The sequence below is a fragment of the Phocaeicola faecium genome (genome assembly GCF_014837055.1).
GTDB classification, from domain to species: domain Bacteria; phylum Bacteroidota; class Bacteroidia; order Bacteroidales; family Bacteroidaceae; genus Phocaeicola; species Phocaeicola gallinarum.
Genome location: NZ_JACSPQ010000006.1, coordinates 57,672 through 115,342, shown reverse-complemented (window position 1 = coordinate 115,342; position 57,671 = coordinate 57,672). Strand labels below are relative to the sequence as shown.

Annotated in this window: 40 protein-coding genes (2 of these 40 cut by a window edge); 13 read left to right on the top strand and 27 right to left on the bottom strand. The window is 44.6% G+C overall.

Annotated elements, in window-relative coordinates; genetic code table 11:
• Positions 1-491, bottom strand: the 5' end (the start) of a protein-coding gene (locus H9626_RS08035) for a YfhO family protein (RefSeq protein ID WP_191710153.1). Its footprint begins 2,017 nt before the window's first position; only the first 491 of its 2,508 coding nucleotides appear in the window; its start codon is at positions 489-491; its stop codon lies off the left edge, out of view.
• A gap of 101 nt (positions 492-592) precedes the next feature.
• Here H9626_RS08035 and H9626_RS08030 point away from each other — a divergent pair, with 101 nt between their 5' ends.
• Positions 593-1,288, top strand: a complete 696-nt coding sequence (locus tag H9626_RS08030) for a 5'-methylthioadenosine/adenosylhomocysteine nucleosidase (RefSeq protein WP_178257268.1) — start codon at positions 593-595, stop codon at positions 1,286-1,288.
• A 202-nt stretch (positions 1,289-1,490) separates the two neighbouring features.
• Positions 1,491-1,970, top strand: a complete 480-nt coding sequence (locus tag H9626_RS08025; protein WP_178257267.1) for an S-ribosylhomocysteine lyase — start codon at positions 1,491-1,493, stop codon at positions 1,968-1,970.
• Between the two features lie 82 nt (positions 1,971-2,052).
• Here the strand turns inward: H9626_RS08025 and rpsO are convergent, their stop codons facing one another.
• The gene (rpsO, locus tag H9626_RS08020) at positions 2,053-2,322 is read right to left on the bottom strand and encodes a 30S ribosomal protein S15 (RefSeq protein WP_178257266.1); all 270 of its coding nucleotides are present in this window, start codon (positions 2,320-2,322) and stop codon (positions 2,053-2,055) included.
• Positions 2,323-2,444: 122 nt separating this feature from the next.
• Here rpsO and typA point away from each other — a divergent pair, with 122 nt between their 5' ends.
• Complete coding sequence (gene typA, locus H9626_RS08015) at positions 2,445-4,250, top strand: translational GTPase TypA (RefSeq protein ID WP_178257265.1); 1,806 nt, start codon at positions 2,445-2,447, stop codon at positions 4,248-4,250.
• 80 nt (positions 4,251-4,330) lie between these two features.
• Here typA and H9626_RS08010 read toward each other — a convergent pair whose 3' ends face one another.
• The 17 genes from H9626_RS08010 to H9626_RS07930 form a co-directional block, all read right to left on the bottom strand.
• A complete protein-coding gene (locus H9626_RS08010; protein ID WP_368735175.1) occupies positions 4,331-8,332 on the bottom strand; it encodes a response regulator in 4,002 nt (1,333 codons plus the stop codon).
• Between the two features lie 429 nt (positions 8,333-8,761).
• Entirely contained in the window at positions 8,762-9,943 is a 1,182-nt protein-coding gene (locus H9626_RS08005; RefSeq protein ID WP_178257263.1) for a glycoside hydrolase family 76 protein, read from the bottom strand.
• A gap of 24 nt (positions 9,944-9,967) precedes the next feature.
• Entirely contained in the window at positions 9,968-12,112 is a 2,145-nt protein-coding gene (locus H9626_RS08000) for a GH92 family glycosyl hydrolase (protein ID WP_191710151.1), read from the bottom strand.
• Between the two features lie 36 nt (positions 12,113-12,148).
• Entirely contained in the window at positions 12,149-12,841 is a 693-nt protein-coding gene (locus tag H9626_RS07995; RefSeq protein ID WP_191710150.1) for an SGNH/GDSL hydrolase family protein, read from the bottom strand.
• Positions 12,842-12,944: 103 nt separating this feature from the next.
• Positions 12,945-15,782 (bottom strand): glycosyl hydrolase, encoded by a 2,838-nt coding sequence (locus H9626_RS07990; RefSeq protein WP_225230927.1) that lies wholly within the window; start codon positions 15,780-15,782, stop codon positions 12,945-12,947.
• 548 nt (positions 15,783-16,330) lie between these two features.
• The gene (locus H9626_RS07985; RefSeq protein ID WP_178257260.1) at positions 16,331-17,452 is read right to left on the bottom strand and encodes a glycoside hydrolase family 76 protein; all 1,122 of its coding nucleotides are present in this window, start codon (positions 17,450-17,452) and stop codon (positions 16,331-16,333) included.
• Between the two features lie 7 nt (positions 17,453-17,459).
• The gene (locus H9626_RS07980; protein WP_225230926.1) at positions 17,460-18,545 is read right to left on the bottom strand and encodes a SusE domain-containing protein; all 1,086 of its coding nucleotides are present in this window, start codon (positions 18,543-18,545) and stop codon (positions 17,460-17,462) included.
• A 94-nt stretch (positions 18,546-18,639) separates the two neighbouring features.
• Positions 18,640-20,259 carry a RagB/SusD family nutrient uptake outer membrane protein gene (locus tag H9626_RS07975; protein WP_178257258.1) on the bottom strand — a complete coding sequence of 540 codons (1,620 nt, stop codon included), beginning with the start codon at positions 20,257-20,259 and terminating at the stop codon, positions 18,640-18,642.
• Positions 20,260-20,271: 12 nt separating this feature from the next.
• Entirely contained in the window at positions 20,272-23,391 is a 3,120-nt protein-coding gene (locus tag H9626_RS07970; RefSeq protein ID WP_178257257.1) for a SusC/RagA family TonB-linked outer membrane protein, read from the bottom strand.
• 70 nt (positions 23,392-23,461) lie between these two features.
• Positions 23,462-24,931 (bottom strand): glycoside hydrolase family 125 protein, encoded by a 1,470-nt coding sequence (locus tag H9626_RS07965; RefSeq protein WP_438616942.1) that lies wholly within the window; start codon positions 24,929-24,931, stop codon positions 23,462-23,464.
• 321 nt (positions 24,932-25,252) lie between these two features.
• Entirely contained in the window at positions 25,253-26,005 is a 753-nt protein-coding gene (locus H9626_RS07960) for a glycosyltransferase family 2 protein (protein WP_191710147.1), read from the bottom strand.
• Positions 25,998-27,260, bottom strand: coding sequence for a glycosyltransferase family 4 protein (locus H9626_RS07955; RefSeq protein WP_178257254.1), 1,263 nt, complete (start codon positions 27,258-27,260; stop codon positions 25,998-26,000). Before H9626_RS07955 ends, H9626_RS07960 begins: the two co-directional genes overlap by 8 nt.
• A 93-nt stretch (positions 27,261-27,353) precedes the next feature.
• Complete coding sequence (mutS, locus tag H9626_RS07950) at positions 27,354-29,933, bottom strand: DNA mismatch repair protein MutS (RefSeq protein WP_178257303.1); 2,580 nt, start codon at positions 29,931-29,933, stop codon at positions 27,354-27,356.
• 264 nt (positions 29,934-30,197) lie between these two features.
• On the bottom strand, positions 30,198-32,012 hold the full coding sequence (locus tag H9626_RS07945; protein WP_178257253.1) for an alpha-L-fucosidase: 1,815 nt from the start codon (positions 32,010-32,012) through the stop codon (positions 30,198-30,200).
• A 148-nt stretch (positions 32,013-32,160) separates the two neighbouring features.
• On the bottom strand, positions 32,161-33,276 hold the full coding sequence (locus H9626_RS07940; RefSeq protein WP_191710146.1) for an OmpA family protein: 1,116 nt from the start codon (positions 33,274-33,276) through the stop codon (positions 32,161-32,163).
• A gap of 112 nt (positions 33,277-33,388) precedes the next feature.
• A complete protein-coding gene (locus H9626_RS07935; RefSeq protein ID WP_191710145.1) occupies positions 33,389-33,943 on the bottom strand; it encodes a hypothetical protein in 555 nt (184 codons plus the stop codon).
• A gap of 77 nt (positions 33,944-34,020) precedes the next feature.
• Entirely contained in the window at positions 34,021-37,182 is a 3,162-nt protein-coding gene (locus tag H9626_RS07930) for a PL29 family lyase N-terminal domain-containing protein (RefSeq protein ID WP_191710144.1), read from the bottom strand.
• Between the two features lie 696 nt (positions 37,183-37,878).
• Between H9626_RS07930 and metG the strand changes: the two genes are divergently transcribed.
• The 4 genes from metG (at position 37,879) to H9626_RS07910 (ending at position 43,558) form a co-directional block, all read left to right on the top strand.
• A complete protein-coding gene (gene metG, locus H9626_RS07925; protein WP_178257249.1) occupies positions 37,879-39,921 on the top strand; it encodes a methionine--tRNA ligase in 2,043 nt (680 codons plus the stop codon).
• Between the two features lie 20 nt (positions 39,922-39,941).
• Positions 39,942-41,384, top strand: coding sequence for an O-glycosylation flippase (gene wzx / locus H9626_RS07920; protein ID WP_191710143.1), 1,443 nt, complete (start codon positions 39,942-39,944; stop codon positions 41,382-41,384).
• Positions 41,385-41,415: 31 nt separating this feature from the next.
• Positions 41,416-42,375 (top strand): glycosyltransferase, encoded by a 960-nt coding sequence (locus tag H9626_RS07915; protein ID WP_191710142.1) that lies wholly within the window; start codon positions 41,416-41,418, stop codon positions 42,373-42,375.
• A gap of 139 nt (positions 42,376-42,514) precedes the next feature.
• Positions 42,515-43,558: a mannose-1-phosphate guanylyltransferase gene (locus tag H9626_RS07910; RefSeq protein WP_178257246.1), complete on the top strand. Its 1,044-nt coding sequence runs from the start codon at positions 42,515-42,517 to the stop codon at positions 43,556-43,558.
• A gap of 109 nt (positions 43,559-43,667) precedes the next feature.
• Here H9626_RS07910 and H9626_RS07905 read toward each other — a convergent pair whose 3' ends face one another.
• From H9626_RS07905 to H9626_RS07895, 3 genes are all read right to left on the bottom strand, one after another.
• Positions 43,668-44,078: an HIT family protein gene (locus H9626_RS07905; RefSeq protein WP_178257245.1), complete on the bottom strand. Its 411-nt coding sequence runs from the start codon at positions 44,076-44,078 to the stop codon at positions 43,668-43,670.
• 56 nt (positions 44,079-44,134) lie between these two features.
• Positions 44,135-44,599, bottom strand: a complete 465-nt coding sequence (gene greA / locus H9626_RS07900) for a transcription elongation factor GreA (RefSeq protein WP_178257244.1) — start codon at positions 44,597-44,599, stop codon at positions 44,135-44,137.
• Positions 44,600-44,755: 156 nt separating this feature from the next.
• Entirely contained in the window at positions 44,756-45,901 is a 1,146-nt protein-coding gene (locus tag H9626_RS07895) for a redoxin domain-containing protein (RefSeq protein WP_178257243.1), read from the bottom strand.
• A gap of 402 nt (positions 45,902-46,303) precedes the next feature.
• On the opposite strand from H9626_RS07895, the gene pnp reads away from it, so the two are divergent.
• Complete coding sequence (gene pnp, locus H9626_RS07890) at positions 46,304-48,481, top strand: polyribonucleotide nucleotidyltransferase (protein ID WP_191710141.1); 2,178 nt, start codon at positions 46,304-46,306, stop codon at positions 48,479-48,481.
• A 98-nt stretch (positions 48,482-48,579) separates the two neighbouring features.
• Here pnp and H9626_RS07885 read toward each other — a convergent pair whose 3' ends face one another.
• Entirely contained in the window at positions 48,580-49,590 is a 1,011-nt protein-coding gene (locus tag H9626_RS07885) for a glycosyl transferase family 90 (RefSeq protein ID WP_191710140.1), read from the bottom strand.
• Positions 49,591-49,854: 264 nt separating this feature from the next.
• Between H9626_RS07885 and H9626_RS07880 the strand changes: the two genes are divergently transcribed.
• The 4 genes from H9626_RS07880 (at position 49,855) to H9626_RS07865 (ending at position 52,599) form a co-directional block, all read left to right on the top strand.
• Entirely contained in the window at positions 49,855-50,082 is a 228-nt protein-coding gene (locus tag H9626_RS07880) for a helix-turn-helix domain-containing protein (RefSeq protein WP_191710139.1), read from the top strand.
• Positions 50,083-50,281: 199 nt separating this feature from the next.
• Positions 50,282-50,656 (top strand): winged helix-turn-helix transcriptional regulator, encoded by a 375-nt coding sequence (locus tag H9626_RS07875; protein WP_191710138.1) that lies wholly within the window; start codon positions 50,282-50,284, stop codon positions 50,654-50,656.
• Between the two features lie 103 nt (positions 50,657-50,759).
• Positions 50,760-51,686 carry a glycosyltransferase family 8 protein gene (locus H9626_RS07870; protein ID WP_191710137.1) on the top strand — a complete coding sequence of 309 codons (927 nt, stop codon included), beginning with the start codon at positions 50,760-50,762 and terminating at the stop codon, positions 51,684-51,686.
• 4 nt (positions 51,687-51,690) lie between these two features.
• A complete protein-coding gene (locus H9626_RS07865) occupies positions 51,691-52,599 on the top strand; it encodes a capsular polysaccharide synthesis protein (protein ID WP_191710136.1) in 909 nt (302 codons plus the stop codon).
• Positions 52,600-52,790: 191 nt separating this feature from the next.
• Here H9626_RS07865 and H9626_RS07860 read toward each other — a convergent pair whose 3' ends face one another.
• Together H9626_RS07860 and H9626_RS07855 are read right to left on the bottom strand one after the other, a co-directional pair.
• The gene (locus H9626_RS07860) at positions 52,791-53,705 is read right to left on the bottom strand and encodes a glycosyltransferase family 2 protein (protein ID WP_191710135.1); all 915 of its coding nucleotides are present in this window, start codon (positions 53,703-53,705) and stop codon (positions 52,791-52,793) included.
• A gap of 13 nt (positions 53,706-53,718) precedes the next feature.
• Positions 53,719-54,633, bottom strand: a complete 915-nt coding sequence (locus H9626_RS07855) for a lysophospholipid acyltransferase family protein (protein ID WP_191710134.1) — start codon at positions 54,631-54,633, stop codon at positions 53,719-53,721.
• A gap of 116 nt (positions 54,634-54,749) precedes the next feature.
• Here H9626_RS07855 and H9626_RS07850 point away from each other — a divergent pair, with 116 nt between their 5' ends.
• A complete protein-coding gene (locus H9626_RS07850; protein ID WP_178255769.1) occupies positions 54,750-56,591 on the top strand; it encodes an ABC transporter ATP-binding protein in 1,842 nt (613 codons plus the stop codon).
• 168 nt (positions 56,592-56,759) lie between these two features.
• On the opposite strand, the gene H9626_RS07845 is transcribed toward H9626_RS07850, so the two are convergent.
• Together H9626_RS07845 and H9626_RS07840 are read right to left on the bottom strand one after the other, a co-directional pair.
• The gene (locus tag H9626_RS07845; RefSeq protein WP_191710133.1) at positions 56,760-57,656 is read right to left on the bottom strand and encodes a glycosyltransferase family 2 protein; all 897 of its coding nucleotides are present in this window, start codon (positions 57,654-57,656) and stop codon (positions 56,760-56,762) included.
• Positions 57,657-57,665: 9 nt separating this feature from the next.
• On the bottom strand, positions 57,666-57,671 hold the 3' portion of the coding sequence (locus tag H9626_RS07840) for a lipopolysaccharide kinase InaA family protein (RefSeq protein ID WP_178255767.1). The gene runs 735 nt beyond the window's last position; the window shows 6 of its 741 coding nt (coding positions 736-741); its start codon lies beyond the right edge, outside the window — the gene reads right to left on this strand; it ends in the stop codon at positions 57,666-57,668.

Below are 57,671 nucleotides of genomic sequence, written 5' to 3'. Positions count from 1 at the left end.
ACCATACCGGCTATGGTGGGCGGAATATAAGCCAACGCCACGAACTTCCAAATGTGTCCGGCGGCTATAATTATAAAGAAATAAGAAGAAAAAGCCCATATCACGGCTCCCAATGTCGCCATCCAAGCCTTGAAATCGAAAGCGCGAAGCAGGATATAAAAGCCTAACAGCATGACGAATACATACCATACATAAGTGGGGAGAAAAAGATGGTAGATTTTTTGGATAAAGCTCAGCGTGTCGGTAGAATCGTAACTGGGCGACATCTGATAAGTAGGCATACCTCCGAAAATAGCATTCGTCCACCGCGTACGCTCACCCGTTTTTTCCAAGTAGTCTTGCATCTCATGACCTGCCCCGATACCTGCTACGGCATCGTGTTGCGCCAGAATACGTCCTTCACTCACAGCCGGAAGAAAATAAACAAACGAAATCAACACGAAAAGCACAATGGCTATCACATCGGGAAGAAATCTCTTAAACTGGTTCATATCAGGATAAGTTTATTAATAATTAATTGTTTTCGACCGACAAAGATAGTATAATACTCTCTGAAAAGTCGTAAATTTGTCAGCGAAAATCATAATAAAACATGAAAATAGGAATCATCACTGCCATGTCGTCGGAACAAAGACAACTGGCAAACCAACTGACGGAAAAAACCGAACGCAGCGAAGGTGCTTTTAATTACATTGAGGGAAAGATACGAAACAACAGCGTGGTACTGATGCAATGCGGCATCGGAAAAGTAAACGCAGCTGCCGGAACGGTGGAACTGATACGCAACTTTGCCCCAGACTGTATCATCAGCACCGGAGTGGCGGGGGGCATTGATACGTGTCTGAACGTAATGGATGTGGTAGCAAGCCGGCAGATAGTATATCATGACGTATGGTGCGGCGAAGGAAATGCTTACGGACAGATACAGGGACTCCCCCTCTTCTTCAGCGGAAACGATACATTGTATGACTGTGCGCTCTCGTTAGATACCGAAACCCCGATTCACGGCGGACTCATCTGTACCGGCGACAAATTCATTACCGATGCCAACGAACTGAAAGACATCAAACGAAACTTTCCTGAGGGACTTGCCGTAGATATGGAATCAGCCGCCATCGCACAGATTTGTTACCTCTATAAAGTTCCGTTTATCAGTTTCCGGATCATCAGCGACACGCCGGGTGCAGAACAACATCTTGAACAATACAAGAACTTTTGGGGAGAAATGGCAGACCGCTCTTTCCACGTAACCGAAACGTTCCTGAAGTCGCTGCCAAACAAATTATAACGCTTGTTTAGAGCCTGAAAAAAACGCTAACGGTTGCACCGATAAATTCTATGGGTAGAACCGGGCAACGCTACCGCATGGGATGACCAACACTAACGGTAGCGTTTTTCGGGATATGCCGATGAAATCATCCTCTTGTGCCTTCAGCGTTTAATCAATTAACAAACAACGATTTAAATCAAAGATTATACCAGATTGACTTATGCAGAAAATACCGAGTTTTACCATTGACCACATTCGCCTGTTACGTGGCATTTACGTTTCGCGCAAAGACGAAGTAGGCGGAGAAACCGTCACAACTTTTGACATCCGCATGAAAGAACCCAACCGCGAACCGGTATTGGGACAGCCGGAAATCCACACCATCGAACACCTTGCCGCCACCTTCCTGCGCAATCATCCCGTATGGGCCGATAAAATCATTTATTGGGGTCCGATGGGTTGCCTCACCGGAAATTATCTGGTAATGAAAGGCGACTTGACTTCACGCGATGTGCTTCCGCTGGTAACAGAGACTTTCCGCTTTATAGCCGGATACGAGGGAGAAATACCGGGTGCAACGCCGAAAGACTGCGGCAATTACCTGATGATGAATCTTCCTATGGCGAAATGGGAAGCTGCCAAATTCCTCCGCGAAGTATTGGAACAGATTACCGATGCCAACTTGGAATATCCCCGATAACGAATCGGGCTCAAAAAAAGAGAGGTTGCCCCGTTTTATCGAAGCAACCTCTCTTTTTTCGTTTGCAGCAAGTAAAACTGAATTACTTACGCAGACCAAGTTCTTTAACGATAGCACGATATCTTTCGATGTCGCGTGATTTCAGGTAATCCAGCAACGAACGGCGTTTACCTACCAGAATCGTCAAAGCTCTTTCAGTGCTATAATCTTTTCTGTTGAGCTTCAGATGCTCAGTCAGGTGAGAAATACGGTATGAAAACAATGCAATCTGAGACTCAGGAGACCCAGTATCAGTGTTAGACTTTCCGTACTTTTCAAAGATTTCTTGTTTTTTAGCTGCGTCTAAATACATAATTTTGACCTTTAAAAAATATATAAATTTGATTTGCGGTTGCAAAGGTAGTGATAATCTTTCGGATAGCAATACATTTTCAGAAAAAAGTCGTAACTTTGCACGCAAATAATAGGTATAGTATGCAAGACATTAGAAACATTGCCATCATCGCCCACGTAGACCACGGAAAAACTACGCTGGTCGATAAAATGATGCTGGCGGGACATCTGTTCCGCAATGACCAAACCAATGGTGAACTGGTGTTGGATAACAACGATTTGGAACGCGAAAGAGGAATAACGATTCTTTCTAAAAACGTTTCGATTAATTACAATGGTACGAAAATCAATATTATTGATACTCCGGGACACGCCGATTTCGGCGGAGAGGTAGAGCGCGTGTTAAATATGGCAGACGGATGTATCCTGCTGGTCGACGCATTCGAAGGCCCGATGCCGCAAACCCGATTCGTATTGCAGAAGGCTTTACAAATCGGATTGAAACCTATTGTGGTGGTAAACAAGGTGGATAAGCCCAACTGCCGCCCGGAAGAAGTTTACGAAATGGTATTCGACCTCATGTTCAGCCTCAACGCTACCGAAGACCAATTAGACTTCCCGGTACTTTACGGTTCTGCAAAGAACAACTGGATGGGTGAAGACTGGAAAACTCCTACCGGAACCATTACCCCGTTACTGGATGCCATCGTGAAATATATTCCGGCCCCCAAGCAGTTGGAGGGAACACCCCAGATGCTTATTACTTCGCTGGATTACTCATCGTATACCGGACGTATTGCCGTAGGCCGCGTCCATCGCGGTACGCTCAAAGAAGGCATGAACATCACACTTGCCAAACGCGACGGGTCGATGGTAAAATCAAAAATCAAGGAAATAGATACGTTCGAAGGCCTCGGACGCAAAAAGGTGGAATCGGTTTCATCGGGTGATATCTGCGCCATTATCGGTATCGACAACTTCGAAATCGGCGATACGATTTGCGACTTTGAAAACCCGGAAGCATTGCCGCCCATTGCCATCGACGAGCCTACGATGAGTATGCTATTTACCATCAACGATTCTCCTTTCTTCGGAAAAGAAGGTAAATTCGTTACTTCACGACACATTCACGACCGCTTGATGAAAGAGTTGGATAAAAACTTGGCACTGCGGGTACGTAAAGCAGACAACGAAGACGGAAAATGGATTGTTTCGGGTAGAGGCGTGCTTCATCTTTCTGTGCTTATCGAAACAATGCGCCGCGAAGGTTACGAATTGCAGGTAGGACAGCCGCAGGTTATCTTCAAAGAAATAGACGGAGTGAAATGTGAACCGATTGAAGAACTTACCATCAGCGTTCCCGAAGAATTTGCCAGCAAGATGATTGACATGGTTACCCGACGCAAAGGCGAAATGGTTTCGATGGAAACACAGGGCGACCGCGTTAACATTGAGTTCGACATGCCTTCACGCGGTATCATCGGTTTGCGAACCAACGTACTGACGGCTTCGCAGGGAGAAGCGATCATGGCTCACCGTTTCAAAAACTACCAGCCTTATAAAGGCGAAATTCCGCGCCGCACCAACGGTTCGATGATTGCAATGGAGAGCGGAACAGCGTTTGCATACGCCATCGACAAACTGCAAGACCGGGGCAAATTCTTCATCTATCCGCAAGACGAGGTATATGCCGGTCAGGTAGTAGGCGAACACGTCCACGAAAACGACTTGGTTATCAATGTCACCAAATCGAAGAAGCTGACCAATATGCGTGCTTCGGGTTCAGACGATAAAGCGCGTATCATTCCGCCGGTTATCTTCTCTCTGGAAGAAGCGCTTGAATATATTAAGGAGGATGAATACGTAGAAGTAACTCCGAAAAGTATGCGTATGCGCAAAATAATCCTTGACGAAACGGAGCGCAAACGTGCCAATAAAAACAATTGATGCTACCCAATAAAATAGAGCCGGCGTATCTTGCGGTACGTCGGCTTTTCTCATAACATAACAATATGTAACGCTAATCATTATATCACTTCTGTTTCTTTCTTATTATATTCATTCCGATAGTCTTTAGGAGTCATCTGAAAATGTTTTGAAAATTCTTTATAAAAGTGTGAACGATTCACAAAGCCAGTCTTATACATAATCTCCTGAACCGTTAAAGATGTAGTTCTTAACAATTTAGCAGCCAGTTTTATTCTATACTCTTTGATGTAATCTTTAGGAGACTCCAAATCCATTTCTTTAAAACGCCGATACAACGTTCGTACACTTACTTGCATATATTCTGCCAATTCTTCTAACGAAAGGTTTTCTGAATCGACATGCTTTTCTATATACTCTGTTATCTTCAATAAAAAATCCTTGTCTTCGGCTTTAACTAAATGCCCGTGAGAAAAGCCATACGCACACGCCGAAGAATTGAAGAAGTCTTTCATCTGACTGCGATTCTCAATTAAACGCTCTACCACCGCTTTCAGATAATTAATATTAAAAGGCTTATCGATATACGCATCCGCTCCAACATCTAAACCGATAATCTTTTCTTGACTGGAGTTTTTTGCAGACAATATAACAATCGGTATAGACATTGTATGTTTGTTCTGTTTCAATCTTCTGGTTAATTCAAACCCGTCTATCCCCGGCATCATAACATCTGTTATTATCAGAATAGGCATATCATTTTTAATCTCTTCCAATGCCTGTTCAGCATTTTGGGCAACAACTACCCTAAATTCGTTTGAAAAGGCTTCTTGTAACAACATCAAGACCTCTACATTATCATCTATCACCAGAATCTTAGGACCGGGCGCCACCACATCTGAAGCTAACTCTGGCAGTCGTTCCGGTTGCGCAGATTTCATTACCGGCAGAATATTTTCTGTATTAAAACTTTCAGTTTCTCCACCTTCCGGTGTTAAATCCAACATAGGGAGCAACACTTCAAACTCAGCATAACTCTTATACTCACCCTTAATTTGAATTTCTCCGCCTAACAATTCAACCATACTGCGACAGATGGCCAGTCCCAAACCATTTCGCGAAGACATTCCTTTAATAGAAGAAGTTTCTACATCATCTAACACTTTATATCTGTTAAATATCAAAGGAATATCCTCTTGCCTGATTCCTTTTCCCGTATTATATACCTTGATACACAATCTGCGATCGACAGTAATATTTACCGTCACACGAATCAATCCGCCAATAAAAGTATATTTAAAAGCATTCGATATCAAGTTATTCAGTATTTTTATCAGACACTTGCTATCGGTATTCCAAAGAATGTCTGCCGCAACTACATTCTCTACCCGAATCTGATTCTGCTCTGCCAGCTCAGAGAAAGAATGAATAATTTCATTACACACGGAAGAAACATCTATTTGCTTAATATACAAAGTTTGATGTCCTGTTTCCAAGCGCCGGAAGTCAATGATTTCTTGAATTAACGCATTCAACCGTTCTGCATTAGCCTTAATCAACGACACGTACTTATGCACATATTCCGAATGGTCATATTGCAACAAACGTTCACACGGACCATAAATCAACGTAAGAGGAGTAGAAAATTCATGGGTTATATTCGTAAAGAAACGCAGTTTTTCCTCATATAATTCTTCTTTATGCGCTTGTTCCATTTTTTCTAACGCCAGTAGTTTTTTACGCTGCTGTTTAAGCAAGAACCAACGAATACTAATAAAAACGGCCAACAAAATTAACAATGAATAAATAATGACAGCCAACGTACTTAAATACCACGGAGAAGCAATTGTTATATATACCGGATAAGCATGGCTGAATTCTCCTGTCGCCTGATTTTTATAACGAATCTCAAGAAGGTAGTTCCCGTGATTCATTTGAGTAAAAGATATGCTGTTATTTGCTCCATTGTCTATCCAGTCTGTCTTTTCGTTCAAACGATACTGATAGCTATAATTGGTTGGATTTACATAATCAAGAGCAAGAAAAGACAAAGTAAAGTTATTCTGGTCAGGCTCCAACAAAAGAGAAGGCTTATCTCCCCAGTTCTGCACATCAATACACATTTTCTGTTCACCCAACACATTAATATTAGTGAAACGCAACGGTGGATTAGTCAATTCTTCATCAGATACATACTTTTTATTATTGGTTATAACCACAAAACCATTAAATCCTCCGAAGAAAAGCGTATCATTCTGGCTAAATGAAGCACCGTCGCTAAACTCTAAAACTTTCAGTCCGCTGCCTTTACCATAATTCTGGAATTTATTATTCAAAACATCGAAACCAATCAGCCCTCCATTGGTAGCAACCCATAACCGCTCGTTTTCATCTTGAAGCATGGCATGTATGGTACTGTTTATAAACCCCACCGACTGATTAAAATAGGATTCTTTATCGTGTTGCTTTTTTATCAAACCCGCTCCTGTTCCTAACCAAAAGATGTCTTTATCACGGATTATTGAAAAGATATCGCTTACCACCTTACTTGTATATTCACCCTGTAAAGGGATGGCAGACAAACTATCGCCTTTTATATGAAACAATCCATACCCCCGATTACCAAACCATACGTTACGCCGGACATCGGCAAATAGAGTGAAAAAATAATTCGAGGAAAAATTACCGTTATCAATCGTATAACGCTTCAATGAACGAATATAAGGTATGCCCGCCCTATCTGACACAAGTGCACGAACAACGCCTGTGCCTACTGTGGCTATCCAAAGCACCGAATCACTTTCTTCATAAATGGCATGAACGTAATTGATTTTTTCAGACGAAGATACGCTCCTGATTTTTCCATCACGATAAGAATAATAACTGAGTCCCGAATCATGCCCTATCCAAAACAAAGGCCTGCGACTTTCAGCAAACGAATAGACCGAATTATCTATTAATCCACTCTCTGGCGAATTTATCAGTTCTGTCTTGTATCTCACATCATGCCGTTTTGGGGAGAAATCATAAATTTTAAGAATGCCTTCTCCTTTCGTACCCAGCCACAGTGTTCCTTTGGCGTCCCAAAAGATTGAACGGATCGGTTTTCCTATACTTTGATTCAAATCCTGATAAGTTACAGACAAAATAGAATATTTTCCTTCAGAATAAACAAATACACCTTGCCCGTCGGTAGCAATCCAAACAATATCCTGAAAACGGTCTTTCAGAATCCGGAAAACCCCTGATTTAATTCCTAAATCATCGACAGCATATTCATTATTTGCCTGCAAAGATATTTTCAGCAAACCATTCGTCTGAAAAGCAACAAAAAAAGATGTGCCATCGCGAAGTATATCTACAACAGTACCCCTTCCCTTCAAAGCTTTTTCCCAATTACAAACAAACTGCTTTTCTTGTCTTACCAAGTTATATCCAAACAAATTACAATTTCCGTCGAGCCAATAAATCTGATTATTATCCCCGAATCCATAACATACATCTGTTTTCTCACGATTACTTACAGCAGAAAGCCTGTATTCTCCCTCCGGAGAATGCTCCATTTGGTAACATACAATCTCATCTTTCAGGAAAAGGACCAAATAATGCTCATTCACGTAAAGATTAACAATGTCTTCTTTATTCAAGGTGCCTATCGGAAGTTGGTAAAACTCCTGCTTCATCGCGTTGAAAGCATAGAGAATATTACTGCTCGAAAAGAAAAACAAATCGCCCAATTCGTTCTTCACCATCATGTCGCTGCCTTTAAACTGAGAATACTCTTCTACCCGATGTTTGTTCCGGTCTACCTTAGTAAGTCCGTAATTGGTCTGCACCCAAATCACACCCTCATGAGTTTCAAGCATTTCCTCTATCACATAGCCTGAGAGGTTCAGCTGCCCCCAGCCATTCCAACTATATGCTTTCGTACCATCGTATATATTCACCCCGTCACACGTTCCCATCCATAAAAAGCCCTTGTTATCTTGCAACAAAGAAAGCACAGCGCTGCTGGTTAGTCCGTCGGCATTTGTTATTTGCCTGATGTTATAAGCCGATAAAGAATTTATTGTACATAAAAGGAGAACAAACAATCCTCCCATAAATTTCAACACAGTATTCATAGCATCATTTTTATCAATAACCGGATACAAAGGTATAGAAAATTAACAAATATTCCGACTTTACAGTAAGTACAAAAAAATGGGCGAACCTTACGGAAACGCCCATCTCGCCTATGGAAAGAAATGCCTACTTTTTTTAATTTATGGGCTTATTTTAACTTAATCCTGCATAATCAATAACCTGAAAAAACGCTACCCATAGGACTTATCTGTTCTATGGGTAGAACAGGACAACCCATCCGCATGAAATGACCAACACTAACGGTAGCGTTTTGACGACATAACAGACGTAGAATTTCTGCCGTACTTCCGTGAGCAGAAAAGTGTATCCCAACCATTGTTTCGACATACTCATCCGTATGTTTCAGACACACCTACCGAATTAATTATCACGTCATTGACTGCTAATCATAAGGGCTGAAGCACACACATGGCCTCCATCAACATACAGCCGGTCAGATGAGGAGTCAGCCCTACGCTTTCATTATCTTCGGGTGCCTTTCTCCAACGTCCGCCATACAACATAGTTTTGGAATTAATACCTTGAGTAGCCATAACCGTAGCGCAACGGGTAATGTAATCATGAAACTTTTTACGGTACGTAATATCTAAATCCGATTCGTTTATCAGTTTCACGAAATAACGGAAAAAGATTCCATGAAACAAACCGCCGTCACCTTTTTCCGCATCAGACAGCACGCCGTCATTATCAGAAAGGTGTTCAACAACGTAATTAGCCGCTTTTACCGCATCGTCAAGATACTGTTTGTCGCCCGTAATTTTATAAAGCTCATGCGCCGCCCCCAGAAACGTCCCGACATTGTAAGTAAACACCCAGTTTTTCTGGATTTCACCCTTTCCGTTGATATTGTCATAAACAGCACCGGTCTCACGGTCGAACAAATAATTCTTCTCCCATACGAAAATCTTGATAGCCTCATTCAGATAAGCATTTTTCACCTTCCCGCCGGTAAACCCTGCCTTATCGAAAAAGTTATACAGACGAGCTGCAATCAGAGCCGCCGGTCCGTTTGAACAAGCATTCTTCGATTTTGCCACATCCGTTTTCCATGTAATGCCTCCATACCACGGCGCTTCATCTTCAGGTCCCCACGTAGGCCAAATCCAATCGTCATATACTTGCCTTGCCTTTGCTATATACTGTTTCTCTCCCGTACATTCAAACATCCGGATTTGCGCCAATACAATCCACTCCATATCATCGACAAACACATTCCACCACGGGTCTTTGGGGTTCATCTTTCCGGCGAAGTTATACCGGGGCATCCCTTCCCACCACAAAGGGAAAATCTCCTTGTAACGTACGTCGCCTGTACGCATATACGCATCAACCAGCACATCCATCGCATGTGCCTGCGGCCAATAATTATTGGTCGACATATCGGAAAGATCGCTGCCATAGTTGAAATAAAAACGGTCTTCATAATCTTCGAAGCCTGCTCCCCAAAAATGCTTGATAAGCGCTTCCGACGTACCGTCCGCCATCTTGTTCCAATACGCCTTATCTTTCTGCGCAAATGCTCCCAAAGCCAGACAGAGCGCAAATAAAATTGTAAAAGTCTTTTTCATAATCAGTTATCTTTATATTAAATTTCATTCCACGGTTATCACAAGTTCTTTCCCCTCTTGCAGTTGGGCATGGGACACAAAATAGCCGTCGATAACCTTACCTCCGCAAGTTATCTGCCGAATCTTTTTTCCGCTTCCCTGCTTGGTAATGGTGAAAGGCTTGCCTTGCAATTCAAAAGTAACTTTGTCGAACAGCGGAACGGTAACAATATACTCGGCATCGGCAGGAGAATATGTGTACAGACCAATGGCATTAAACACATACCACGACGACATTTCTCCGGCATCGTCCATACCGGCGTATGCCAACTTGTCTTGCCCCATATCGTAGTAATGTCCCATCAACGAATCGAGTACCGCCTGTGCTTTTTCCTGCTTACCTATGAAGTAATAAGTATAAGGGATGCTATGCCCCGGCTGATTTCCATGACAATAGTTCCCGATGAATCCCGTCATGTTATCCACTTCATATCCGCGCCACGGTTCTGTGAAAAGAGAGTCTAATTTGGCCTCAACCGCAGCGTTATCAGGATAGAGTTTAATCATTCCCTCCGGGTCATGTGGTGCAAAGAAGAGTGCATTCCAAGCATTAGCCTCGCGATACATATACTGATAGTAAGGATAATAAGGGTCAAAGTCTTTTATCCAACTGCCGTCATCAATCTTACCTCTCCAAAAGCCTGTACTTGGATCGAACAGCGTCTTATAGTTTTCAGAACGTTTCATCAGTAGTTTATAATTAGCCTCATCGCCCAATTCTTTCGCTACGAGTGCCACTGCATAATCGTCATAAGCATACTCTACGGTTTTCGTCACCGCACCTTTATATTCGTCCTGCGTAGGGACATTCACTGTATCTTTCTCGGCTATCCAACCACGCTCAATATATTCATCCAAATATCGACGTCCTCCCTCACCCGGAACGGTAGCATTTTTCAGAATCAGCTTATATGCCCTGTTAAGATCAAAATCATGTAATCCACGTAACCAGCTTCCCGAAATAAAAGTTGAGGCATGATCGCCATGAAAAAATGTTGGCATGTATCCATTGCTCTTTTCTCCTTTGTCAATGATAGATTTAATTACATCTGTGGTTACTTCGGGCGAGAGCATCCCTAACAGAATCAGCTTATTGCGATAATCGTCCCAAAAAGACGGATTTGTATAGTAATTAAATCCGTTATTAACCACGTTGCCCTGAATGTCTGTGTAGTCAAAATTCACATCACTACGCAACGCAGGCCATTTGAAAGAGTTATACAGACAGGAATAAAACAAATTCTTTTCGCGCTCTGTACCTCCTGAAACTTTGATTTTAGACAACAGTTTTTCCCATGTATTATCCGCTTCACGAGCCACTTGTGCAAAATCTTTATTCAGCATCTCCTGTTCAAGGTTCATTTTCGCATTCTCTACGCTGACGAACGAGAATCCGATTTTCATTTCCAATGGCTGAGTACCTTTACTATCAACAAAGCGAACGATAGCCACTTCATGTTTATCGTCTTTCTCCATCGTCACATCCGCTATTGGATAATTGGTTATACCATAGAAGTAAATTTTACCTTCTCCAGCCTGATACCCCGTAAGCACTTTTTCACCGGATTTCTCAATGTTCCATTCTGTCACCGCATTGTTTGAACGACGAATATCTACCAGCAAAGCTTTATCATCGTCTTTACGATAGGTATATTTATGATAGGCACACCGCAACGTACTGGTAAGTTCCACATTTACACCATACCGACTCAAATAAACCTGATAATAACCCGGATGCGCCGTTTCGTTCTCATGACTGAAAGGCGAACAGTAATCACTTGGAGAAACCTTACCGACCACAGGAAGCATCGGAACATGCAACAAATTCCAATGCCCCTTGTTCGTATGAGAAAATCCATAAATAACGCTATCCTCATATTGATAACCAGCCCCACTACGATATTGAGTTACCGGACTTACTTGCACCATAGCATTAGGCAAAGTAGCTCCGGGAAACGTTTCTGCTCCCCAAGTCCGGGCTTCTTTTTTACGCTCGTATCCCAAATCTTCCTTTTCCCACAACGTTGCAGTACCTAAAAAAGGATTTACATACTCCGTCAATCTACTCTGATTCTCACAATTCGTAAATAGTATGAGAGAAATTATATATATAAAAATACGATTCTTCATTTTGTATCTTATTTGACGTTTTCTTAAAAAGATATATTACAAAACCTTATCAATAGCTTTTTTTATCAATTCTTCCATGACCAAATATCCTTCAGATGTAGGATGAACTCCATCTTTCGTGTATTGAGGATTCAATGCCCCATTTTCTCCATAAACCATTTTCTCGTAATAATCAACATACATTATCTTATGCTTACGAGCATACTTCTTAAGACGTGCATTAAGAGACAATATCTTAGCTTGTGCATCCAGCACAGACGGATTCCAGCCAAAAGAAGCGGCAGGCAATGTAGAGGTCAATATAACTTTAATTTTATGTGCTTGGGCCAACTCTACCATCGAAACAATATTGCCAAAAGTATATTCTTCATTATAAGGACATGTGTTTTCTGCAATGTCATTAGTTCCGGCATTGATAACAACCAATGTCGGAAGTAGCTTAATAACGTCTTCGCGAAAACGCAACAAGAACTGATAAGATGTTTGTCCGCTAATACCACGCCCTATATAGCCGTTGTCGGTAAAGAAATCAGGATGTGCGTTCACCCACCCTTCGGTGATGGAGTTTCCCATAAAGACAACCCGCTTTGATTTTTTCCCAAGAATCGGCACGTTTTTATTTTCTTGAGCATAACGGTTTAAACCGCCAAAATCACGATTTTGCGCATTGACTTCTGTACAAATTAAAGATAGGAGAACTACTCCTATATAAATAACATATTTAATCATTTTATCCACACTTATTATTCACACTTTTCTTTATTCATTTAAAATCTATTAGTTATTATAAAGGTTGTCTGCATTATATCCGATGCCAATCTCCCCGACTATCTTAATAAACAAACACCCCATGCTCCAAACCCAAACTTTTCATACTGTGGGCATATCTTTTTGCTGTTTTATTCGTTTTCAACGAATTTGCATAATTACCAAGAGGAGTTATCACCTTAATCGTAATGATGTTATTCCCTTTCTTCATTTTACCTTTAAGTCGAAAGCGATGATCTCCATACCAACCTGTACCGAGCTTTTCACCGTTTACATACACTTCCGATACCCCTCTTACGCTTCCCAAATCAATAACTGAGTAACTGTCCGGATTTGCAAATTCTTTATTCAAAGTATAAGATAATTCGCCCGCAAAGGTTTTAAGCCACGGGAATGGCAGTGAATTAAAATCGGTCAGAGTATCCATATAAAATTCTTTTCGACTGCCGTCGAAATGGTTTGCTTCTACTTTCCATTTTCCCGTCAGTTCAACAGCATTGTCAGGGCGACATGGCATCGGTGTGTACCAGTCGCCAACTGCATCCGAATCAAATACGATTAACTTGGATTCGGAAGGTCGGAGCATAATATCCATCTGCCTTCCGCCGTCGGATAGCCTGTAACGCTCACCGGTTTCGGGCAACCATATCCAAGCATTCTTACCTTCGGTACTTTCGGGAAATTTAACCATCGTATGATGTGAGGATACCCGACTGAAATTGGTTATAAAGAAAATATCTTTATCGCCCGATTTATAGTAATTACCAAACACCCATTTTGAGGGATTGTCAATTTTTACATAAGGCGTAATGCTTAAACTGTCTTGAACCTGTCTATACCATTCCGTAAGACTTCCGCGCGGAGAAGCTATTTTGATAAAACGTTGCGGATATTTTACTTGAATCCGACTTATTACATCATTTACCTTGCGGGAACGAGCTTCAAAATCATTCATTCCGATACTTTGCCACGGAGTACACCCTATGCAGATTACACGGCCTCCGGAGGCTACAAATCTTTCGATAACGCCAGCCGTTTCGGGAGACAAGCTCTTCACTTCCATAAGAATCAACGTTTTATAGGAACGAGGACCGAACGACAACTTACCACCCTTTATTTTCGACTGTTTAATAATGTTCTCACTGACATAATCACACCCATTGCCATTTTGATGCAGATTCTGCCACAAATCATGGGCATAATCCGGATAAACATGAACCGGATAGGGTTCGCGCTGCTGACCTAACTCTGACCACATGTCTTCCAATGGCGGCAAAATGGCAATATCTGCTTGCGGAATACTGTTTTGCAACACGGCAGAAAGACGCGCTTTATAATCTGTCCATAACCGATAGTACGGATACATTGTGTTCTTCTCGCTGAAATACTCGCCGAATTTTATCCAACCGGGGAAAGGAGCTTCAACTGGACTGTAATTAAATCCATGCAAAATGGAATGATTTACACCCGAAATATTGCTCATATCGCCGGCTATCTTGATTTCCTCCAAAGTCGACTGAAATATCTCGCCTGTATTGGTTATTTCTTCGCAACTTACGATACCATTTCCTGCCAGCAAAGAGCCGGATGCAACAAATTTGTTTATCATCGAATGTGCATGTCCCAAATAAATTTCCTTGTCGGGATATTCGGTTCCAAGACCGTCTCTGAACCATGTCTCACATTCGGGAATGTCAATATACATTGATGACTCTATCGGGTGTAAGGCCCTGCCATACGCCTGCACACGCGACTGAATACCATTGTCATGACACCACTTATTGAACGTATCAATAAAGTTTTCCTGAAACAGTTTAATCTGAAAATGTTCAAAATCATTCCGCACTCTCTCAATCACCTCTTTCTTCACTTTTTCCGAAAAGTTACATCCGTAATCATCCGGCAAAGGCTCTCCCATGCTTCCCACCTTCCTTATCACATAAGGCAGATAAGGCAGCAGTGAATAACCGTAATATGTTTCCCATTCTTTTAACAGACTGTCGCTCCAATTTGCACCTTCCAACTCAAAACTGTCGACAAACGCTGCTCTAATGGCATTCTTCAATTCAGGCGATTTATATGGCAAAGCCGACGAAAGACGATTCAGGTATGCGATAACAGCATTCTTGTCGAAATGATTCAATACCGGACCGCAAGCTCCGGGAGCACCTTCTATCACGCTCATATATCCTACCATTTTGACAAAGAAATATAACACGTATTTTCCTGCCGGCACGTTTATCTCAAAATCGGATTTGTCGGCCAAGTAATCGAACGATGTACCGGGAGTAAAAGTGTCAACCTTTTCAGGCATCAGCCGGATATACATCAACTCTTTTTTCGAATCACGATTTTTCGACATAATGGGAGGATCTACCCTATCCAGTACCTCACTTTTCTTAACTGATACTTTAACACCCTGAGTCCCTCCATCTATCTTCATCGTTTCTACTGTCAGCATCTGCAACTGATGTTTTTCAGGAAGAAACTCTCCGCCAAAAGGCCATCCGGAACCGGCAATCATATCGCAAACCATACCCCTGTCTTTACAGCCTTTTGCGGCCACCTTCACCATATTCACCCACTCATCTGAAAGATAAGGCATAACTTTATAACCCAGAGTATCCGCCTCATCCGGAAAACGGATTGAGTTAATTTCCACTCCTCCTATTCCCATCTGTTTCATTACATCCAATTCATGTAATATTTCTTTTTCATTTAAACGTAACCCATTCCACCACCATCTAACAAAAGGACGATATTTCGACTCCGGATTCTGAAATACCTCATAAAGGTTCTTCGATTCAATATTGATATTAGATTTTTCAGGCAAATTTTTACTTGCAACTCCAAAATGGATTACAAATAAATATGCCAAAATGAAGACTATTCTGTGATTCATACCAACAACAAGTAATAATAAATGAAATGTTTTCTAAATCTCACTTTATTCATGCAAAAGCCTGTTTAAATTTGTTCAGCCTCAGTCCGGAACATAAAAATTTCGTTCCGATGAATGAGCAAGTTCTTCGCATAGAACGGGAATGTTTATCTCCATAAAGAACCTAATTTAAGCTCTGTCAGAAACTCGAAAAATTCTACCCATAGAACCCATCAACACTATGGGTAGAAATGGTCAACTCATCCGCATGAAATGACCAACACTAACGGTAGCGTTTTTTCACTATATCTGCCGGAGAATTTCTTCTTATATTTTCATTGGCGAGATAGCTTTAATAAGTTCAAAATAAACAACTAACCATTGTTTTTTAAGAAAGAAACAAACTGTAACCGTATTTCTTCTGCTCTTCAACCGTTAAGCTGGAAAATTTAAACAGGCTTCCAATAATGTCCTATTATATTTCAATGTTACATACTTACTGTCATACTTTTAAACCTAAGAGCCTGATTAAATTATCCGATAGGGATATTTTAACAGGCTCTTAATTTTTATTTCAAAAGTGCTTTTGCTTCTATCAACGCGCATCCGCTCGCCTGTGCTCCAAGCTCAGTAGTACCCGAAGCAGGAGTAGTCCAATTTGTACCAAATAGAATATCCAGCTTATTCACACCTTTCCGCCATAACACATCGGCATTATTGTTGAAGAAAGTAACAAACTTTTTACGGTATACCTCGTCAAGATCGGGTTCCATAATCAGCTTGACGAAATAACGCATAAAGATTCCTTTGAAAAAGCCACCATCGCCTGTTCCTTCATCCCGCAACACATTGTTTCCACTGTCAATCATGCCAGCATCGCTGATACAGAAATAAGCAGCTTTACGTGCATCTTTCAAATAATTAGCTTCTCCGGTCACTTTATAAAGTTCATGGGCAGCCCCTAAAAATGTACCTTGATTATAGCTTAATGAAAAGCCGCCAATTTCACCAGTCTCCCCATTCAAATTATCATAAACAGCCCCGGTAGCCTTGTTAAAAAGGTTTTCTCGCAACCATGTATAAATCTTCACGCCCCAATCCTTATAAGTTTCATCCTGAGTTACGGCATAAAGACGCATAGCCAGCAAAGCGGCAGGTCCGTTTGAGCAAGCATTCTTACTCCAGCGTTGGTCGGCTTTCCACGATACTCCGCCGCCCCCGTACTCTTCGTCCCATCCGCCTTCGATGTATCCCCACAGCTCCTTAGCCGTGTTCAAGTATTTTTCCTCCTGAGTGGTTTCATACAAACGTACCATAGTGAGACCAATCCATTCCATATCATCATAAAAATTATTCCAATAGGAATTTCCATTTTTCACTCTGATACCCTCGTACCACGGAGTAAACAGGTCAGAATATTTAGTATCTCCACTGCGCAAATAAGCATCAATAACCACATCCATAGCCTGAGCCTGCGGCCAATACTGAAACCCTGTTCCGTTTCCATCGTTCTCATAATTAAAATAGCCTTCTTCGTTCCAAAAACGGTCGGGCAATGTTGAACTGGCACTATCAGCAGCAGCACTCCAGTCTATCACATAACCGGTATCATATACGTACTCATCTTCAATCTTACTGCAGGAAGCCAAAAGCAATCCTGTAATAAAAAAGAATAATAACCTATATTTCATAACTCAATCAGTTTGCAAGTTCTACATGATGTGTATAATTTTCTCCCGTAAAAATCACAGAAATCCGTGTTACAGCTCCCGGATTTGCTCCGTCAGCGGCTCCATCAAATTCGTTATTCAATTTCCACTTTTGGTCCCATTGGTTATCAGGAGTCTCTGCAATATAGAAATAAGGATCATCTGCCGAAATATCTCCCGGATTACTATCCGTCGTATTTTTAGTTCCCCACATCTGTCTTGTTCCGTCGGCATATATCATTAAGAATTTATAGCGCTGGTCTCTTCCCCAACTTTCTTGCTTAAATTCAACTATACCTTCACCTTCGAATACACCCTTTCCTTTATAAGGAAGCTCAAAGGTAACCTCATTACTCGGGCAGAAGAAGAATCCCAAGCTTTGTATCTCAGTCATCTTAATCGAAGCCGTTGTAAAATCGAATACAATACGATAAATACCACCCTTAGATACCGTTGTTTCACCTTCGCCTTCAATTATAACACCACTTTCATTAACGTAATAAGATTTGGCTCCATCTGAATTATTATCAACCAACCGATAAGACTTGCCTTCTTCCAGTCTGGTAAACACTTCAAATACCCCCAATTCATTAGGCATAGAACAAGGAACAGCTTGTGTAATATCCGTACCTCCTTCGGTAGCTTCACCCGTCAAATAAACTTGGTTAGGCAATTCGGTAAATCCTTTCAAGCAAGTTATAGCAAGCGTTCTCGACTGCGTAGACATTGCAGAGTTTAATCCCCGGGAAGCCACTACCGTCCACTTCAACGTTCCGGTTTCACCCCCATTGATACCTGCAGCTTTGCCCACTTTATCCAATACCTTATGCGTAATCGTGGCATAATTACGCACACCATTATTATCAGCTATTACACGATAGATCGGATTTGTAAAATCGCCGTCTTCTTTATCAAAAACAACTTCATACAAGGGCGAACCACTATCTTCGGCTTTAGCTGCTGCCCACTCAAAAAACAGTGAGGCCGTAGACGAAGCAACCAGTGTTACACTTTGCCCATCTGTCGGTTCATACAGTTGGGTTACAGGACTCACCTGTACATCTTTATATTCCATATCTTTAGTACATGAGGTAGAAAATAATATGCTCATGCATACAACGAATACATAAAAAAATCTCAGTTTCATCATTATAAGTATTTAAAGTTAATCAATTAGCATATCCGGGGTTATTGGGAGCCAGATTATGATTCAAGTCAATCTGACTTTGAGGAACTGCCCATAAATAATCTCTTTGCTCATTAAAGTTATAGGTATCTACACGAATTTTTCCTACGCCTTCGAAAGTAGCACCGTTAACGTCTCCTGCCAGATATTCAGAACCGGCCTTCCAACGTTTGATATCAAACCATCTTAATCCTTCCATTGCCAACTCACAACGACGCTCATTGCGAATCAACTTCCGCATATCATCTTCAGACAAAGAAGGATATTCCAATGCACCAGCATCTGTAAATCCGGCACGCTCACGGATACGTTTGATTGTCATATCCCAAATATCTTTGGTAAACTCACCTTTCTCAAACTTAGCCTCGGCATACATCAATAGCACATCTGCATAACGCATGGTGATAATATTCTGACCAGAGTTCAAATCACCAACGTCCTGCGGACTGTAATATTTGCGTACATAATAACCAGTAGCTGTATTATTACTTCCATAAACATATTTATCGACAGTTGTTGATGTATTAGGGTCAATATGAATAACAGTTCCCTGACTTCCATCGTTTACATTACCACTCCAATCATATCCATCATATATAATCGTAGCCGTCATACGAGGGTCTCTGTTAGCATACGGATAGTTCTCATTATAATTACTTCCTTGCTCCTTAATACCCTTTCCATTCAGCATAATATAGCTATCTACCAAAGATTGCTGAGGAACCCGATTAATCGTTCTACCTCCCACACTTAACGGAGCCATATCTACCATATCTCCCCAAGTAAGAAGTTTCTTTACATACGAGCGATCCATTATCACTTCCTGATTATATTCGTTTTCTTCCTCAAATAATCCTCGATAAGAAGGATATAAATCATAAGTACCATACTCTCCCTGATTATTGATAAGGTTTTCTGTATAAGTTATTACCTGATCCCAATTACCTTCCATCAGATAAACACGTGCTTGCAACATACTTACCGCACCTTTTGTTATTTTACCCTTTTCAGCATCTGATAAAGACGTATTGACAGGAAGAGCATCTTCAATATCAGTCAATTCATCATGAATGAACTGTAAAACCGTAGCGGCAGGAGTACGCCCAATCGAATTCGCCTCATCTAATGTTAGGTCTGTCGTAAAAAACGGTACATCACCATAAAAATTAACAAGACGGAAATAAATGGCAGCACGAATAAAACGAATTTCGGCTGTCATACGAGCTTTTACAGCCGGGTCCATATTGGCAACCAAATCTACCTTATCTAAAAAGACATGACAAGTTTTGATTCCTCCATACAGATTTTTCCATTCACTGTCAAAAAGCCCGATTGAAGGAGTTGCCTGTCCCTTACGTATGGCACGCTGGTCGGTAACCGTACGCCCGTCAATCACATTGTCGCTCAAGCTCTCATCCGACCACATCTTTCCAGCGTCATACATCTGGCTATACGCCATATTAACCACATTCTGAGCTTTTGCTTCCGAAGTCCAATAACTATTATCGGTAAATTTATTTGTAGGCAAATTTTCCATGTCGTTACAAGCCGCCAACAACAGCCATGTGCTTGCAACAGACAGCATATATGTTTTCAATTTCATAAAATCACATTATTAAAATTCTACATCGATACCAAAGCCATAATAACGCAATGTGGGATAAGAACGTCCGCTATTGGCTCCACCTGCCGACATCTTCGAGTCGAACTCGGTAGATTCAGGATCAATAAAACTATTATTACTAAAAGTAAGCAAGTTCTCAGCGTTTACGTATAATCTGAGTCTTTCCATGCCTAATTTCTTCGACCATGATTTGGGTATTGTATATCCTATTACCAAATTCTTTAAGCGCATATATTTACCATCCAGAATCTGCATGTCCGAACCAGTTCCGTAGTTATTCTTGTTTGAATCAGAACCGGGAGCAGCCAAACGCGGCCATTCGGCATCTGTATTGGTCGGAGTCCAGAAATCGAGTTGATGCTTAAATATATTATATGAATAATTTTGATGTAACGGCTCAATCAACTCACCGCGCAACATCATATCACGCTTTCCTACACCTTGCCAAAACATACTGAAGTCAAGACCTTTCCAAGAGAGGTCGTAAGTAAAGCCAAACGTATACCGCGGGAATGCATTACCTAAAATAAATCGGTCTTTCGAATCGATTACTCCATCATCATTTCTATCGACAAACTTAACATCTCCGGGTTGTACTTTACCGCCTACGGGTATAGCCGAAGCCTCTATTTCTTCATAACTTTGGAAATATCCGTCTGTTTTATAACCGTAATATGAATTCAAAGGTACACCTTCACGGATGATACGTTCCAACTCATCAACTTTTGTAATCTGCTCATGACCGGGATATGTCAAGACTTTATTATAAGAATCGCTCAGATTGAAACCAAACCGATGCTGTACTTGTCCTGTCTGTAAATTATAATTAATGCCTATTTCCCATCCTTGATTCTGCATTTCTCCAATGTTATCCATCGGCATATCCGTTCCGAAAACAGTGGGAACTATGGGTTTCATTAAAATATCGGTCGTACGTTTATAAAAATAATCAAAAGTCAGGTTCAATTGACCGTGGAAAAACGATGCATCGACTCCGACATTAAAGGTTTTTGTCTTTTCCCAAGTCAAATCATTCAGTCCTAATGCAAAACCAGTTCCCGAAACGACAGAATTATTATAAGCATAATTATTGTCATATACCGTATAAGTGGTAAAGCGGTCATAAGTACCAATAGCCTGACTACCCAGTATACCGAACGAAGTACGTAATTTCAAATCACCCACCTTGTCTTTATAAGTACTCATAAAGTTTTCTTCAGACAAGCGCCATCCCAAAGATATGGAAGGGAAGAAGCCCCATCTGAAATCTTTATGGAATTTGGATGAACCGTCATAACGGAAACTAAACTCTCCATAATACTTATCAGCAAAAGAATACCCTACACGTCCCAACAAAGAAGTAAGACTGGTACGGTTTGTATCATCTACCGAAGTTTTCCCTGTAATATTACCAGCTTCTCCCGTAGTAACATCTGTTCCTATGCCTAAATCCGGGTCAACATATTTCTTTTCTATTTCATTGGCAGTATAGGTATATGATTCATTCGTCACACCCAACAAGCCATTAACAGTATGTTTACCAAAAGTTTTGTTATAGTTCAATAACAGCTGAGAATTTATCAGGTAGGCATTACTGTTCCAATTACTGGTTTTATTATTAGCCAGATTAACCGGACGCGGAGTAGTTGCATCCTCACTTGCATAATATTCAACCGCATTATTCCGGGTAAACCGTGTATCGTTGATTACATCTGCACCTAAAACCCCTTTTAAAGACAATCCGTCGATTATCTTCATTTCGGCAGATACATTTGCATTCAGGTAATTATTACGGTACTTATTCGTTCCGCCAGCTTCCAATGAGCCAAGAGGATTAAACTCCGATAAGATATCGTTTAACAAATAACGCCCATCTGCCGATTTCATCTTATAATAGTAGTAAGTAGGGACACGTTCGGCATCAATTTCCAGACTGCTACCGGTGGTACTGAGACTGTTATTTCGCGTATAGGCAAGAATGGCGTTTATTTTAAAGCGACCTACTTCAGTACTGATATTCGTACGGAAATTATAGCGCTCTACCCCGAAATTCTTATTACCTACGTAATTGCTTTCCTGATCGAAATATCCCATCGAAATCATATACGTAGTATTGGCAGAGCCTCCCGAAACACTAAGATTATAGTTTTGTTGCAAAGCTGTGCGCATAATCTGATCATAAAACCAGCTTTCTTCACTCTGATGTGCCGCCAAGTCGCGGATTTGCTCAGGAGTAAATTTCGGATCACTTCCAACATTGGTATATGCCAAGTTGGTTAACGTCGCATTCTGATATCCCGCCAATGGAGAAAACAAAATATCCGGATTCTGCCATCCTACCGAACCACTCAAACGCACGGTGGGTTTTTCATTCTTTTTACCTGTTTTGGTGGTCACCACAATCACACCGTTTGCCGAACGAGAACCGTAAATAGCTGCAGTACCTGCATCCTTCAACACAGAAATATTCTCAATATCGTTAGGATTCAATTTATTAAAGCTGCCTCCATCAGACACTATTCCATCAATTACTATTAACGGACTATTATCATTCAGCGTACTGATACCTCGAATATTAAAGTTTGTCTTATTATCATTGGGATTATAACTCGTCTGCTGAACAATTACACCCGGCGCTGCCCCTTGCAAGGCTTGTGTAACATTAGCAACAGGACGCTTGGTTATCGTTTCAGATTTCACCTGACTGACAGCTCCTACCGCACTTTTCCGCGTAGTAGTACCATATCCTACCACAATCACTTCATCAAGCTGCTCCGTATCTTCCGATAATGTTACGATAAGGTCTGGTTTATTACCTACCTTTACTTCCGTTGTCTTATAACCGATATAAGAAAAAGACAACACATCTCCCTTTTCACACTGAAGAGTGAAATTTCCATCTACGTCGGTAACAGTTCCCTGCCCCGAACTACCTTTTACAGAAATGCTGACCCCGATTAACGGCTCTCCATTCATATCCTTCACATTGCCTCGAATTGTCACAATAGCCTGTGACACTTCTTGACTGTTTACCGCTGCATAAATAGCATCGACAGGAGAAGTCAATGTAATGGCCGCCAGAGCAGCTAACATTTTTAGATTAGTATTCATTTTTACTGATTTAAAGTTATGCACATTCTATTAATTTCAGAAATAAGGTTCAACATCGAAATACAGTTCCTTACTCTATCCCGTTCAGTACCTCTAACTTACCCTCTGTAATCAATTTCAGAATCAGTTCGCCGAACAGTGTATTTTGCCATGCAAACCACGGACGGGTAAATTTAGACGGATCGTCTTTATGGAAAGACTCATGCATGAAGCCCGTACCAGCATCGGTACTCATCAACATCTTTATGCACGAGCGGATTTCGTCATCGTCTTGACTGGTAAATGCTTTCATCATAATACTCATGGGCCATACCATGTCGTAACCGATATGAGGACCGCCTATTCCTTCCCCCGCTTTTCCTTTAAAGAAATAAGGATTATCTTCACTCCATACAAAACGGCGCGTGTTCTGATAAATCGGGTCGTTTACATCCACATCGCCCAAATAAGGCATTGCAAGCAAGCTGGGTACGTTAGCATCGTCCATCAGCAGATGATTGCCAAATCCGTCTACCTCGAATGCGTATATTTTACCGTATTTAGGATGATTGTAGATAGCGTATTTCTTCAGTGCCGTTTCTACCTCATTTGCCAGATCGGTACACTGCTTAGCCAATTCCGGCTTCTTATTCACCTGCTCTAAAACTTCGGCAGCTTTTCGCAGTGAAGTAACTGCAAAGAAGTTGGAAGGAATCAAGAACTGAAATGTTGTGGCATCGTCTGAAGGACGGAAAGAAGAAGCTATCAGACCTACAGGTTTTACAGGGTTACCCCAACCGTCGTTCGTCATCGTATCTAAAGCGCGCTCCGTCTTTCTTTGGAAAGAGTAAGAACCGCGGCCGTCTTTACGTTGCTGATCTTTAAACGTTATCAGGATATTTTGAATAGCCTCCAACCATAAGTCGCCAAAAACAGAAGCATCACCCGTAGTTTTCCAATAATGATATGCCAACCGCAAAGGATAGCACAGCGAATCTATCTCCCACTTACGCTCGTGGAGTTCGGGCTTCATATCGGTTTTGTCGCTCATCCATTCTCCGCCTACTGCCCCATCATTAAAACCATTTGCATAGGGATCGATATTGATACATTTCCACTGACGGAGAATAACCCCCCGAATCATTTTTCTCAAAGCCTCATCTTCGTTTGCCAAATCTACATACGGCCATACTTGAGCTCCCGAATCCCGCAACCACATGGCATGGATATCTCCTGTATAGACGAATGTATCATCATCGCCATCTTGAGTTCGATAATGTACCGTAGTATCAAGCGTGTTAGGGAAACAATTTTCAAACATCCATCTCAGATAAGGATTGGTCAATAACTTTTTCACCTCTTTTATTTTGGCTTCTACCGCTTCAGAATGAAACAAGCGTTTAGACGGGTCGGGGCGTTGTGATACATAATCTCGGATACTCTCACAAACGGCAACCGGATAAGTATCCGTCAGGGAAAGGGCATAGCCATCTGCTGGTATCAAAGCACCCCCCAAAACAGTTCCCAACAATAAACTTTTTACGTAAAATGAGTTTTTCATAGGCATTATATTTTTTAAGCACAGCAAAGATAAGTGAATGAATATGGCTTTCTATATCCAAAACTGACAATCATGTAATACATAAAAAAACAAGGCACAGCCAAGTTGCAAACTCTGTATATATACATGCCAAGAATGTATACATACATGTCATCCATCGTTAAAGAAACACTATATACCGAGTTTGCCAACATAAATTTCTTATACGGAACAATACGGATAGAAAGACTTCATGCTACCCAATAAAATAGAGCCGGCGTATCTTGCGGTACGTCGGCTTTTCTCATATATCATCATTTTCGACAAACAAAAGCGGGCTGCTTACTTCTTGATGAAAGCTCTTACTACAAACCACGCATGACGGAATACGGTAGACAGAAAACCGTAATGACGACACATGATACGGAAGCGTTCGTGAAGCGAAGCCTTATGATTCCGCGTCGTCATCCCTTCGTTAAGATAGTCAATCAGTACCAGATGGGTGTTATGCAAATTGGTACTTTGTTTCATTATGCGGATACACCAGTCGAAATCGGCTGAAAAGCGATAGCGCAGGTCATAGAATACCACACGGTCACGGCGCACAAAAAATGCCTGATGACAAACTAACATTCCTGCTTTAAAACTTTTCCACGTCAGTGTTTCGGGAGCTGACAAACGGCGCATCCGCAAGAAATGTCCATCCTCGTCTACGATAGCCGTTTCACCATAAAGAACGTCGGGCAATTCTGCCCCCGTAATAGAGTGTACCATCGACAAAAGCGTATCGTCTTCGTGTAAAGCATCGCCTGCATTCAGGAAACACAAATAATCGCCCGTAGCCAGCCGAATCCCTTTATTCATTGCGTCATATAAACCCTTATCCGGTTCGCTGATTACAGTCTGGATATGTTCTTTATACTTATTTACGATTTCCATCGTTCGGTCTTTCGAGCCACCATCTACAATGATGTATTCTACGTCACGATACGACTGAGTAATCACGCTCTGAATGGTATCTTCCAATACAGCTCCGGCATTATAGGTTACCGTAATAATGGAAAACTTCGGATGTACGCGGTGTAAATTATGCATGATTTCCTGTTATCTGATTATAAATCCGAATATACTGTCCTGCCACGATTGATTCTGAATAAGTGGTTACCGCTTTCCGGTAAGCCGCATCGCTCAAAGTCTCATAATCGCCTTCGGTTAGCGTCCAGTAAATGCCGTTTGCCAAGTCTTCCGCCGAACGGTATTGAGCTACATAGCCATTATGCAAATGGTCAATCATCTGCGGAATTCCCCCTACATTAAATCCTACGCAGGGAATGCCACACGCCATAGCCTCCACTATCGTATTAGGCAGATTATCTTGCAAAGAAGGAGTAACATAAAGGTCGACGGCATTATAGATATTAACCAACTCTTTTTCGTTGCTTACATAATCAATCTTGTAAGTAGGAAACGGAAACAGCGCATCATACTGGTCGGAATGTTTTCCCATAACCACCACTCCTATCTTGCTGCTGCATTCCGGATAGTCGCGTGACAACAATTTGCAGGCTTCTATCAGATATTCTATCCCTTTCCGCTTGTCGGTTATTTTCATCGAACTGAACAAAAGTAATTTTTTATCAAGAGGAAGATTCAATTTTTCACGGGCAAATTTCTTGGCACGCGGACGGAATAAATTCGTATTAATGGCATTGGGAATACTCAGGATAGTCTGTCCACTCAATAGAGAGCTTTTCTTCGCCATCGCTTCCAGCCAGTGGCTGCAAGCCACAAACGTTATGTTAGCCCCTGCATAGAGCTTTTCTTTCTTACGATACACGCGCGAAGACAAATCGTGCTTGTGAGACTTTATGAGTAATTCGCAATTATGACATTCGCCTGTATATTTTTCACAACTTCCGGAATAATGACAAATGCCCGTAAAGGGCCACATGTCATGCATCGTCCATACCACCGGTTTACCGGAATCAATGATACGGCGAATATCCCCCAGCGAAAGCATTCCTTGATTAATCCAATGAAGGTGAATCACATCGGCTTGGCGGAACTCCGGAAGCGAAGTTATATCCGTACCCATATTGGCTATATCTACGGCAAACAAGTTTTCACGCTTGAATCCGTTTGCAGCCCATATTACAATCCGCTCCCACGTAAACTGCCAGATTCTTCTCCATGACTTTTTCAATGGCACGACAGTAACCTGATCAGTCTGCTTGTTCCTCACCAGCATCTTAGCCTTGATGCCATTGTCTTTCAGCGCCTCCATCAGTCGGTTTGCAGCTATCGCCGCTCCTCCGATGCGCTCCGTCGTGTTAATAATAAGTACCCTCATGTTCAGCTATCTGGAATGTTTTTGCAAAGTTAGGAGTTTTTTCTACACGACAAACACGGATATGCAGAGTTTTCAAACATCCGTACCGAATCGCTATTTGCCGCGAACAATCCGCTTAATATCGTTCAACTTGTTTAATGCTTCTAATGGAGTAAGATTATTTACATCTAAATTCAGAATCTCATCGCGTATCTGACACAATACCGGGTCGTCTAACTGGAAAAAGCTAAGTTGCACTCCATCCGAAGAAACGGTTTTGGGAGTTACGGAGATGCCTTCCTGACGGTTTTCCGACTCTAACTGGCGCAGGATTTCTCCGGCACGCTTGACAATGGTTTTCGGCATTCCAGCCATCTTTGCCACGTGTATGCCAAAGGAATGTTCACTGCCGCCCCGCTCCAACTTGCGCAAGAATATCACCTTGTTATCCACTTCCTTCACTGATACATTATAATTCTTGATGCGCTTGAACTGTGCTTCCATGTCGTTCAGTTCGTGATAATGGGTAGCAAAAAGCGTACGCGCACGGGCTCTCTTATGTTCATGGATATGTTCTACGATAGCCCACGCGATGGAAATACCGTCGTAAGTAGAAGTTCCACGCCCCAATTCATCGAACAAGACAAGGCTGCGCGGAGAGAGGTTGTTCAGGATATCGGCAGCTTCATTCATTTCCACCATAAAGGTCGATTCGCCCACCGATATATTATCGCTGGCTCCTACGCGAGTAAATATCTTATCTACCAGTCCTACATGGGCACTTTCCGCCGGAACGAAGCAACCTATCTGCGCCATTAACGTGATGAGCGCCGTTTGGCGGAGCAAAGCCGACTTACCTGCCATGTTCGGGCCGGTGATGATGATGATCTGTTGGGTCTCGGTATCCAAATAAACGTCATTGGCAATGTATCGTTCACCCGGGGGAAGCTGTTTTTCGATTACCGGGTGTCTTCCCTGATGAATATCAAGCACATCGTCTTCAGCTATAACCGGACGTATATAATTATTTGCACGGGCTACGTTGGCAAACGAAAGCAGACAGTCTAACCGGGCTATTTGCGTGGCATTGATTTGAATAGCGGGGATAAATTCCGACAGTGCCATAACCAGCTCATTATACAGCCGGGTTTCCAACGCCAATATCTTATCTTCCGCTCCCAATATCTTTTCTTCGTATTCTTTCAGCTCCTGAGTGATGTATCGCTCGGCGTTGACCAGTGTTTGTTTACGAATCCAGTCTGCCGGAACTTTGTCTTTATGCGTGTTACGCACCTCGATGTAGTAACCGAACACATTATTATAAGCAATTTTCAAGCTGGGAATGCCGGTCAGCTCGCTTTCGCGTTGCTGAATCTGGAGCAAGCAGTCTTTCCCCGAATAAGCAATCCGACGCAGTTCATCCAATTCTTCGTTTACCCCGTCGGCTATCACCCCGCCTTTGTTGACCAGCAGCGGCGGATCATTTTTTATTTCTTTGGCTATCTTGTCGCGAATGGAAACGCAAGGATTCAGTTGCTCGCCAATGCGCCTCAGGCTTTCGTTATCAGCGTTCAGGCAAGCATTTTTGATGGGTTCGATGGCTTGCAGCGCCACTTTCAACTGTACCACTTCGCGAGGCGAGATGCGCCCTACGGCGGCTTTCGAAACGATGCGTTCCAAATCGCCTACCCGATGCAGTTGTTCTTCTACGAAATCCTTGAAATCGGGTTCGCGGAAGAAGTAGTCTACCACGTCCAAACGCTCGTTGATGGGTTTCACGTCTTTCAGGGGGAATACAATCCACCGCTTCAACAAGCGGGCCCCCATCGGACTGATGGTGTGGTCAATAACATCCAGCAGGCTCGTACCTCCTTCGTTCATGCTGTTTACCAGTTCCAGACTGCGGATGGTAAACTTGTCCAGACGCACGTAACGGTCTGCTTCGATGCGCGAAAGCGAAGTGATATGGCTTATCTGGTAATGTTGGGTCATATCGAGGTATTGTAAGATAGCCCCCGACGCAATGACGCCGTTCGTCAGATGTTCTACGCCAAACCCCTTCAAATTCTTGGTTTCAAAATGTTTCAGCAGTTTTTCGCGGGCAGAAGTCTCGGTAAATACCCAGTCGTCCAGCTCGAAAGTGAAGAACTTGCTTCCGAAATTTCCTTCAAACATGCCGCGCTTGCCCCGCTCGAAAAGCACTTCTTTCGGAGCGAAATTGTTCAGCAACTTGTCTACATAGTCGAATGTACCTTCGGCTGTCATAAACTCGCCCGTAGAGATATCAAGGAATGCCACGCCGCACGCCGATTTACCGAAATGAACGGCGGCAAGGAAGTTATTTTCTTTATACGAAAGAACGTTATCGCTGATAGCTACCCCCGGAGTCACCAGCTCGGTAATCCCTCGCTTTACCAGCTTTTTCGTGGTCTTCGGGTCTTCCAGCTGGTCGCAGATGGCAACACGACGTCCTGCCCGTATCAGTTTGGGCAGATAGGTGTCAAGCGCGTGATGTGGAAAACCCGCCATTTCTACGGTCTTCCCTTGCCCATTGGCACGTTTGGTCAGCGTAATGCCCAGAATCTCGGAAGCCGATACAGCATCTTCCGAATAGGTTTCGTAGAAGTCACCGCACCGGAACAGCATGATTGCGTCCGGGTGTTTTGCCTTCAGGTCGAAGTATTGTTTCATCATGGGGGTCAATACTACCTCATTATCCTTTGCCACAGTTAAGTCCTTTCTTTATTAGGGGTTAGATATTCAATCACAACATTGTCAACCGGGCAAAGATACGCTTTTTGCCGCGATTTGCCGAGAATCACGCCCTGCAATTTTTCTCTGCCAAACAGTAAGAGCCTGCTTAAACTCCCGATAAGGCAGTTTAAACAGGCTCTTATTTTAAATCAAAATCTTACCTATTAGCCCATGCAGCGTTTTTTTTATCTCTGCCGCATGACATCATTTCACCATCACTCCTACTTCACCCGGCTTAACGTGTGCTTTCGAACCGTTGGGAGAAGTTGCTTCCAACTTAATGAAACGCGCACTTGTCCCGGCGGGGAGACTTACGGTTTGCGGAAGCGGATTATACATGATGTTGCTGAATTCGCCGTCGGCTTTCAGCGTTTTCCATGTCTTGCCGTCTGTGCTGACCGAGAAGGTATAGCGGAACGCCATATCGGGCTTTGCCTGCGCGCCTTCGGGTGCGTATGTAAACGATTGCAGCGTAACGCTCTTGCCCAAATCAATAACCAGCGGAGTCTCGCTTACTAATTTCCACGATTCGCGCGGCAGGTTATTCCATTTGTTTTCCGCCACGGCTTCCTGCAAGGGAGCTGCATAGTAAGCAGCCACACGGCTCAGGTTTGCATTGCGGCGTGAAGAAAGGATTTTCACTTTCAGTTTCTCTGCCTTCATATCGGGTATTTGCACCATGCGCTTGTAACCGATGGTGGTTCCGGTAGCTATTTCGCGCCATGCGCCGTCAATAAGGGCTTCGAGGGAGAATGCTTCTACACGTTGCCCTTTCGCAATGTCTTCTTGCAGCATCACTACATTTATTACAGAGTCGGGAGTCAGGGTATAGACTTGTTCTTTGCCCGAAGCCACCTGTTTCAGCCCTTCTCCGTCGGTCACGCGGTTATGAGCGAATATTGATTTGCGGTAAGCTGCAAATTCTTTCAGACGGGCTACATCTGCTTCGTGAATCAATCCCCGGCGGTCGGGCGGTATGTTCAACAGCAACACGGAGTTATATCCTACCGAACGGAAATAGATATCCGACAAGTGTTTCAGGCTCTTTACCTGATTATCTTCGCGTGAATGATAGAACCATCCCGGACGGATGGATACATCGACTTCAGAAGGATACCAGAACAGTTCGTTTGCCTTTGCCAAGATATCGCGGCCACCTAAGTCGGAGGATGTTTCAGAAATACCAAGCGCTTTTTTGTTGGCTGCCGAGCGTGCATATACTCCCGGTGTCAGTACGGTTGCGCTCCATTCGGTTTCACGTCCCAATCCTTTTTCATTGCCTACCCAGCGCACATCGTCGCCCATAATCGCCATGACAGCTTCGGGCTGGAGCTTACGGATGGTCTGGTAGAAGGTATCCCAGTCGTATTCCTGCTTCTTACCGTTCGGGCCTTCGCCGTTCGCTCCGTCAAACCATACTTCGTGTACTTTCCCGTAGTTTGTCAGGAGTTCGGTCAACTGTTCAACGAAGAATTTATTGTATGCCGGCGAATCACCATAACAGGAGGCATTTCTATCCCACGGCGAGAGGTATACGCCAAACTTCATATCGTATTTGTCGCACGCATCGCGAAGTTCGCGCACCACGTCACCTTTGCCGTTTTTCCACGCCGACGAAGCTACCGAATGTTTCGTGGTCTTCGTAGGCCACAGGCAGAAGCCATCGTGATGTTTGGCTGTCAGGATAACCATTTTAAAGCCGCATTCTTTCAATACTCTTACCCACTGGTCGGCATCCAGTTCCGTAGGATTGAACAGGTTCGGGTCTTCCGTTCCGTCGCCCCACTCCCGGTCAGTAAATGTATTGATACCAAAGTGTAGGAAGGCAGTCAACTCCTGCTGCTGCCACGCCAACTGTTGAGGTGTAGGAACCAAACGGGCAGCAATATCTACCTTTTGTTCTACTGTGGCTCCGGTAGGAAAGGTTACATGTTTTACATAATACGATTCCGTTTCTTGTGCCTGAATCGTCGGCACTCCTGCCAAGAAGAGCAGCAGGGGTAATAATAGCTTTTTCATTACTTTTTATTTTTAGCTTGGTTAACGGGATATCCCTGAAAAGCAAAGGTAACGAATCGGCTTCATGTATGCAACGTTTCGCACGGAAAATAAATTGGCGCGAATCCGATATCGCATCGCACTCGCGCCCATCATGATAAAGAAATGTTTATTCGGCAATACAGATGCTTACGCGGTTCTGGCGTGCAGAATCAAACGGTTGCTCCGTATCTCCTTTATAGTCTACCGTTATACGGTTGGCTTCAATACCTTGCGCCTTCAGTGCAGCGGCAACAGCTTCGGCGCGTTTCTTTGAGAGTTGCAGGTTGTAGTCCGCCGTTCCTGTCTGCTTGTCGGCATAGCCGCAGATGGTTACCTTGCAGTTGGCATGTTCTTTCATGAATGCGGCGAGCTTGTCCACCTTGCCCTGTTCGCTCTCGCGGATGGTTGCCGAATCAATCCGGAAGAATACGTTTTCGGTGGTCGTAACCTTTTCCACTACCGGCTGCGGTGCGGGTTGTTCCACTACCGGTTCTTCCTTAGGCTCTGCGGGAGGAGCGGGAACGGGTTCCGGGTCGTAATAAACCGGCTCGGTCTTGCGGGTGGTCTTGCCGAACTTGATGGTGAATCCCGCCAAAGCGTTGAACTGCCAGTCGGCATTTCCTGCCTTCTTCGAGTTGAACTTGTCGGAAAGTACGTTTCCGTTTACTTCGAGGTTGAAGTAAAGGCGTTTGCTCAGGCGGATGTTCGTACCGAGTCCCATGCGGCCCGTCACGTTGAACTTGTTATCCCGCCAGAGGTATGCCAGCGTATTGCCCGCGTCGTTTATCGCTACCGCCTCGTCGTTGTTGAACGCACCGTTCAAGCCGATTCCGGCAAACAGGTAGGCGTTGAACACACGGTCGGGATTGTAGCGGCAGAACAGCGCACTCAAATCCAATGTGGCATCGATGTTTCCTTGCAGGTAGTTGTAATCATAAATCTGCTGCGGACACACCCAAGCACCCTTTGCCTGCCATCCGCTGATGCCGGCACGAAGTCCCCACAGCGGGGTGAACTGGTAGCCTCCGTAAATGGCGGCAGCCGGTGAAATCATGTCGCCAAACTTGATTTCGCTTTTGGTAAACGCCGCGCCCGCCTGTACCTGCATGTACCAATGCGGATTAAACACGGTTTTTCCTTCTTCCTTGATACGAAGATTCGACGTGTCGGTGGTCTGTGCAAATGCCGTACCCGAAACGCACAGTCCGAGCACCAATGCGGTTAAGTCTCTTCTTAGTTTCATAATTATATGGTTTTAAAGGTTTATGAATATCGCATTTCACCCATGCAGGAGCGTATCGCATACGCCCGAAAACACGAATGACAGACATTCATTTAAAGGTTAAACGATTCCCTTAAAAAGTAACCTCTGCCGGGGCGAAAGCTCTGTCGCCGGCAAGGGTTTTGATTTCCTTGCTTCCCTGTCCTGCGGTTTTTATCGCCAGATACCACTGTCCGTCTATGCGGACGGGGTTAAACATCAGCGAAACACCTTTCGACGGCCTTTCATCTGCCGCACGCAGGCGAGAATACGTAGTATATTTCATATCGTTGTTTCCTTGAGTGGCAAATGCCAGATACTCGAACGCATAATCTACCACGGGGAAACGGGTGAAACGTTTTTTCATGTTTGCTTTTTCTTCGTCGGACAGCTTGCGGAGCTTCGTACCGTCGACGGTATAAAGCATGTCGATAGCCTGTTCTACGCTATCGGCTTTCAGCAGCTCCATGCAGCGTGTAGCTTGGGTTTTCACTGCCGATGTGTCGGCAGCGGTAAGTGTAGCCGCAAACTCGGCTTTCGCATCGCCCAGTGACTTGGGGCGCGCGGCTTCTTTCGCCTTTTCTCCGCCGCACGAGGCAAGACAGCCTACCACGGAAACAAGCAAAATTAATTTTATTACTTTATTCATAATGATTCGTTAAGACAATAAAAGGTGTACCCATACGGGGCACACCTTTTACATTTAGTTATAATCGTGGAAGATTATTATTCATTAGCCATTGTAGCATCAACATGAGCTTTGATTTCACCCTTCAATGTACCCCAAGCGTATACGATTTCAACCGGGATAATCATATCGAAGTCGCGAACGTTAGCTTCGTTGTTTCTGTAAGTGATAGAAGAAGTATTCAATTCGCTTACACCGCTGATGTCAACAGTTGCAACACCGCTTGTATAGCGATTACCATTTCTTGCATCGAATACAGACAATTCTACTGCAGGAGCAACCTGAGATAACTTAGCCCATGAACCGTTCAAATTACAAGTAACTTCGTCCAAAAGAACATTCATGCTTTCAATGTGGTAGTAATCATACAACGGACATCCGTTTTCAACAGCTGATGTATAAGCACCGCTTGTACCAACGATCAATACTTGATCACGCCAGTCGCTCAATCCGAACAAGTCACCCAAGATTACTGTAGAACCGTTAGCCTGTGCATCGATGAAGTTAGCATCGTTACCCGGCAGAATATCCAACGGACGCAAGAAGCGAACATTGAATGTTTCATCACCCAAAGGCAGGTCACAATAATCGTAAGTAGCAACAAGAGTTACTTTCGCATAAGTGTTAGGATAAGCATGACCCCACAAGTTCAATACTTCTTTAGCGGTTGCATTGTCTTGGTAATCCAAAACGCCTGTTGCCGGATTAATTTCAGCAATAGCAGTACCGTTAGCATACAATACTGAACCACTCGGACTTACAGTCAAGATATATGTAGTTCCATCAGGACCTTCGAGATTGTCTTGAGTTTTAGCAAATCTGAAGTAATAGTTCGTACCCAAAGTTGTCAAATCATAGAACGCATTCTGTTCAGCATCTGTCGGAACAATCTGAACTTGGTTTCCTACATAGTATTCATCAATGTCTTTGAAGTAATCCAGAACTTCCCATGAACCAATACCCGAATTAGTAGGACGCGGTACATTCATACGTACTGTATCTCTCTCTTCCTTATTAGTCAAGCTTTCAGGATACCAGTAACGGTCAATTCTTTCAACGAATTTTACTTCAGGAGCTTTAACAACCTTGATAGTCATTCCAACGTATACATAGTTGATACCACCGTCTTTGTTAGAGATGAACTTAGCATACAATGTAAACTCACGGTTCGTAGCAGCAGCAATGATGTTATCCAATTCGATAATACTACCAGCCCATTCTACTACATCGTTCGTAGTCGGAACTGGAGCATCTTTGTGTTCGATCATTGTACCATAGATGTTACCTGATACTAACTTCATTTCGTTGTTAGCGTCCTTAATGTAAGTTTCACCCGAAACCATTGAGTAAGCATCACGGAAGTCTTTGATACTCATGTGCAACATTTCGATTACTTCATCGCTCATGTCTGCCCAAGAGAATGTGTTGCTGAAGCCGTCGCATACGTAAGGAGCTTCCCAGCTGTCAACTACTACATCTTTTTCGTTCATTTCACGAGTGATGTTAATCTTAATGTATCCTGCCAAAACGATATCGCCGGCTTCATTTTCCAATGTAACAAGAACAATCGGACGACGACCGATAGCTGATACACCATCTTCATCAGAACCTTCAGGAATAGGTTGCTGTGTAATGTTGCCGTTTCCGGTTTCATCACCTGCTCCATCGTTTTCACCTACTACCATACACGGAGTAAATTCACCAGTGTTCTGGTCAACCATACCGTACATGCTTTCAGAAGTCTGGTTTGTACCCAAAGTGTAAGGCAACATTTGATATTGCCATTTCAAACCATATCTTTTAACAACTTCATCATAACCCATGCTCTGATGTACGCCTGAAGTCGGCAATGTCCAGTTCTGAGACAAGTAGTGAACTTGCAACAATTTGCTCAAATCCAATGTTCCACCATTGTATTCCCAATCCAAAGTAGCAACATTCTTCAATGCTTCTTCACCGGTATTATACAAATCTTTCGGACAAGCAGGGTTTTCCGATGTAGTATGGTCGATGAATGCAATAGCTTGCAGTGATTCAACTACCGGAACAAGCGCTGCATAGTCAGAAGTAATGGTCTTTTCTTCACTTGCATTTAGAGTCTTTGCTTCGAGAGCCATTACAGAGATGTTAGAAGATTCGGTATGTTCACCACCCTTACCTGCCAACAATTCCGGGCTTTGAAGTTGGTAAGTAACTTTCAAATCACCGTCTTCTTTTACCTTGTTAAGGTAGTTCACCTTTACACCGGCACCGTTAGCACGTGTTGAGATGTATTCCGGATTGTCATACAAGAATTCATAGCTATAATCGTCTTCAGCTGCGCTTGACGGATTCATGTGGTAAACCACTTCATCCTTAGAACCAAGGGTATAAGCACCGGCAGCAACCGGACGGTTCAAATCAGGAATATTATAGCGAACCACTTCACCTTTCAATTCATCGAAATAGTCTCCGGCAACTTGACCTTCCAAAGTTACGTAGTTACCATCAAGGTATTCATATTTAGTAGCTTCAACTCCGTCGAGATACAATTCAGGAGCAAATACCAAAGCTTTCAGGATTCTGCTCAAATTGATAACTACTGTACCTTCTTCTACTCCATCAACAGTCAAAGTTTCATTGTAAATATCCCATACAACAGAAACACCGCCTGCAACAGGGTTCGTCCAAGCAACTCCTGAATTAGATTCTGTTTTGTTACCTTCGGCGTCGATTTCAACTTTTACCCAGAAACCTTCAAATTCGCCTTCAGTACCCGGATAGTAATAAATACCACCAGCTACACTTGAACCCGGAGTTCCCGGTTCTCCCTGAGGACCTTGTTCTCCCTGTTCACCTTTTTCGCCTTGTGCACGCCATCCGCTATCTTTACCGTCGATAAACCAGTTACCGTTCTCACCGATAGTAATAACCGAACCCGGAGTACCGGCTGCACCATCAGCGCCGTCTTTACCGTTCGTCAATTCGAAAGTAGTTCCGTCGCTCAACGTAACGACTACACCGTTGTCGGTTTTCTCTACACCACTGATAGTAGCACCTTCGTTGACTTGTGTTTGAAGTGCTTCTAAAGTACTTCTCACTTCATCTACACGCTCGTTTACTGAGTTGATATCATCATCGTAATCAGAACATCCGGTGAATGTTCCGCCCGCCATGATGAGACTACCCAACAGAAGAGCACCTACAAATTTTTTGTTCATAAAAAAAGATAATTTAAGAAAGTTAATAATGTATTCTTTACCTTTTGCTTCTATTTTATGTTTGCTATCTTTGCATATCCGGCAAGCGTGCTGTAAAAGAAAAGGAACGCAGTTTGACAGGAAAGAAGGAGAACTTAATATCTTATGCTAAATGGAGATTGGTTGCTTACATCAGATAGCTTCTTTTTGTCTCCCTGCGTTCGCTTCGAACAGTCTTTGCCCCTATTTCAAAGATTTCAGGGGACAAATGTAACTTATGCTAATACATTGCTGTTTGTCGAAGCGTATATTTAAGTTTACGTATTGACAAATCAAATGTATTAACCTACAAATCAACAACTTCCAACTGTTCTTTATTTAAAGAAAAATATGAAAAGACAAAAAAAGAAAAGTGTAAAAATGCTGTCGGGCGGACATTGCACACCCGCCTCATCCGCCTCAATTTCCCGCCCCAAACCATAGGCTTCGGACAGCCTGCGGAACACCCGAAAACGCAAGCGGATGCGTTGCCCAACACATGCGGTAGAACCGGGTAACGCTTGCGGTAGAACCGGCTTACGCATCCGCATGAATTTTTACCCCGCTCCGGAGGTGCTATTTTTGTCTGCCGATGCGGAAAAAGGTCGCAAATTATCACTAACTTTGCAAACGCAACGTAACCGAAACACCCAAGCAATCAAAACTCTTATATAATATATGGAAAAGAAATTCAAACGAACCACCGTTACTTCGGCACTGCCTTACGCTAACGGACCGGTTCATATCGGACACTTGGCAGGGGTTTACGTGCCTGCCGACATTTACGTGCGCTACCTGCGCCTGAAGAAAGAAGACGTGCTCTTCATAGGAGGCTCGGACGAACACGGTGTGCCTATCACCATCCGCGCCAAGAAAGAAGGCGTTACGCCGCAAGACGTGGTAGACCGTTACCACACGCTTATCAAAGATTCGTTCAAGGAGTTCGGCATCTCGTTCGACGTGTACGGACGTACCAGCTCGGCCATTCATCACCAGACGGCTTCCGATTTCTTCCGCAAGCTGTACGACAAGGGTGAGTTTATCGAAAAGACCTCGGAACAGTATTACGACGAGGAGGCGCATACTTTCCTTGCCGACCGCTACATTACGGGAGAATGTCCGCGCTGCCATGCCGAAGGCGCATACGGCGACCAGTGCGAGAAATGCGGAAGCACGCTTTCGCCTACCGAACTGATTAACCCGAAGAGTGCCATCAGCGGAAGCAAACCGGTAATGAAAGAAACCAAACACTGGTATCTGCCACTCGACAAGCACGAGGGCTGGCTGCGCAAATGGATTCTGGAAGACCATAAGGAGTGGCGGCCGAACGTGTACGGACAGTGTAAGAGCTGGCTCGACATGGGGCTGCAACCGCGCGCCGTGAGCCGCGACTTGGACTGGGGAATCCCCGTTCCGGTAGAGGGAGCTGAAGGGAAAGTATTATATGTATGGTTCGACGCGCCCATCGGGTACATTTCGAACACGAAAGAGCTGCTGCCCGACTCGTGGGAAAAATGGTGGAAAGACCCTGAAACCCGCCTCGTACACTTCATCGGAAAAGACAACATCGTGTTCCACTGCATCGTGTTCCCTGCCATGCTGAAAGCCGAAGGAAGTTACATCCTGCCCGACAACGTACCGGCAAACGAGTTCCTGAACTTGGAGGGCGACAAAATTTCGACTTCGCGCAACTGGGCGGTGTGGCTGCACGAATACCTGCGCGATTTCCCCGGCAAGCAAGACGTTCTGCGCTACGTGCTGACTGCCAACGCTCCGGAAACGAAAGACAACGACTTTACGTGGAAAGACTTCCAAGCACGCAACAACAACGAGCTGGTGGCCGTTTACGGTAACTTCGTGAACCGCGCGATGGTGCTTACCCACAAGTATTTCGATGGGAAAGTGCCTGCCTGCGGCGAACTGACCGACTACGACCGCGAGACGCTGAAAGAATTTGCCGACGTAAAGACGGAAGTAGAAAAGCTGCTTAACGTATTCAAGTTCCGCGATGCACAGAAGGAGGCAATGAACTTGGCACGCATCGGCAACAAGTACCTTGCCGACACCGAACCGTGGAAGCTCGCCAAAACGGACATGAACCGCGTGGCTACCATCCTGAACATCGCACTTCAATTAGTGGCTAACCTTTCCATCGCTTTCGAACCGTTCCTGCCGTTCAGTTCGGAAAAACTGCGCAAGATGTTGAACTTAGACAGCTTCGACTGGGAACAGTTGGGACGTACCGACCTGCTGCCTACCGGACACGAGTTGGGCAAGGCGGAACTGCTGTTCGAGAAGATAGAAGACAGCGTAATCGAAGCTCAGGTACAAAAGTTGCTCGACACGAAGAAGGCTAACGAGGCTGCCAACTACAAGGCAAACCCGATTAAGCCCGTCATCTCGTTCGAAGACTTCGAGAAGTTAGACATCCGCGTAGGTACGGTACTGGAGTGTGAAAACGTGCCCAAGATGAAGAAGCTCCTGAAATTCAAGATTGCCGACGGACTGGAAAACCGCACCATCGTGAGCGGCATCGCCCAACACTACAAGCCCGAAGAGCTGGTAGGCAAACAGGTATTGTTCATCGCCAACCTTGCCCCGCGCCAATTCAAGAACGGATTAGTGAGCGAGGGTATGATACTGAGCGCCGAAAACTTCGACGGATCGCTCGCCGTGACTTCGCTGCTGAAAGAGGTGAAACCCGGAAGCGAAGTAAAATAATGATTTGCTGAAAACCCACCATGCCGGAACGCTCGCTGAAAGACAAAACTGCCAAAGGCCTCCTGTGGGGAGGCATCAACAACGGGGCGATGCAACTGCTGAACCTGATATTCGGCATCATCACCTCGCGCATCCTCAACGACACCGATTACGGCATGGTGGGTATGCTCAGCGTTTTCTCGCTGATAGCCGGCTCGCTGCAAGAAAGCGGTTTTACCGCCGCATTAGTAAACAAGAAAGACATACGCCACGAAGATTATAACGCCGTGTTCTGGTTTTGTTCGGGCGTGAGCCTCGCGCTCTATCTGATTCTGTTTTTCTGCGCTCCGCTCATCGCCGGCTTCTATAACCAGCCGGTTCTGGTTCCGCTGGCGCGCTACTCGTTTTTAGGCTTCCTGATAGCCAGTTTAGGCATCTCACACAGCGCGTACCTTTTCCGTAACCTGATGGTGAAACAAAAGGCGCTGACCTCTATCATCGCACTGACGGTTTCCGGAATAGCAGGAGTCGTGTTAGCCCTTACAGGCTTTTCTTATTGGGGTATCGCCACCCAAAGCATCGTTTACGTGGCGGCAGTAAATCTCTGCTACCTCTACTTTTCGCCGTGGCGTCCCACGTGGAACATTAATTTCCGTCCGCTGAAAGGAATGATTGGTTTCAGCAGCAAGCTATTGGTAACAAACATCTTTACACACATCAACAACAACCTGTTTTCCATCATCTTGGGGCGTTACTACTCGGAACGGGAAGTAGGACAGTTTAATCAAGCTAACAAATGGAACCTGATGGGGCACTCGCTCATCAGCGGCATGGTAAACAGCGTGGCGCTGCCGGTATTGCGCCAAGTGTCTGACGACACCGGCCGCCAGCAACGGGTATTCCGGAAGATGCTCCGATTTACGGCGTTTATGTCGTTTCCCGCCATGTTAGGGCTGTCGCTCGTGGCTCCGGAACTCATCACCATCGCCATCACCGACAAATGGCTGCCCAGCGCACACATCCTGCAACTCTTGGCAGTAGGCGGCGCGTTCATCCCCGTAACGAACCTCTACACCAATCTGATTATCAGCAAAGGGAAATCGAACATCTTTATGTGGAACACCATCGCACAAGGAATGGTGCAACTGATAACCATGTACCTGCTCTACCCTTACGGCATCCACACGATGCTTGCGGTGTATGTAGCGGTCAACATAGCATGGCTCGGCGTGTGGCATTACTTCGTATGGCGCGAGATACGCCTCGGCTTCTTCCACGCCCTGAAAGATATTTTCTCGTTCGGCATCATCGCCGCCGCAGTCATGGCAGGCGTGGCGTTCATCACCCGCCCGATAGAAAATATCTACCTGCTGGCTCTTGCCAAAATACTTTCCGCCGCCGCGCTTTATATCATTATTCTTTGGGCGAGCGGCTCGGTAACGTTTAAAGAGAGCCTGCAATATTTATTGAAAAAGAAAGCATAAACATATAATAGAAGACATAGACATATAGATTATGAAGACCGTTTCTGTCGTAATGTGTACGTATAATGGAGAGGTTTTCTTACGCGAGCAATTAGACTCTATCGTAACACAAACCCACCCCATACACGAACTGATTATTCAAGATGACTGCTCTACCGACCACACAGCCGAAATCGTGACGGAATATGCCCAACGTTATCCGTACATCCGCTTTCACCGGAACACGCAGAACTTGGGATTTAACCGCAACTTCCAAGACGCGCTATCGAAAGCCACGGGAGACTTTGTTGCCATTGCCGACCAAGATGACATCTGGTATCCCGAAAAGATACAGAAGCAAGCGGAAACCATCGGCAGACACGACATCTGCATATCTGCCTACCATACGGGAAGCACTTACCGGACAGACGGTTCGATGCAGACGGTCACTCCCTGCTACGAGCTTTCCTACCTCCTCTTTTACGACAGTACGCCCGGACACAGCATGTTGATACGCAGGGATTTCTTACAGGATGTATTCGCCCAATGGGACGGACACATCGTTTACGACTGGTGGCTCTCGGTAAACGCCCATTTAGGCAGGGGAATCGTATGCGTAGACCGTCCCTTAAACTGGCATCGCCCTCACAATGCTTCCGCCATGACCCGCCTCAAGGAACGGTATGCCTCCCACATTCCGCCGAAACCCACATGGCAACCCTACGTTTACGGCATACGCAAATACCGCGAACAGCAGCTCCTGCCTACATGGAAGTTTTTCTACGGATACATCGAACGCCGCACCTCCGACCCGAAATTCGCCCTTCCCCATGCGCTGAGCCACCTGATGCTGAAACGGGATGTGCTGAGCTTCCTGCGCCTCTGCCGCCTGTGTATGAAGTACAAACAACATATCTACTTCTATCCGCGCCAGAAAGGAATAGCCAGCTATGTCCGCGCTTTCTTCTATCCGGCGATACGCGCATACGGAAATACGTATTTCTATCTTTAACATTGCTCTCCGAAATAGTCAAAACTGCTTAATCAATCATTACTTTTGGGTATTTTTCCATTTTTTAAAATGCTTCTGATGGCTTTTTCTGAAATAAGCCCTATCTTAGCAAAAGATTAACGAAAACCTTGATTTCACCATGAGCAATATTAACTATTATTGTGTCATTATGGCTGGCGGAATAGGGCGTCGGTTCTGGCCTTACAGTCGGAAAGCATTGCCCAAGCAGTTTCTTGACTTTTTCGGAACAGGACGCACGTTACTGCAACAAACTTACGACCGGTATAAACAAATCATTCCTCCCGAAAACATTTATATCACTACTCACCGAGATTACAAAGAGTTGGTAAAGAATCTGCTCCCCGAAGTAGATGAAAGCAGGCTGATTGTTGAAGAAGAACGCCGGAACACGGCTCCCGCCATCGCTTATGCGTCGCACGTTATCCAAAAAGTTAATCCGGACGCTACCATTGTAGTAGCACCTTCGGACCATCTGATTCTGAAGACGGACGAATTTAAGCAAGCCATCCTGAAAGGAATGGAATTTGCATCACACTCCGGTAAACTGCTGACTTTAGGCATCAAGCCAAGTTATCCTGAAACGGGATATGGATATATCCAGATAGACGAAAAAGAAAAAGATAATTTTTATAAGGTAAAGACATTCATCGAGAAGCCGGCACGCGAATTTGCCGAAGTATTTGTACAGAGCAACGAATTTTATTGGAATTCGGGCATATTCATCTGGCACGTCAATACGATACTGCAAGCATTCCATGAAATGATGGCAGAAGTTTGTCCGCGCGTGGAATGTGACACTCCTGATTTCAGTGCCTGCCCGAACAGTTCCATTGATTACAGCATCATGGAAAAGGCAAACAATGTTTACGTACAGCTTTGCGACTTCGGATGGGCAGACATCGGTACATGGGGTTCGCTGTACGACGCTTCGCCGAAAGATGAAAACCGAAATGTCATCGTCAACAGCAATACGCTGTTATATAACTGCAAAGAAAACATCATCCTGATGCCGGAAGACAAACTTGCCGTGATTCAGGATTTAGAAGGGTATCTGGTAGTTGAACGGGGGAATGCCTTGCTGATTTGTAAGAAAGACGACCAAAACGCCATCCGCAAATTTGTTAATGATGTAGAAATGAAATTCGGAGAAAAATATTCATAAACATTCTTCCCGACATAAAAAAGATTCACCCCGAAAGGCAGCGGACAAATCCGTTATATGCGCCTTTCGGGGTGAATTATTTATTTCAAATAGGAAAATTGGTCTTACATTACAGGGTATTGTCTGCTTCCCATGCGTTACGGATAGCGTCTGCTATTTGGGTAAACTCCTCATCGCTCAATTTCAGTTTCGGATTAGAGAACAACATATCCGATTCTTTCTGTATCGGAATCAGGTGAATATGTGCATGGGGCACTTCCAAACCGATAACTGCTTCGCCTACCTTTTTACAAGGGATAACTTTCCGGATTGCTTTTGCCACAGATTTGGCAAATACATGGATTGCTGCCACTTCGTCGTCGTTCAAATCGAAAAGGTAATCTACCTCACGTTTCGGCACTACCAGCGTATGCCCTTTCACCAACGGGTTAATATCGAGGAAAGCATAGAACGACTCGTTTTCTGCCACCTTGTAGCTAGGAATTTCTCCTGCAATGATTTTACTGAATATTGTTGCCATAGTGATAAATATTAAAAAGGCAAGCCTGCACGAAGCAGACCTGCCTTGCTATGTTTTTAAAAAGATATACCTGTAACTTCGAGGCTGATTTTACCCTGCGGGATAGTGATTTCTGCAATATCGCCTACTTTTTTACCCAACAAGCCCTGTGCAATCGGAGTAGTAACAGAAATCTTTCCCTCTTTCAGGTTGGCTTCACTTTCAGACACGATAGTATAAGCCATTTTCATGCCTGTCTTTACGTTTTTCAGTTCCACGCGAGTAAGAATCTGAACGGTGTCGGCATTGAGTTTTGACGTATCAATAATCTTGGCGTCGCCAATGGTAGCTTTCAGCTGATTGATTTTCATTTCCAGCAAGCCTTGTGCTTCTTTTGCCGCATCGTATTCTGCATTTTCTGACAAATCGCCCTTATCACGTGCTTCCGCAATGGCAGCCACAATTTTCGGACGTTCTACAGATTCCAAATGTTTCAATTCGGCAACCAGTTTCTGGTAGCCTTCTTCTGACATATAAGCCATAATTTTCCTCCTAAATATTCGTTATTACTATATTATAAAACAAAAAAGAATTCCGACATGTTCGATATGTCGGAACCCTTCCTTTCTTTATCTTCGCACAAAGATAAGCCTTTTTATGATACTAATCAAGTATTTGCGTATATGCTTTTCAACATGTTAAAGATATTTTTGAATCGCATCTTCCAAATTGGTTTTCTCGTCGACGCGCAAACTTAACTCATTGTTACGGTTTACGATAAATGCCGCCGGAAGCTGGGTTACTCCGTAAAGCGAAACGAAGCTGGAATAAGGACCTTGAGGGTCGCGCACGCAAATCCACGGAAGGTTATCGGCTGCCGTTTTCCAGAAATGTTCATCTGTATCGAGCGAGATTTGATAGATTTCCAAGCCGCGTGAAGCGTACTTATCATACAGTTCGCGCAAGGCGAGGTTACGTGCTCCCGATGCCGGAGTAGCATAAGCCGTAAAGTCTATCAGGATGACTTTCCCTTTCAGGTCGGTAAGACGGCGCGTGTTTCCTTTTACGTCTTTCAGTGCGATATCTATAATCGATGTCTCCTGTACGATGTTTTCGGGAACCGACACCTGCGTAACTTTCGGTGCACGGGTGTTTTTCATTCCCTTGATTACCATATTATATAGGTTGCGCGAACGGTCGGCGTGAGGGTAAAGGTTGTTCAGACTGGTAGCCACGGCTGCAAAACATTTCACGTCTTCCTTGCTCGTCAGCGGGTCGAAAATCATGTAGCCGTTCAGCTGCTGGAACAGGGCGAAATAAGCATAAGGCTTGTTAGGACCTTTAAAGATATACTCGCGCTTTACTTGGTCTTTATAAGCGTTGACTAACTTCAGCAGGCTGTCTTGTGCAATACCAGCCGGGATTCCGGAGCGTCCCAAGCGGGTTACCTTGTCTTGCAGCTCTGCCTGAAGCAAGGTAAGTTCTTTAATCTTTTCGTTCGTTTCCGAACCCTCAATCCGGTATTGCAGGGCAAATGCAGGATATTCGGCATGGACGGTTACGGTTTCCGTAGAATCGACCGAGAAATTGATTACTTTATTTTCTACACGCAGACGGTAAAACTCCGGCGATGCAGGGCGTGGAGACTCGAAACAGAAAGAACCGCTGCTGCCCAGCTCTACAGAATCGAGCAGGATAATTCCGCTCAAGCCGCTCTGCTCCAAATATAACATTTTATCGGTTGCGCCGGTCACTTCGCCTTCTACCTTGAAAGCCGGCTCTTTATGACAAGCCGTCAATACGGCTGCCAATACCGCCATTACGATATAAAAATTTCGCTTCATTTATATACAATTCATTAAGATGCAACGTTTTGTTACAAAATGTTTATTACGATTTGCAAAGATACGGCTTTTCATGATTTCACAAAGTTTTTGCCCGACAAAATACGTTAACTGCCACGAGGTTTCAACCGTGGGAAGGGGGTCAAAAACGCAAGCCGAAGAGTTGGTCAACGCATCCGCATGGACAAGCACAAACATCCGCTTGCGTTGGGCAACGCATCCGCATGTTTTTTTCGCCCTGTTCAGAACCCGAAAATCAGGCTCCTCCTTGCTCCTGAAACACCTATAAGCGGCTGAAAAAGACTTTAAAATGAAACTTTTATATCGTAACCTCCTGATACTCCAAAATAAATTCCTATCTTTGCGCGTACTTTTAGACAAAAAATTTTTAAACACAATTTTATGATCAATCCTATTGTTAAGACGATCGAGCTTGGTGATGGAAGAACCATCACGCTCGAAACGGGAAAGCTGGCAAAACAGGCAGATGGGGCTGTTATGCTACGCATGGGTAACACCATGTTGCTGGCTACTGTTTGTGCAGCAAAAGATGCAGTTCCCGGTACAGATTTCATGCCTCTTCAGGTAGAATATAAAGAAAAATATTCAGCGTTCGGACGTTTTCCGGGTGGTTTCACCAAACGCGAAGGAAAGGCTTCGGATTATGAAATCCTGACTTGCCGCTTGGTTGACCGTGCGTTACGCCCGCTTTTCCCGGACAATTTCCATGCAGAAGTTTACGTAAATATCATCCTGTTCTCGGCAGACGGCGTAGACATGCCCGATGCGCTGGCAGGTTTGGCTGCCTCGGCAGCATTGGCTGTTTCCGACATTCCGTTCGGAGGCCCGATTTCAGAAGTACGTGTAGCGCGTATCGACGGAAAGTTTGTTATCAATCCTACCTTCGAACAACTGAAACAAGCCGACATGGACTTGATGGTGGCTGCTACGTATGAAAATATAATGATGGTGGAAGGCGAAATGGAAGAAGTTTCGGAACAAGACTTGCTGGAAGCCATGAAATGTGCCCACGAAGCTATCAAGGTTCACTGTAAAGCGCAGATGGAACTGATGGAGGAAGTAGGCTCGACAGTTAAACGCGAATATTGCCACGAGGAAAACGACGAAGACTTGCGCAAGGCGGTTCACGATGCTTGTTACGACAAGGCTTACGCCGTAGCTGCTTCGGGCAACAAGAATAAGCACGAACGCCAAGATGCTTTCGACGCTATCTGCGAAGAGTTCAAAGCACAATTCACAGAAGAAGAACTGGAAGAAAAAGCAGCGATGATTGACCGTTATTACCACGATGTGGAAAAAGAAGCAATGCGCCGCTGCATCCTCGACGAAGGCAAGCGTCTGGACGGACGTACCACTACCGAAATCCGTCCTATCTGGTGCGAAGTAAGCCCGCTGCCCGGTCCTCACGGTTCATCTATCTTTACCCGTGGCGAAACACAGTCACTGAGTACCGTTACACTGGGTACGAAACTGGATGAAAAAACAGTAGACGACGTACTCGACCAGCACAAAGAACGTTTCTTGCTTCACTATAACTTCCCGCCGTTCTCTACCGGCGAAGCAAAAGCACAGCGTGGCGTAGGCCGTCGCGAAATCGGACACGGTCACTTGGCATGGCGCGCTTTGAAAGGACAAATTCCTGCCGACTATCCGTACTGCGTACGTGTAGTTTCGGATATTCTTGAATCAAACGGTTCGTCATCTATGGCTACCGTATGTGCAGGAACGCTGGCTCTGATGGATGCAGGTGTACCTATCAAAAACCCGGTATCTGGTATTGCAATGGGATTGATCAAGAATGCCGGTGAAGATAAATATGCTGTTCTGTCGGATATCCTCGGCGACGAAGACCATTTGGGTGATATGGACTTTAAAGTTACCGGTACGCGCAATGGTATCACTGCCACACAGATGGATATCAAGTGCGACGGACTGACATACGATATTCTGGAAAAGGCTTTGCTTCAGGCTAAGCAAGGACGTGAATATATCCTCGGCAAACTGACCGAATGTATCGCCGAACCGCGTGCCGAACTGAAACCGCACGCTCCGCGCATCGAAACGATGACTATCCCGAAAGAATTCATCGGAGCAGTAATCGGCCCGGGCGGAAAGATTATTCAGGGTATGCAGGAAGAAACGGGAGCTACCATCACGATTGAAGAAGTAGACGGAGTAGGACGCATCGAAGTGGCCGGAACGAACAAGAAGAGCATTGATGACGCAATGCGTATGATTAAGTCGATTGTCGCCGTACCCGAAATCGGTGAGGTTTACATGGGAAAAGTTCGTTCGGTAATGCCTTACGGCGTATTCGTAGAATTCTTGCCGGGCAAGGACGGTTTGCTTCACATCTCTGAAATCGACTGGCGCCGTTTGGAAACCATTGAAGAATCAGGACTGAAGGAAGGCGACGAAATAGAAGTGAAACTGTTGGACATCGACCCGAAGACGGGCAAGTTCAAACTGTCGCACAAGGTGTTGCTTCCGAAACCTGAAAACATGAACGAAGCTCAGCCTAAGCGCGAACACCGTCAGCCGAAACAGCATAAGCAGTAATCGCGGACGACGCAGCTTAGTGCGTAAACATAACAAACGCAGGTTCACTCAAGACCTTCAAAAAAGGATGAATGAACCTGCGTTTCTTTTTATTCCAACTACAACTGTCCGCTGGTGCGGAAGTAACGTTCCATAACCATCAGTTGCAGCAATTCTTCGCGCTCATCGTCGCGGAACTGCGACACGTATTCGTGAGCATGACGGATAATTTCTTCTGCCTTTTCGGGATGGTCGATGTAGAAGCGGAGCTTCTCCTCAAAGTCCGAAAAGTCTTCTTTCACCTCCACATAGTGATAATCGGGTATCAGCGTCCCCTCCATAAACCAAGTCTCACACGTGGGGCGCGTCATGACTGCCAGTGAGTTCGATGACATGACCCACTTCAGATTCGAAGCCACATCGTTTCCCTCTAATGCGATAATAAACTTATAGTCCAGATGTTCGCGGATGGTCTTCTTTGCCGTCATCCATTCATCCGGACAGCCTTCGTTCCGTCCCACTACCCCGCAGTCGCACATCGGATTGCCGAAAAACCGGGTAAGGAAAGCCGTGCGCAAGCGGCTCTGACGAATCTTGCCCCGGAAGATGGCGCAATCTTTTTTCTCACGGAAGGGCTTCGCGTCATGCACATACATGAAATGGCGCAGCTTGTCTAACTTCAGAACCACCGAATTTTGGTTATCAGCCACCAGCAGCCTGCTTTTGACCACCGTAGGTACGTCGGGGGTGAAATACACGTCGCCGGGACAGAAGTTCCAGCGCAGCCGTTTCGGGAAATAACGGGTCACGTCGTGCTGGTCGAAGTAATACGCCGTATGAAACATCTTCCGCCGGTAATCGCCGATGGCTCCCGTATAGTGAATCCAGCTCCGCGAACGCTCCAGCTTGTCTTGCCCTGAAATCTTCCACGGCGTGTTGATTCGTATGTAGTAATCTACACGCTGTTTCAGGTAGTCGTAATCCGCGCGCCGACGCACTTTTTCCAATTTCTTGCTTAACTGATGCCGATACCATGCGTCGGGCACAGCCAGCCCGATGAAGTTTTTCAGGAAGTCGAGAAACTTTATGGGCTTTCCGCTTCGGAACTTATAAAGAATATTATCCGCCATTATGAGTGTATATTAGTAAATCATTGAGGACAAAGATACTATTTTTCTATTATACCTATAAAAAAATCAAAGCCTGTTTGAATTTACCGATCCGGCAACTCAAACAGGCCCTTCTGTCAGTCATGAAAATTTCTATTCGACAGACCAATGAGTCTTCCGAATAGAACAGAGAGATTCATCCGCATAAAATAAAATTTCTACCCGAAGCGTTTTACCGCCCTGTAACTTGCAGATATTCACGCTTTTTGACGGCATAGTCGGTGTATGCTTCCACATATTGGTCGCAACAAGAGTGTGAAGGAGGTGGCAAACGAAGCCGGGTTCGACAATCTTTCTTTCTTCGGGAAGTATGTACGGCGCGAACCGGGTGTCTCCCCCAGAGAGTATCGACAGGAAAAAGGACATCTGATTATCAACCATTTGTCATACCCTTTTACGCTACCGCATGAGATGGGTGACACATGCGGTAGAACTGCCCCACGCTTCGAATAGAAAAAATTTTTCTAACCGAAAGACTTCTCGGGCTTCGGAGTACCTCCGTGACCGCCGGTAAACAGTTCCGTTTCCGAAGCCTTGCCCGTGGGCAATTTTCCGTCATTGCGTTGCCGAAAGCCTGCACAATCAATTGTTTACCTTGCCGATTAAAAGAAGTTTACTTACCTTTGTAGAGTAATATGAAACACAATGCATTATGGATAGAACAATGATAGAAGATGCCTTATATCCCGACTGCCCGATACGGAATATCTTAGCACGTCTGTGCGACAAATGGTCGCTTTTGGTTATCTATACGCTCAACAAGGCAGACACAGTTCCGGTAAGGTTTAAGGAATTGCAGCGCGAAATCCCCGACATATCGCAAAAAATGCTGACGCTTACCCTGCGCACGTTGGAAGACGACGGTTACGTAACACGCACCGTATATCCCGAAGTTCCTCCGCGAGTGGAATACGCATTGACCCCGCGCACTTACTCGCTGCTGCCCCATATCAACGCACTGATAGGATGGGCGATAGAAAACAAAGACGCTATCATGAAAGACCGGAAGAAAGCCCGCAAGAAATGACGCGCTCTCCCCTGTCCGCGTCCCGTCCGTTCAAATCCGGACGTTTCATGCTATTATATCACAGATTTTTCTTATGTTTGCAAAAACCTGAATTATTAAAGGCATGATACATATTGCTTGTAACATAGACAGCAATTACGTGTGCCATTGCGCCGTAACGCTGGTATCTTTATTTGAGAACAATCGGGAAGAGACTTTTTCGGTACACATTCTTGAGCGCGGACTTTCGGCTGCGGAACAGCAGACACTGACCGACCTTGCTGCACGCTACGGCAACCGGGTATTTTTTTACGAGCCGATGCCCGAAATGCTGGCAGGATTCACCATCCGCAAGTTCAGCAAGCGCATCTCGATGGCTACGTATTACCGCTGTATCTTGTCGGAATTGCTGCCGCGCGACATTGACCGCCTGCTGTATCTGGATTGCGACATCGTGGTATTAGGAGACATACGCCCGTTCTGGAACACGCCGTTAGACGGTATCGGCGTAGCGGCGGTAGAGGACATCGGAAGCACCGACGCACCTCGTTACGAAGTTCTGAAATATCCGATGGAAGAGGGTTACTTTAACGCGGGCGTGCTGCTGATTAACTTGGAGTACTGGCGTAAACACGATGTGGCACGGGCTTGCATCGAATACTTCCACCAATACCCCGAAAGAATTGTCTATAACGACCAAGATTTGTTAAACAGCATATTGTATAAACATAAGGTATTCGTTGACCTGCGCTGGAACGTACAGGACGCTTTTTACCGGATACCGAAACCGCAGGATGCAGAGGCGTGGCGCGCGAAATACGGAGCGTGCCTGAAGCATCCCGTTATCCTGCATTACACCAACCGAAAGCCGTGGGATTACGACAGCCAGCATCCGCTGCGCAACGAGTATTTCCGTTACCTCGACCTCACTCCGTGGAAAGGACAGCGCGCGTTAAATAATCCGCTGAACCGCATCAAGCGTTTCTTCCGCCTGCTGCCGTTCTACATCCATCTGAGAAAACCCAAATACATACGGATGACAGATTTATAATGCCATGATAAAGAAACAGAGTAAAACGAAACGTTTTTTTAAACGCATCGAGGGATTTTTCGCCTCTTTCAAACAACGTTATATCATCAATTACCTTTTAACCAAAGCCGGAGGCAAGGAACTGATTGCCCGCTATGCCCGACGCACGAACGACGACTGCCGTCCTCTCGGAGCCGACGCGCCGATATGGGTATGCTGGTGGCAGGGAGCGGATGCCATGCCCGACATTGCCAAAGCGTGCTTCAACTCGATAAAGATGCACGCCGGCACGCATCCGGTAATTCTGATAACGGGCGAAAATTATAAGGAATATGTAACGTTGCCTTCCGAAATCGTGGAGAAGCAACAGAAAGGCATCATTGATTTGACCCATTTTTCGGATATACTTCGCGCCGTGTTGCTCCACCGGCACGGAGGCATTTGGATGGACAGCACCGTGCTGCTCCCTGCAAAAAACATCGATGAGTTTATCCATGCGTCCGATACGTTCTGGAGTTGCCATCATCTACCCATCTACCACAACGTGTCACGAGGCGGATGGACGAGTTTCTTTTGGGCGTGCGGAAAGAACAACCTGCTGCCGTCTTTCATTGCCGACCTACACATCAGCTACTGGAAACGGTTCGATAAACTGATTGATTACCTGCTGTTAGACTACACATTTGCCATCGCCCGCAAGTACATCCCCGCCATCCATCGGATGATAGAGGAAGTCCCCATCACGGTAATGGGACCATTGGGCAAGTGTCTGAATGACGAGTACACCGAAGCCGAATGGAAACGTTTCTGCACCGACTACGATTTCCACAAACTGACGTATAAAATCCAACTTCATAAGACAACGCCCGAAGGTAAAAAGACATTCTACGGACACATCATGGAGAATTATTTCCCCAAAGAGCAGGCTGTTTGACTCCGATTGTCGGAAAGCACGATTAACGAATGTCCGACATTCGCCAATGTAGGGGCGTATCGCATACGCCCGAAAACACCCACGTGGATAACTTTACACATTCAGGGCGTATGCGATACGCCCCTACTGTTCGGTAACCGCAGCATTTGATAAAAATCGCTGCCATGACCTTTCCGTTTATTAACCACAATTTATTTAGGCTTATTTAAATACTCAATGGAAGGGGCAAAATGTAATCCGTCAATACATCCTTTTTTTACTGCCTTCAAAAACTCTTCAGAATGATTATCCTTACGTTTTCCTATCCGATGTTTATAAACCCGATACATATTAAGTACAGATAAAACAAAGAATAACTTCACTTTGATTTGTTGACGCTTCATGTAACAACGGTTGCGCGCCTGATAATAAAACCTCCATGCCATCGTTGCCGGAGCTTTATCAATAGATGGAGCATAATTAGAAACCGTTTTGTGATAAACAACGCTTGTTTCAACATAAAAACATGGATATCCGGCTCTTGCGATGCGCAAAGTGTATTCTATATCATCACACCAAATAAAAAATTCCTTAACGGGTAAACCTAATTGGTAGACAGCTTCCGAATTTATAAGAACCGATACAAACGAACACAAATTACAGCGAAAAGCCGATACATTTCCTTTAGTCACTTTCACCGGATTCCCATTTTCATGAATAACCGATGCTTTATTCATAACATGAGGCGTACCGTCTGTCCAATTAACCCTACTACAAATAAATCCCGGCGTTTTATCCAATGAAACAGCCTTTACCAGCTCTTCTAATGCAGTGGGTTGTGGAATCGTATCATCGTCCATTAACCAAGCATAATCGCAACCGTCTAAAACTGCAGTTTTCAATCCTAAAGAAAATCCTCCGGAACCACCGATATTTTCTGTGGTACGGATAATCATATAGCGTGACTGATTAGCCAAACTTTCTAAAAAAGCACCTGTTCCGTCTGTTGAACAGTTATCAACAATAACTATTTTATGAATGGGATAAGTTTGCTTATCTAACGCATCCAAACATTCTTTTAATAAGGCTAACCTATTATAGGTTACAACCACGCAATTGATTATCATAAAATATCGTTTATTAGGGATTATGTTTATTCTCCTTCCACGCCAGCCACTGCTCTTTCGTACGTTTCCATCGCTTGTGCGTCCACAGCCAGTAAGCCGGTTCGCGGCGGATTTGTTCTTCCAAGCGGCGGGCATACATGTCCGTCAGTTCATAGTCGGGATATTCTTTCGGATGAAGCGACATCAGTTCGAACGTCCCCCGATAATATCCGCGCTTGATGCGCTCTACTCTTACATAATAAATAGCGGCATCAATTTGTTTACCTATCCGTTCGGTTCCTATGAAAAAAGATGTATCGTGGTTTAAAAAAGTAGTCCAATGGTTCATGTTCTCTATCTTGGGCGCTTGGTCGGAGATGAATCCTATCATCACTTTTTTAGGTTGCTGTTTCAGTTCGATGATGCGGCGCAACGTGTCTTTCATCAGGATGGATTCGCCGCCGAACCGTCCGCGCAAGTGCAGGAAAAGCTCGTTGAACGCGCGGTTATAGATAAGGTGGTAAATCTGTCCGCCGTGCATTTCAGATACCCAGCCGCTCAGCGAAGCCACGTACTCCCAGTTGCAGTAATGCCCCAGATAAAGCAGGCAGAACTTTTTTCCTTCGCGCTCCATGTTGGCGCGCACCTCGTCGAGCCCCACAAACTCCATGCGCCGGCGCATCTCCTCATGGGATATGGAAAAGAGCTTGATTACTTCTACCACGTAATCGCAAAGGAAATGGTAAAAATCTTTCTCTATCTTCAGTATCTCCGACGGGCTTTTTTCGGGGAAACACTCCGTAAGGTTTTTCTCTACCACCTTGCGGCGGTACTTAATCCAATGGAACAGGGGGAAAAACAAGATATCGGACACAACGTAAAGTAGCCTCAGCGGAAGCAAAGACAACAAATAAAGAAATGCAAACAGTATACGGTATGCAAAGTTCATTACAAACAAGCGGTTACAATTTTGGGCAAAACTACAAAAAATATGGGTTACAACATAACGTTACCTATCGGATTTTGCACTATCTTTGCCGAATACAAGAAGTTACATCCTCCGTTATGAAAGAATTTTTCCAACTCATGGGGCGTTTTGTCGCGCCTTACAAAAAATATGTTTGCTGGGCTGTGGTTCTGAATCTTCTTTCGGCCATATTCAATGTATTTTCTTTTTCACTGCTGATTCCTATCCTGAACATCTTGTTTAAGACCAATGCGCAAGAGCAGGTTTATACTTACATGGAGTGGGAATGGACGGTTGATTCGCTGAAAGAAACGGCGGTCAATAACTTTTATTATTACGTTAACCAACTGATTGCTTCGTTTGGTCCTGCCACTACCTTGCTGTTCCTCGGACTGTTTCTTGCGCTGATGACGTTCCTGAAAACGGCTTGTTATTTCGGATCGTCGGCAGTAATGATTCCTCTCCGTACGGGTATCGTGAGGGATATCCGCACGATGGTTTACTCAAAGGTAATGTATCTTCCGCTGGGTTTCTTATCGGAGGAGCGGAAAGGCGACATCATAGCCCGCATGAGCGGCGACGTTTCGGAGATAGAGAATTCGATAACCAGCTCATTAGACATGCTGCTGAAAAACCCCATCCTGATTATTTCTTATTTCACCACCTTGCTTATCATCAGTTGGCAGCTTACGCTGTTTACCATCCTCGTACTGCCTACAATGGGATGGCTGATGGGAAAGATCGGGCGTAAGCTGAAGCGTCAATCGCTTGAAGCTCAGGGAAAATGGAGCGAAACCATGTCGCAGCTTGAAGAAACCCTCGGAGGTATGCGCGTAATCAAAGCCTTTACCGCCGAAGAAAAGATGATTAACCGCTTCAACAAGTGCAGCAACGAATACCGCGACGCTACGAGCCGCGTATCTACCCGCCAGTCGATGGCTCACCCGATGAGTGAGTTTCTGGGCACGGTGCTGATTGTTTTCGTATTGTGGTTCGGCGGTTCGCTGATATTGGGCAATAACTCTTCGATAGATGCTTCTACCTTTATCTATTACATGGTTATCCTGTACAGCATCATCAACCCGCTGAAAGATTTCTCGAAAGCAAGCTATATGATTCCGCGCGGCTTGGCGTCTATGGAGCGTGTGGATAAGATATTGAAAGCGCCGAACAACATCGTAGAGAAACAGCATCCATGCCATATATCGGAACTGAAAAGCGGCATCGATTTCAATCATATCACGTTCAGCTACAACGGGCAGCACCAAGTTTTGAACGATATTAACCTGCATATCAACAAGGGTGAAACCATCGCGCTGGTAGGACAAAGCGGTTCGGGAAAATCGACATTGGTTGATTTGCTTCCGCGCTTCCACGATGTTCAAGGCGGCGAAATTCTTATCGACGGCGTTAATATCAAAGACTTGTCTATTATGGACTTACGTTCGCTGATAGGCTATGTGAATCAGGAAGCTATCCTGTTCAACGACTCGTTCTACAACAACATTACTTTCGGTGTAGACAACGCTACGAAAGAACAGGTCATCGAGGCGGCAAAGATAGCCAATGCGCACGATTTCATCATGGAAAGCGAAGAAGGTTACGACACCAACATCGGAGACCGAGGATGCCGTCTGTCGGGCGGACAACGCCAGCGTATTTCCATCGCCCGCGCCATCCTGAAGAATCCTGCAATCCTGATATTAGACGAGGCGACTTCTGCCCTTGACACGGAAAGCGAGCGCTTGGTACAGGAGGCACTGGAGCGGCTGATGAAAACCCGTACTACGATAGCCATCGCCCACCGCCTGTCGACCATCAAGAACGCCAATCAGATTTATGTGCTTTACGAAGGAAGAATCGTGGAACACGGCAAGCACGAGGAATTGCTCGCCAAAAACGGTTATTACAAGCGTCTGAACGATATGCAGGCGCTGTGACATCCGGAGGGAGTTTTCTGCTTCCGCACGAGGCTCAAAAATTCTATTCGGAAGAGTCGTCAGTCTTCCGAATAGAACTGCATCGTTTATCGGCATGAATTTAAAATACTAACCGTAGCATTTTGCGGCACAAACCGCAAGGAATTTTCTTGGCTCTTAAACCGCTCGTTAATACTTGCCTAACCGCTCGTTAACCCCATCGGTATAGGCTTTCCAGAATTTGGCAAGGTCGCTGAACCGATAAGCATCGGTAAAGGGGGCTGTAAGCAGAACCGTCAGCATGTAACCCAATACGGCATTGAAGCTGCGGAGGTATTTTACCGCCCAGTTACGCCCGTAACGGTGGTTCAGATAGGCTGCATTACGTACTTGGTAGAATCGTTTCCATTTCTTTTTCCGATTGCGCTCTTTCCACGTATCATTTGAAAAGAATTTTTCTTTATCCATCAGCGCATCGGGTATGTACCATATTTTATATCCTGCCAATACCGCGCGCAGGCAGTAGTCGGTATCATCGCAGAAGATAAAGAGTTCCTTGTTGGGCAGACCGATTTTCTCTACCGCTTCCCGGCGGATAAACAGTCCTTCGAAAGCTGTGCCGCATATCTCTGTGGGAGCATTTACCACCTGCTTTTTCAGTTTGTCCTGATACATGGATGCGAACGGATTGGTGAGGTTGACCTGCCGGAAATCGTTGGTGAATATCTTGCCTTCCATCAGCCGGCGCGGTGCGAGAATCCCCGCATCGGGACGGGCAGTGTGCGGAAGCAGATGTTCCAAGCAGTCGGGGCGCGGAAACACATCGTCGTCCATACACCAAATCCAGTCGGCTCCCTCCTGAAAAGCGTATCGGATACCGGTATAAAAGCCACCCGAACCGCCAACATTCTCTTGGTGAATCACACGTAAGTCCGTCTGTTCGTCCAACCACTCTTTCGTTCCGTCGGTACTGCCGTTGTTTACTACCACAATGGAATGGAGCGGTGTATTCTGCCGCAGGCAACCGATATTCCGCTTCAGCAATTCTCTCCGGTTGTATGTTACAACCACAGCTATAATCTTCATAAGCCAGTATTAATA

Coding starts and splice junctions, on each gene's coding strand:
- H9626_RS07940 (WP_191710146.1), bottom strand. CDS start 33,276: ATGAAACTAAGAAGAGACTTAACCGCATTGGTGCTCGGACTGTGCGTT.
- H9626_RS07960 (WP_191710147.1), bottom strand. CDS start 26,005: ATGCATAATTTACACCGCGTACATCCGAAGTTTTCCATTATTACGGTA.
- H9626_RS07880 (WP_191710139.1), top strand. CDS start 49,855: ATGCTTCCACATATTGGTCGCAACAAGAGTGTGAAGGAGGTGGCAAAC.
- H9626_RS07875 (WP_191710138.1), top strand. CDS start 50,282: ATGGATAGAACAATGATAGAAGATGCCTTATATCCCGACTGCCCGATA.
- H9626_RS07865 (WP_191710136.1), top strand. CDS start 51,691: ATGATAAAGAAACAGAGTAAAACGAAACGTTTTTTTAAACGCATCGAG.
- H9626_RS07850 (WP_178255769.1), top strand. CDS start 54,750: ATGAAAGAATTTTTCCAACTCATGGGGCGTTTTGTCGCGCCTTACAAA.
- H9626_RS08030 (WP_178257268.1), top strand. CDS start 593: ATGAAAATAGGAATCATCACTGCCATGTCGTCGGAACAAAGACAACTG.
- H9626_RS07965 (WP_438616942.1), bottom strand. CDS start 24,931: ATGAAAAACTCATTTTACGTAAAAAGTTTATTGTTGGGAACTGTTTTG.
- H9626_RS07990 (WP_225230927.1), bottom strand. CDS start 15,782: ATGAATCACAGAATAGTCTTCATTTTGGCATATTTATTTGTAATCCAT.
- rpsO (WP_178257266.1), bottom strand. CDS start 2,322: ATGTATTTAGACGCAGCTAAAAAACAAGAAATCTTTGAAAAGTACGGA.
- H9626_RS08010 (WP_368735175.1), bottom strand. CDS start 8,332: ATGGGAGGATTGTTTGTTCTCCTTTTATGTACAATAAATTCTTTATCG.
- H9626_RS07905 (WP_178257245.1), bottom strand. CDS start 44,078: ATGGCAACAATATTCAGTAAAATCATTGCAGGAGAAATTCCTAGCTAC.
- mutS (WP_178257303.1), bottom strand. CDS start 29,933: ATGATGAAACAATACTTCGACCTGAAGGCAAAACACCCGGACGCAATC.
- wzx (WP_191710143.1), top strand. CDS start 39,942: ATGCCGGAACGCTCGCTGAAAGACAAAACTGCCAAAGGCCTCCTGTGG.
- pnp (WP_191710141.1), top strand. CDS start 46,304: ATGATCAATCCTATTGTTAAGACGATCGAGCTTGGTGATGGAAGAACC.
- H9626_RS07955 (WP_178257254.1), bottom strand. CDS start 27,260: ATGAGGGTACTTATTATTAACACGACGGAGCGCATCGGAGGAGCGGCG.
- H9626_RS07995 (WP_191710150.1), bottom strand. CDS start 12,841: ATGATTAAATATGTTATTTATATAGGAGTAGTTCTCCTATCTTTAATT.
- H9626_RS07985 (WP_178257260.1), bottom strand. CDS start 17,452: ATGAAATATAGGTTATTATTCTTTTTTATTACAGGATTGCTTTTGGCT.
- H9626_RS07915 (WP_191710142.1), top strand. CDS start 41,416: ATGAAGACCGTTTCTGTCGTAATGTGTACGTATAATGGAGAGGTTTTC.
- greA (WP_178257244.1), bottom strand. CDS start 44,599: ATGGCTTATATGTCAGAAGAAGGCTACCAGAAACTGGTTGCCGAATTG.
- typA (WP_178257265.1), top strand. CDS start 2,445: ATGCAAGACATTAGAAACATTGCCATCATCGCCCACGTAGACCACGGA.
- H9626_RS07910 (WP_178257246.1), top strand. CDS start 42,515: ATGAGCAATATTAACTATTATTGTGTCATTATGGCTGGCGGAATAGGG.
- H9626_RS07860 (WP_191710135.1), bottom strand. CDS start 53,705: ATGATAATCAATTGCGTGGTTGTAACCTATAATAGGTTAGCCTTATTA.
- H9626_RS07970 (WP_178257257.1), bottom strand. CDS start 23,391: ATGAATACTAATCTAAAAATGTTAGCTGCTCTGGCGGCCATTACATTG.
- H9626_RS08000 (WP_191710151.1), bottom strand. CDS start 12,112: ATGAAGAATCGTATTTTTATATATATAATTTCTCTCATACTATTTACG.
- H9626_RS07975 (WP_178257258.1), bottom strand. CDS start 20,259: ATGAAATTGAAAACATATATGCTGTCTGTTGCAAGCACATGGCTGTTG.
- H9626_RS07845 (WP_191710133.1), bottom strand. CDS start 57,656: ATGAAGATTATAGCTGTGGTTGTAACATACAACCGGAGAGAATTGCTG.
- H9626_RS08025 (WP_178257267.1), top strand. CDS start 1,491: ATGCAGAAAATACCGAGTTTTACCATTGACCACATTCGCCTGTTACGT.
- H9626_RS07885 (WP_191710140.1), bottom strand. CDS start 49,590: ATGGCGGATAATATTCTTTATAAGTTCCGAAGCGGAAAGCCCATAAAG.
- H9626_RS07980 (WP_225230926.1), bottom strand. CDS start 18,545: ATGGAATATAAAGATGTACAGGTGAGTCCTGTAACCCAACTGTATGAA.
- H9626_RS08005 (WP_178257263.1), bottom strand. CDS start 9,943: ATGAAAAAGACTTTTACAATTTTATTTGCGCTCTGTCTGGCTTTGGGA.
- H9626_RS07895 (WP_178257243.1), bottom strand. CDS start 45,901: ATGAAGCGAAATTTTTATATCGTAATGGCGGTATTGGCAGCCGTATTG.
- H9626_RS07870 (WP_191710137.1), top strand. CDS start 50,760: ATGATACATATTGCTTGTAACATAGACAGCAATTACGTGTGCCATTGC.
- H9626_RS07935 (WP_191710145.1), bottom strand. CDS start 33,943: ATGAATAAAGTAATAAAATTAATTTTGCTTGTTTCCGTGGTAGGCTGT.
- metG (WP_178257249.1), top strand. CDS start 37,879: ATGGAAAAGAAATTCAAACGAACCACCGTTACTTCGGCACTGCCTTAC.
- H9626_RS07855 (WP_191710134.1), bottom strand. CDS start 54,633: ATGAACTTTGCATACCGTATACTGTTTGCATTTCTTTATTTGTTGTCT.
- H9626_RS07945 (WP_178257253.1), bottom strand. CDS start 32,012: ATGAAAAAGCTATTATTACCCCTGCTGCTCTTCTTGGCAGGAGTGCCG.
- H9626_RS07930 (WP_191710144.1), bottom strand. CDS start 37,182: ATGAACAAAAAATTTGTAGGTGCTCTTCTGTTGGGTAGTCTCATCATG.